At 63.3% G+C, this 57671-nt stretch carries 50 protein-coding genes and 1 tRNA gene (2 of these 51 cut by a window edge); 25 read left to right on the top strand and 26 right to left on the bottom strand.

Features of this window, described 5'->3' with window-relative positions; translation table 11 throughout:
* The 3 genes in view from X728_RS151420 to X728_RS151430 are tightly spaced (at most 11 nt apart) and all read right to left on the bottom strand, a layout consistent with a single transcriptional unit that may run on beyond the window.
* Nucleotides 1-241, bottom strand: partial view of a zinc-binding dehydrogenase gene (locus tag X728_RS151420; protein ID WP_023831759.1) — the 5' portion only. Its footprint begins 809 nt before the window's first position; the window shows 241 of its 1050 coding nt (coding positions 1-241); its start codon is at nucleotides 239-241; its stop codon lies off the left edge, out of view.
* Between the two features lie 11 nt (nucleotides 242-252).
* The gene (locus X728_RS1000000171030; protein WP_196815079.1) at nucleotides 253-537 is read right to left on the bottom strand and encodes a zinc-binding dehydrogenase; all 285 of its coding nucleotides are present in this window, start codon (nucleotides 535-537) and stop codon (nucleotides 253-255) included.
* Nucleotides 458-1696, bottom strand: coding sequence for an acyl-CoA dehydrogenase family protein (locus X728_RS151430; protein WP_023831758.1), 1239 nt, complete (start codon nucleotides 1694-1696; stop codon nucleotides 458-460). Before X728_RS151430 ends, X728_RS1000000171030 begins: the two co-directional genes overlap by 80 nt.
* A 115-nt stretch (nucleotides 1697-1811) precedes the next feature.
* On the opposite strand from X728_RS151430, the gene X728_RS151435 reads away from it, so the two are divergent.
* From X728_RS151435 to X728_RS151445, 3 genes are read left to right on the top strand one after another with little or no spacing between them, the layout of a single operon-like run.
* On the top strand, nucleotides 1812-2627 hold the full coding sequence (locus tag X728_RS151435) for an SDR family oxidoreductase (RefSeq protein WP_023831757.1): 816 nt from the start codon (nucleotides 1812-1814) through the stop codon (nucleotides 2625-2627).
* Nucleotides 2624-3139: a MaoC family dehydratase gene (locus X728_RS151440; protein WP_280791431.1), complete on the top strand. Its 516-nt coding sequence runs from the start codon at nucleotides 2624-2626 to the stop codon at nucleotides 3137-3139. The genes X728_RS151435 and X728_RS151440 overlap by 4 nt, the downstream gene beginning before the upstream one ends.
* Nucleotides 3136-4170, top strand: coding sequence for a phosphotransferase (locus X728_RS151445; RefSeq protein WP_023831756.1), 1035 nt, complete (start codon nucleotides 3136-3138; stop codon nucleotides 4168-4170). The genes X728_RS151440 and X728_RS151445 overlap by 4 nt, the downstream gene beginning before the upstream one ends.
* Before the next feature lie 249 nt (nucleotides 4171-4419).
* Here X728_RS151445 and X728_RS151450 read toward each other — a convergent pair whose 3' ends face one another.
* Nucleotides 4420-5040 carry a hypothetical protein gene (locus tag X728_RS151450; RefSeq protein WP_023671150.1) on the bottom strand — a complete coding sequence of 207 codons (621 nt, stop codon included), beginning with the start codon at nucleotides 5038-5040 and terminating at the stop codon, nucleotides 4420-4422.
* A 328-nt stretch (nucleotides 5041-5368) separates the two neighbouring features.
* On the opposite strand from X728_RS151450, the gene X728_RS151455 reads away from it, so the two are divergent.
* Both X728_RS151455 and X728_RS151460 read left to right on the top strand, forming a co-directional pair.
* Complete coding sequence (locus tag X728_RS151455; RefSeq protein ID WP_023671149.1) at nucleotides 5369-6013, top strand: TetR/AcrR family transcriptional regulator; 645 nt, start codon at nucleotides 5369-5371, stop codon at nucleotides 6011-6013.
* Between the two features lie 186 nt (nucleotides 6014-6199).
* Nucleotides 6200-6433: a DUF680 domain-containing protein gene (locus tag X728_RS151460; RefSeq protein WP_023671148.1), complete on the top strand. Its 234-nt coding sequence runs from the start codon at nucleotides 6200-6202 to the stop codon at nucleotides 6431-6433.
* Between the two features lie 116 nt (nucleotides 6434-6549).
* Here the strand turns inward: X728_RS151460 and X728_RS0135275 are convergent, their stop codons facing one another.
* The 6 genes from X728_RS0135275 to X728_RS151485 are packed head-to-tail and all read right to left on the bottom strand — an operon-like array spanning nucleotide 6550 to nucleotide 12450.
* Complete coding sequence (locus tag X728_RS0135275) at nucleotides 6550-6831, bottom strand: hypothetical protein (RefSeq protein WP_023831755.1); 282 nt, start codon at nucleotides 6829-6831, stop codon at nucleotides 6550-6552.
* Between the two features lie 52 nt (nucleotides 6832-6883).
* A complete protein-coding gene (locus tag X728_RS151465) occupies nucleotides 6884-7468 on the bottom strand; it encodes a sarcosine oxidase subunit gamma (protein ID WP_023817242.1) in 585 nt (194 codons plus the stop codon).
* The gene (locus X728_RS151470; RefSeq protein WP_023831754.1) at nucleotides 7461-10454 is read right to left on the bottom strand and encodes a sarcosine oxidase subunit alpha; all 2994 of its coding nucleotides are present in this window, start codon (nucleotides 10452-10454) and stop codon (nucleotides 7461-7463) included. The genes X728_RS151465 and X728_RS151470 overlap by 8 nt, the downstream gene beginning before the upstream one ends.
* Nucleotides 10451-10762 carry a sarcosine oxidase subunit delta gene (locus X728_RS151475; RefSeq protein ID WP_023831753.1) on the bottom strand — a complete coding sequence of 104 codons (312 nt, stop codon included), beginning with the start codon at nucleotides 10760-10762 and terminating at the stop codon, nucleotides 10451-10453. The genes X728_RS151470 and X728_RS151475 overlap by 4 nt, the downstream gene beginning before the upstream one ends.
* Before the next feature lie 12 nt (nucleotides 10763-10774).
* Nucleotides 10775-11197: a hypothetical protein gene (locus tag X728_RS151480; RefSeq protein ID WP_023831752.1), complete on the bottom strand. Its 423-nt coding sequence runs from the start codon at nucleotides 11195-11197 to the stop codon at nucleotides 10775-10777.
* Nucleotides 11197-12450 carry a sarcosine oxidase subunit beta gene (locus X728_RS151485; protein ID WP_023686460.1) on the bottom strand — a complete coding sequence of 418 codons (1254 nt, stop codon included), beginning with the start codon at nucleotides 12448-12450 and terminating at the stop codon, nucleotides 11197-11199. The genes X728_RS151480 and X728_RS151485 overlap by 1 nt, the downstream gene beginning before the upstream one ends.
* Nucleotides 12451-12651: 201 nt before the next feature.
* On the opposite strand from X728_RS151485, the gene X728_RS151490 reads away from it, so the two are divergent.
* The 8 genes from X728_RS151490 to X728_RS151525 all read left to right on the top strand — a co-directional run bounded on the left by X728_RS151490 (nucleotide 12652) and on the right by X728_RS151525 (nucleotide 18848).
* Nucleotides 12652-13020, top strand: coding sequence for a YrdB family protein (locus X728_RS151490; protein WP_023831751.1), 369 nt, complete (start codon nucleotides 12652-12654; stop codon nucleotides 13018-13020).
* A 133-nt stretch (nucleotides 13021-13153) separates the two neighbouring features.
* Nucleotides 13154-13912: an SDR family oxidoreductase gene (locus X728_RS151495; protein ID WP_023831750.1), complete on the top strand. Its 759-nt coding sequence runs from the start codon at nucleotides 13154-13156 to the stop codon at nucleotides 13910-13912.
* 105 nt (nucleotides 13913-14017) lie between these two features.
* Nucleotides 14018-14404 carry an SET domain-containing protein-lysine N-methyltransferase gene (locus tag X728_RS151500; protein WP_023671139.1) on the top strand — a complete coding sequence of 129 codons (387 nt, stop codon included), beginning with the start codon at nucleotides 14018-14020 and terminating at the stop codon, nucleotides 14402-14404.
* 176 nt (nucleotides 14405-14580) lie between these two features.
* Nucleotides 14581-14859 (top strand): 30S ribosomal protein S21, encoded by a 279-nt coding sequence (rpsU, locus tag X728_RS151505; RefSeq protein WP_023671138.1) that lies wholly within the window; start codon nucleotides 14581-14583, stop codon nucleotides 14857-14859.
* A 203-nt stretch (nucleotides 14860-15062) separates the two neighbouring features.
* Nucleotides 15063-15917 (top strand): tetratricopeptide repeat protein, encoded by an 855-nt coding sequence (locus tag X728_RS151510; RefSeq protein WP_023714058.1) that lies wholly within the window; start codon nucleotides 15063-15065, stop codon nucleotides 15915-15917.
* A gap of 258 nt (nucleotides 15918-16175) precedes the next feature.
* Nucleotides 16176-16649, top strand: coding sequence for a DUF992 domain-containing protein (locus X728_RS151515; protein WP_023671136.1), 474 nt, complete (start codon nucleotides 16176-16178; stop codon nucleotides 16647-16649).
* A gap of 89 nt (nucleotides 16650-16738) precedes the next feature.
* Nucleotides 16739-17218 (top strand): DUF992 domain-containing protein, encoded by a 480-nt coding sequence (locus X728_RS151520; RefSeq protein WP_023671135.1) that lies wholly within the window; start codon nucleotides 16739-16741, stop codon nucleotides 17216-17218.
* Nucleotides 17219-17411: 193 nt separating this feature from the next.
* Nucleotides 17412-18848 carry an MFS transporter gene (locus X728_RS151525; protein WP_023831749.1) on the top strand — a complete coding sequence of 479 codons (1437 nt, stop codon included), beginning with the start codon at nucleotides 17412-17414 and terminating at the stop codon, nucleotides 18846-18848.
* Nucleotides 18849-18968: 120 nt separating this feature from the next.
* On the opposite strand, the gene coaBC is transcribed toward X728_RS151525, so the two are convergent.
* The 3 genes from coaBC to ubiE all read right to left on the bottom strand — a co-directional run bounded on the left by coaBC (nucleotide 18969) and on the right by ubiE (nucleotide 22885).
* A complete protein-coding gene (coaBC, locus tag X728_RS151530) occupies nucleotides 18969-20435 on the bottom strand; it encodes a bifunctional phosphopantothenoylcysteine decarboxylase/phosphopantothenate--cysteine ligase CoaBC (protein WP_023744160.1) in 1467 nt (488 codons plus the stop codon).
* A gap of 67 nt (nucleotides 20436-20502) precedes the next feature.
* A complete protein-coding gene (gene ubiB, locus X728_RS151535) occupies nucleotides 20503-22077 on the bottom strand; it encodes a 2-polyprenylphenol 6-hydroxylase (protein ID WP_023671132.1) in 1575 nt (524 codons plus the stop codon).
* Nucleotides 22078-22108: 31 nt separating this feature from the next.
* Entirely contained in the window at nucleotides 22109-22885 is a 777-nt protein-coding gene (gene ubiE, locus X728_RS151540) for a bifunctional demethylmenaquinone methyltransferase/2-methoxy-6-polyprenyl-1,4-benzoquinol methylase UbiE (protein WP_023747104.1), read from the bottom strand.
* A 134-nt stretch (nucleotides 22886-23019) separates the two neighbouring features.
* Between ubiE and X728_RS151545 the strand changes: the two genes are divergently transcribed.
* The 3 genes from X728_RS151545 to X728_RS151555 all read left to right on the top strand — a co-directional run bounded on the left by X728_RS151545 (nucleotide 23020) and on the right by X728_RS151555 (nucleotide 25477).
* On the top strand, nucleotides 23020-23991 hold the full coding sequence (locus X728_RS151545; RefSeq protein ID WP_023831748.1) for an adenosine deaminase: 972 nt from the start codon (nucleotides 23020-23022) through the stop codon (nucleotides 23989-23991).
* Nucleotides 23992-24154: 163 nt separating this feature from the next.
* Nucleotides 24155-24784, top strand: a complete 630-nt coding sequence (gene upp, locus X728_RS151550; RefSeq protein WP_023671129.1) for a uracil phosphoribosyltransferase — start codon at nucleotides 24155-24157, stop codon at nucleotides 24782-24784.
* 129 nt (nucleotides 24785-24913) lie between these two features.
* Nucleotides 24914-25477, top strand: a complete 564-nt coding sequence (locus tag X728_RS151555) for a TIGR02281 family clan AA aspartic protease (protein ID WP_023695614.1) — start codon at nucleotides 24914-24916, stop codon at nucleotides 25475-25477.
* A gap of 9 nt (nucleotides 25478-25486) precedes the next feature.
* Here the strand turns inward: X728_RS151555 and deoA are convergent, their stop codons facing one another.
* The 6 genes from deoA to X728_RS151585 all read right to left on the bottom strand — a co-directional run bounded on the left by deoA (nucleotide 25487) and on the right by X728_RS151585 (nucleotide 31775).
* Nucleotides 25487-26806 (bottom strand): thymidine phosphorylase, encoded by a 1320-nt coding sequence (gene deoA, locus X728_RS151560; protein WP_023831747.1) that lies wholly within the window; start codon nucleotides 26804-26806, stop codon nucleotides 25487-25489.
* Nucleotides 26806-27621, bottom strand: coding sequence for a purine-nucleoside phosphorylase (locus X728_RS151565; protein WP_023735052.1), 816 nt, complete (start codon nucleotides 27619-27621; stop codon nucleotides 26806-26808). Before X728_RS151565 ends, deoA begins: the two co-directional genes overlap by 1 nt.
* A 12-nt stretch (nucleotides 27622-27633) precedes the next feature.
* On the bottom strand, nucleotides 27634-28026 hold the full coding sequence (cdd, locus tag X728_RS151570; protein ID WP_023683183.1) for a cytidine deaminase: 393 nt from the start codon (nucleotides 28024-28026) through the stop codon (nucleotides 27634-27636).
* Nucleotides 28027-28133: 107 nt separating this feature from the next.
* A complete protein-coding gene (locus X728_RS151575; RefSeq protein ID WP_023683182.1) occupies nucleotides 28134-29105 on the bottom strand; it encodes an ABC transporter permease in 972 nt (323 codons plus the stop codon).
* Between the two features lies 1 nt (nucleotide 29106).
* Nucleotides 29107-30246 carry an ABC transporter permease gene (locus tag X728_RS151580; protein ID WP_023686470.1) on the bottom strand — a complete coding sequence of 380 codons (1140 nt, stop codon included), beginning with the start codon at nucleotides 30244-30246 and terminating at the stop codon, nucleotides 29107-29109.
* Nucleotides 30243-31775: an ABC transporter ATP-binding protein gene (locus X728_RS151585; RefSeq protein ID WP_023755056.1), complete on the bottom strand. Its 1533-nt coding sequence runs from the start codon at nucleotides 31773-31775 to the stop codon at nucleotides 30243-30245. Before X728_RS151585 ends, X728_RS151580 begins: the two co-directional genes overlap by 4 nt.
* Nucleotides 31776-31992: 217 nt before the next feature.
* Between X728_RS151585 and X728_RS151590 the strand changes: the two genes are divergently transcribed.
* Together X728_RS151590 and X728_RS151595 are read left to right on the top strand one after the other, a co-directional pair.
* Nucleotides 31993-32199 (top strand): SlyX family protein, encoded by a 207-nt coding sequence (locus X728_RS151590; RefSeq protein ID WP_196813704.1) that lies wholly within the window; start codon nucleotides 31993-31995, stop codon nucleotides 32197-32199.
* A gap of 13 nt (nucleotides 32200-32212) precedes the next feature.
* Nucleotides 32213-32626: a hypothetical protein gene (locus X728_RS151595; RefSeq protein ID WP_023831746.1), complete on the top strand. Its 414-nt coding sequence runs from the start codon at nucleotides 32213-32215 to the stop codon at nucleotides 32624-32626.
* 398 nt (nucleotides 32627-33024) lie between these two features.
* Here the strand turns inward: X728_RS151595 and X728_RS151600 are convergent, their stop codons facing one another.
* The 3 genes from X728_RS151600 to X728_RS151610 all read right to left on the bottom strand — a co-directional run bounded on the left by X728_RS151600 (nucleotide 33025) and on the right by X728_RS151610 (nucleotide 35451).
* Nucleotides 33025-34014, bottom strand: coding sequence for a BMP family ABC transporter substrate-binding protein (locus X728_RS151600; RefSeq protein ID WP_023683177.1), 990 nt, complete (start codon nucleotides 34012-34014; stop codon nucleotides 33025-33027).
* Nucleotides 34015-34266: 252 nt separating this feature from the next.
* Nucleotides 34267-34590 carry a hypothetical protein gene (locus X728_RS151605; protein ID WP_023691865.1) on the bottom strand — a complete coding sequence of 108 codons (324 nt, stop codon included), beginning with the start codon at nucleotides 34588-34590 and terminating at the stop codon, nucleotides 34267-34269.
* A gap of 105 nt (nucleotides 34591-34695) precedes the next feature.
* Nucleotides 34696-35451, bottom strand: a complete 756-nt coding sequence (locus X728_RS151610; RefSeq protein ID WP_023831745.1) for a hypothetical protein — start codon at nucleotides 35449-35451, stop codon at nucleotides 34696-34698.
* Nucleotides 35452-35812: 361 nt separating this feature from the next.
* Here X728_RS151610 and X728_RS151615 point away from each other — a divergent pair.
* From X728_RS151615 to X728_RS151640, 6 genes are all read left to right on the top strand, one after another.
* Nucleotides 35813-35902 (top strand) — tRNA-Ser (locus tag X728_RS151615).
* A 283-nt stretch (nucleotides 35903-36185) separates the two neighbouring features.
* Nucleotides 36186-37145, top strand: coding sequence for a LysR family transcriptional regulator (locus X728_RS151620; protein WP_023831744.1), 960 nt, complete (start codon nucleotides 36186-36188; stop codon nucleotides 37143-37145).
* Nucleotides 37146-37309: 164 nt separating this feature from the next.
* Entirely contained in the window at nucleotides 37310-38323 is a 1014-nt protein-coding gene (locus X728_RS151625; protein WP_023686475.1) for an amino acid ABC transporter substrate-binding protein, read from the top strand.
* A gap of 170 nt (nucleotides 38324-38493) precedes the next feature.
* Complete coding sequence (locus tag X728_RS151630; protein WP_023831743.1) at nucleotides 38494-39681, top strand: amino acid ABC transporter permease; 1188 nt, start codon at nucleotides 38494-38496, stop codon at nucleotides 39679-39681.
* A 57-nt stretch (nucleotides 39682-39738) separates the two neighbouring features.
* Nucleotides 39739-40824 carry an amino acid ABC transporter permease gene (locus X728_RS151635; RefSeq protein ID WP_245266149.1) on the top strand — a complete coding sequence of 362 codons (1086 nt, stop codon included), beginning with the start codon at nucleotides 39739-39741 and terminating at the stop codon, nucleotides 40822-40824.
* A 49-nt stretch (nucleotides 40825-40873) separates the two neighbouring features.
* Complete coding sequence (locus tag X728_RS151640; protein WP_050589912.1) at nucleotides 40874-42106, top strand: MalY/PatB family protein; 1233 nt, start codon at nucleotides 40874-40876, stop codon at nucleotides 42104-42106.
* 161 nt (nucleotides 42107-42267) lie between these two features.
* Here the strand turns inward: X728_RS151640 and X728_RS1000000170360 are convergent, their stop codons facing one another.
* On the bottom strand, nucleotides 42268-53601 hold the full coding sequence (locus X728_RS1000000170360) for an autotransporter-associated beta strand repeat-containing protein (RefSeq protein WP_023831740.1): 11334 nt from the start codon (nucleotides 53599-53601) through the stop codon (nucleotides 42268-42270).
* Between the two features lie 646 nt (nucleotides 53602-54247).
* The gene (locus tag X728_RS151645; RefSeq protein ID WP_023831739.1) at nucleotides 54248-56041 is read right to left on the bottom strand and encodes a PAS domain S-box protein; all 1794 of its coding nucleotides are present in this window, start codon (nucleotides 56039-56041) and stop codon (nucleotides 54248-54250) included.
* A gap of 155 nt (nucleotides 56042-56196) precedes the next feature.
* On the opposite strand from X728_RS151645, the gene X728_RS151650 reads away from it, so the two are divergent.
* On the top strand, nucleotides 56197-56565 hold the full coding sequence (locus X728_RS151650; RefSeq protein ID WP_023747091.1) for a response regulator: 369 nt from the start codon (nucleotides 56197-56199) through the stop codon (nucleotides 56563-56565).
* Nucleotides 56566-56983: 418 nt separating this feature from the next.
* On the opposite strand, the gene X728_RS1000000171025 is transcribed toward X728_RS151650, so the two are convergent.
* Both X728_RS1000000171025 and X728_RS151655 read right to left on the bottom strand, forming a co-directional pair.
* Nucleotides 56984-57142: a hypothetical protein gene (locus X728_RS1000000171025; RefSeq protein ID WP_023726519.1), complete on the bottom strand. Its 159-nt coding sequence runs from the start codon at nucleotides 57140-57142 to the stop codon at nucleotides 56984-56986.
* Between the two features lie 129 nt (nucleotides 57143-57271).
* A protein-coding gene (locus X728_RS151655; RefSeq protein WP_023831738.1) for an AI-2E family transporter crosses the window boundary here: on the bottom strand, nucleotides 57272-57671 show its 3' end. It continues 1601 nt past the right edge of the window; only the last 400 of its 2001 coding nucleotides appear in the window; its start codon lies beyond the right edge, outside the window; its stop codon occupies nucleotides 57272-57274.

Genomic DNA, 57671 nt, shown 5'->3' with positions numbered 1-57671 from the left:
AGCCGGCCGGCTGGCCCTTGGCGCGCGGCTGACCGTACTGGCCCTTGATGAACATGACGTCGGACGGGTTGATCGAGGCGAGGCTGACCTTGATCAGCACCTGGCTCGGTCCGGGCGTCGGCACGCCAATGCTGCCAACCTTGAGATACGGCTCCATCGCCTCCAGCACGCTGCCGGAGGGCGTCCTGGTGTAGCCGTCGCCGATCAGCAGCAGTGCTCTCATGTCTGAAGGTATCGGCATGGCGGGGCTCCTTAACGTTTGAGGATGAGCTTGCCGGATGCGCCACGGCCAAGCACGCGCGTCAGCACGGCGGCGGCATCGGCCAGCGGATAAGTGCCTTCGATGACCGGCCAAACCTTGCCGGCGAGATGCCAGCCGACCAGTTCCTTCAGATTGTCGGCATGGACGAGCTGGCCGAGCGGCGCGAAATCGCGGGCGATAATGGCCTTCATCCGCTCAGACCTTTTCCTGCGTGTATTTCCTGAGCTCCGTACGCGCCACCTGCCGGCGGTGCACCGCGTCCGGCCCGTCGGCAAGGCGCAGGGTTCGCAAATGCGTCCACGAGCGCGCCAGCGGCGTGTCCTGGCTGATGCCTTGCGCCCCGAACATCTGCACCGCCTCGTCGGTGACCTTGAGCGCGACGCGCGGTGCGATGACCTTGATCTGGCTGATCCAGGGCGCGGCTGCGCGCACATCGCCCTGGTCGATCATCCACGCCGCCTTGAGGCAGAGCAGCCGCGCCATCTCGATCTCCATGCGGCACTCCGCGATGATATCGAAATTGGCGCCGAGCTTGGCCAATGGCTGGCCGAAGGCCTCGCGGCGCACCGAGCGCTGGCACAGCAGCTCCAGCGCCATTTCGGCCTGGCCGATGGCGCGCATGCAATGGTGGATGCGGCCGGGGCCAAGCCGCCCCTGGGCGATCTCGAACCCCCTGCCCTCGCCGAGGATCAGGTTTCCGGCCGGCACCCGCACATTGTCGAAGCGAAGATGCATGTGGCCATGCGGCGCGGCGTCATCGCCATAGACCTGCATCGGCCGCAGCTTGGTCACGCCCTTGGTACCGGACGGCACCAGGATCATCGAATGGCGGCGGTGCTGCGTCTCGGCTTCGCCGGTGCGAACCATGACAATGTAGATGGCGCAGCGCGGGTCCCCGGCCCCCGACGCCCACCATTTCTCGCCGTTGAGTACATAGTCGCCGCCTTGCTTTTCGCAGCGCATGGCGATGTTGGTGGCGTCGGAGGAGGCGACATCCGGCTCCGTCATCAGATAGGCCGAGCGGATTTTCCCCTCGAGCAGCGGCGCCAGCCATGCCTGCTTGTGGTCCTCCGAGCCATAGCGCTCCAGCACCTCCATATTGCCGGTGTCGGGCGCCGAGCAATTGAAGGTCTCCGCGCCGAGATGCGCCTTGCCCATCTCCTCGGCGAGATAGGCATATTCGACGGTTGACAGCCCATAGCCGCGCTCGGAGCCGGTCAGCCAGAAATTCCACAGGCCGCGCTCCTTGGCCGTTTTCTTCAACCCTTCGAGGATCTCGGTCTGCCGCGCGGTGTAGACCCAGCGGTCGCCGCCCTTGCCGACCTCGCTCAAAAACTCATGATCGAGCGGCATGATCTCATCGCGCACCATGGTGGCGACGCGGGCGTGAATCGGCTGCAGCCGCTCGGTCATGCCGAGATTCATGTCGCTCATCGCTCGCTAACCCTTCACGCTGCCCGGACATTTATCCGTGGCAAGGATGACCGTACTTCGGATAGCCTTGTCAACGCGAACTGTTGCCGGGCGGCAAGGAAGAGGCGGAGGAGCGATGAGCTATCTGGAAGAACTGTTCTCAGTCGCCGGCAAGACAGCGCTGTTGACGGGAGCCGCGACCGGCATCGGCCGCATGGTGGCGACCGCTTTGGTCCAAGCCGGCGCTACCGTGATGATCGCCTCGCGCAAGGGCGAGGATTGCATCAAGGTCGCCGCTGAGTTGAACGGGCTCGGCGGCTCCGGCAGTGCCGAAGGTTTCGCCGGTGACGTCTCGAGCGAAGCAGGCATTGCCGCGCTGGTCAGCGAGGTCAAGGCGCGCACCGAGAAGCTGCACATCCTCGTCAACAATGCCGGCATATCCTGGGGCGCCTCGCTGGAGGATTTTCCCTATAGCGGCTGGGCCAAGGTGTTCGCCGTCAACGTCACCGCCGTCTTTCATCTGACGCGCGAATTGCTGCCGCTGCTGGAAGCCGCGGCCAGCGATGCCGATCCGGCTCGCGTCATCAATCTGGGCTCGGTGATGGGCACGCAGCCGCTGGCCGACGACGCCTATTCCTATACCGCGTCCAAGGGCGCCGTTCACCACCTGACGCGCACGCTGGCGATCGAACTCGCGGCGCGGCGCATCACCGTCAACGCCTTCGCGCCCGGTCCCTTCCAGAGCCGGATGACCGCCTTTGCCACGGGCACCGACGAAAAGGCCAGACATGTCGGCAGCCATGTCCCCATCGGCCGTATCGGCGTGGCGGATGACATCGGCGGCGCAACGCTCTATTTGTGCAGCCGTGCCGGTTCCTATGTCACCGGCGCCATCCTGCCGATCGACGGCGGGCAGTCGGTGCAGCATGGGCTGACACTGTTCAAGGAATGAGCCGCGGTCGGCGGCGAGGGGAGGACACCGCAGTGGAACCGATCAGTCTCGATGTGCTTCTGGCCAGCGTCGGCAAGGAAGTCGGCGTCTCGCCATGGCGCGAGGTCACACAGACCATGATCGACCAGTTCGCCGACGCCACCGACGACCACCAGTTCATCCATTGCGACCCCGAGCGGGCCAAAAACGAGACGCCGTTCGGCGGCACCATCGCGCATGGCTTCCTGTCGTTGTCGCTGCTCTCGGCGATGACCTTCGAGACCATGCCGCCGCTGGAAAAGGGCAAGATGGGCGTCAACCACGGTTTCGATTCGCTGCGCTTCCTGGCGCCGGTGAAGACCGGCGCGCGCATCCGCACCCGCTTCGTGCTGGCCGACGTCAAGGTCAGGCCGTCGGGCTGGGTGCAGACGGCGCATGACGTGACCATCGAGATCGAAGGCTCGAAGAAGCCGGCGCTGACGGCGCGCTGGCTGACGCTGACGCTGATCGAGCGTGAGCCGGAGACCGCATGAGCGGCGACGCCAACGCGCTGGACCAGACGGCACTAGCGCCCTATCTCGAGGCGCACATCCCGGGTTTTGCCGGGCTTCATTCCATCGAAAAATTCAAATCCGGCCAGTCGAACCCGACCTATCTGCTGACCGCGGCCAGCGGCCGCTATGTCCTGCGCGCCAAGCCGCCGGGCCAGTTGCTGAAATCGGCGCATCAGGTCGACCGCGAATTCACGGTCATGAAGGCGCTGGCCGGCACCGCCGTGCCGGTGCCGGCGATGCTGCATCTGTCGGCGGAGGCGACGCCGATCGGCCGCATGTTCTACGTCATGGATTTTCTCGACGGCCGCATCTTCTGGGATCCGGCAGTGCCGGAGGCCACTGGCAACGATGAGCGCGCCGCCCTCTACGATGCTATGAACGCCACGCTGGCGGCCCTGCACGATGTCGATGTCGAGGCGGTCGGGCTCGGCGATTTCGGCAAACCCGGCAATTACTTCGAACGCCAGCTGGCACGCTGGACCAGCCAGTACCGCGCCTCGGAGACCGGCACGGTCGCCGACATGGACCTGCTGATCGCGTGGCTGGAGACGCATATGCCGGCCGATGACGGCCGAAAATGTCTCGTACATGGCGACTACCGGCTGGACAACATGATCTTCGCGCACAATGAGCCGAAAGTGCTGGCCGTGCTCGACTGGGAACTGTCGACGCTTGGCCACCCCTTTGCCGACATCGCCTACCAGTGCATGCAATGGCGCTTGCCGCACGCCTCGGGCTTTCGCGGTCTTGGCGGCGTCGACCGCGCCGCCCTCGGCCTTCCCTTGGAGGAAGCCTATGTCGCGGCGTATTGCCGTCGGCGCGGGCTGGCCGGCATCGACAATTGGAGCTTCTTCCTCGCCTTCTCCTTCTTCCGCTTGGCGGCCATCTGTCAGGGCGTCTACAAGCGGGCGCTGGACGGCAACGCCTCCAATCCCGAAAAGGCCAGGACCTATGGCGAAGCGGTGAAGCTGCTGTCGCACCTTGCCGCCAAGCTGATCGACCGAACCTGACTCGACAATGAGATAGTGTGGTCGGCGCGATTTGATGACAGATCGGATCAGTTCCGTTCCCCGACCGAGGAGCAAGCCCATACGGAGGTGGTGGCAACCGGCCTGGAAACAGGACGCAAACCGATCACCGTCGGTAGAAAGAGCATGATGCCGAAAGTGTGAAGCGGTTTTCGGACGACATCATGCTCTATCAATTTGATTAGACCCGGATTCAGATTTCAGCTCAATTCGACCTGAAATCATCCTGCTCTAGCGCGCATCGCTGGAAATGAACTTCATGTGCCGGCTGACTTGCAGGGCGATGTAGACGACCAGCGAGCATCCGATCGGAAACACGATCTCAATGAGGCCGGTGGCGACAGCCTGCGGCAATGCCAGCGCAATGTCCTTGGCTGCGGCGGTCTCGATCGTCAGCGCCGTGATCCCGCCGCCGAACACCGCGCCGGCCAAGGCGCCCGCCAGCATGAAATGCAGCGAGCGAGGTTCTTCCTTGGATGCCAGCGAAGCCAGCATCCAGCCCAGCAAACCATACTCGATCGCCCGCAACATACCGAGCGTGGTGAGCGACAGGATCACGGGCTTTGCCGATACATCAAGCGCGCTCACCATCACCTTTTGCGTACCTTTGGCGATGCCCATGGCCAGCGGCCCCGAGATCATGGCGATCAGGCCGCCAAGCGAGGCTCGCACCTTGGTGATCGCCGTGCCGAGGCTGACGCCGGCGCAGACGAAGAATGACCAGGTCACGCCTTGCGCCAAGTCTATCAGAACCTGGGTTGGCGCCGGGTGCGAACCTGCCGCAAATCCGGCAGTCAAGATAAGCGCTTCCATGGCGAAGCCGATTGCGATCGCCAGCCATGCGACTATCACGACCCGCCTGAGCGCTAGCCTTGCGCCATGAGAAAGTGGATGTGCGCCCGGCAGCCCGGACGAAAGCTCTATCGCAGCCATAGAGGCCCCCAAAACCGAAATTTCTTGCAGAGCCGCCAAATAGGCTTTGTTTGTAACAGTCCGATGTTGCCTGCGTGCGCCCAGGTTACACATGCTGTGACATAGATGCTGGCGAAATGGACCAGAACGGGCACAACTATTCGAGAGAAAGCTTGAGGTCGCTTTTTGATATCCCTGACAGCGCCCTTGCCCGTTTCCGTACAGCGTATATATTTAGTCATGCACAACCAACCAAAGGCACCGGATCTTGCCACTGAGCGTCCAGAAACGCCGCGAGAAACAAAAGGCCGAACTGCGTTCCGAACTGCTCGACGCAGCCCACAAGCTCGTCAAGGAAGAGGGCTATGAAGGCCTGACCATCCGCAAGTTGGCCAAGCGGGTCGGCTATGCTCCGATGTCGGTCTATTCCTACTTCGCCGACAAGCAAGACATCCTGTTTGCGCTGGCCGAGGATGCCTTCGAAACACTTGCCCGCCGCATCGAGGAGCACCCTTCCGACGATCCGATCGAGGCCTTGCGTGCGGTGATGACCGAATATGCTGCCTTCGGGCTCGGCAATCCCAACGAATACCGCACCGTGTTCATGACCGAAAAGACCAAGCTGCCGGAAGGCAGAAGCTATGAGGACATGGAAGAGGCCAACCCGGCGATGAAAGCGCTGATATCCAGGGTCGAGGCCTGCGTTGCCGCAGGCAAGCTGCAGGGCGATCCGCGCGCCATCGCCACCATGCTTTGGGCAGTCGGCCACGGCACCATCTCGCTTTTGATCACGTTCCCGTTCTACCCCTTCGGGGATCCGCAGGCTTTCGTGACGCGGATGTGCGATTTCACACTCGCCACGCTCAGCACTCAGAATGTGCCGCCGCTGACCGAGACCCCGGTCGACTGCTGAGCATCCCCGCCCCTCCAATTCAACGTCCGGCCTGACAGCTTCGGCTGTGTCAGTGCGCCGCAATTTTCGGCGTTCAAAAAGATTTTTCGTACGCGTACGTTTTCCGACTTGAAAACCCATCTCGGTGGACGTATGTGTACGTTGTATCGTACATGTACGAAAAAAATTTAACCGATGGAGACAGACATGAACAAGACCCTTCTCGCTCTCGCCACCGTGCTGGCTCTCTCCGGCTCGGCTTTCGCCGCCAACAACACACACTCGACCAAGCAGGCCCCCGCCGCCACCTGCGTCGACACCACGACCAATGCCAAGCTCGATTGCGCCGTGACCGGCTCGGTCGAAAAGTCCGACGTCAAGGCCAAGAGCCCGCGTCTCGGCATCGAGATCAACCCATGGATCGTGCCGAGCACGTTCTAAGTTGATCGGGCTCGACCACAGCACAACGACTAATTTAAGGGCGGCAGGATAATCCCGGCCGCCCGTTTTTTCCTCAGCGCCCCCATTTTCTCAGCGCAAGCTGGGCTTCTCCGAGTTCAAACCTGGCGTAGCCGAACGGTTATTTCTTGCGCGGTTTGCGACCCGGCGCCGTCTTGGCCCTGCCGGGTCTTGCCGGCGCGCCTGGGATGCCTGCCGGGTCTTGCCGGCGCGCCTGGGATGGCGGTCGAGGTGATCGACACCGGATCGCTGGCCGGAAACGTGTCCTCGAGGCCTTCCTCGAGTTCCTCTTCGGCAGTCACCTCGTGATGCTGCTCATGTTCGAGTGAGCGCACGGCGGACGTCTTGCCAGCTGACTTCGGCGGCGCTTTCGACGGCATCGTATGTTCTCCCTGATGAGGGAAGCAGAACGGCTTGACCCGTCAAACGTTCCTACGCCGCCGCGTCGCTGGCTGCTTCCGACAGGAAAGTAAAGACATAGTCCGAGAAGGAACGCCAGCACTCGACCCGGAAAGTGTCGGCTGCCGTGCGCAGCAGCAGGATTTCGCACTTGCCGAGAATGGTGCGCGACGCCGCGCGCACCGGAAAAGCCTCGAGCGACAAATCCTGCGGGCAGCCTGCATTGATCGCGGCAGCCGCCGCTGGGCCGGTGACGGCGAAGGCGACGTTGCGGTGCGAGATGCCGACCGCCGAATGCAATGCGGCAACCCCAGCACAATCGGCCAGCGGATCCTTGCCGGCCTCGTCGATGACCAGCCACTCGTCAGGGCCGAGCCACAGCGCCGTGCGGCCAGCCTTGGCCGCCGAAGTTTTCGGCTGCTTCGGCAAGGTCAGGCCGAGCGCCTTCGACAGCGCCGCGACGGAAGCCTCCGGCGCGCGCAGCGACATGCGCTCCGCCGGCGGCAGCACCTCGACCTTGACATCCGTTGCGGAAACGACGCGTCCAGCCAGGGCCGGGCGGCGCTCGACCGACGCCGCTGCAGCTGGGGCCGTCTTCTTTGCAGCAGCCTTAGCCATTGAGGCGCCCTCCCGTCTCGTCGAAGAACACCATGCCGGTAACCTCCACTTCGATCACCCCGTTCGGCATCGGCACATAGAGCGTGTCGCCCATCCGGTCGCGGCCGCCGGCAACCAGCGCCAGCGCGATCGAGCGACCGCAATTTTCCGACCAGTAGCTGGATGTGACGTGACCGATCATCTTCATCGGGATCGCCTGCTTCGGGTCGGCGACGATCTGCGCGCCTTCCTCAAGCACCACTTTCGGGTCCTTGGTCTTCAAGCCGACCAGCTGCTTGCGGCCCTTGGCGACCAGATCGGGCCGCGTCAGGCCGCGGATGCCGACGAAGTCGGTCTTCTTCTTGCCGACCGCCCAGTCGAGCCCGGCATCGTTCGGCGTCACCGTGCCGTCCGTGTCCTGGCCGACGATGATGTAGCCCTTTTCGGCGCGCAGCACGTGCATCGCCTCGGTGCCGTAAGCGGCGGCGCCATGCTTTTGGCCTTCGGCCCACAGCGCTTCCCAGACGGCCTGGCCGTGATCGGCCGGCACGTTGACTTCAAAACCGCGCTCGCCGGTGAACGACATGCGAAACAGCCTGGTCGGCACGCCGCAGATCTTGCCTTCGCGCACCGACATATGCGGCAGCGTCTCGTCGGACATGTCGATGCCTTCGACCAAAGGCGCGATGATATCGCGAGATTTCGGCCCTTGCACGGCGATGACCGCCCACTGTTCGGTGATCGAGGTCAGCCAGACGTTCAGATGCGGGAACTCGGTCTGGAGATAATCCTCCATATGGTTCATGACGCGCGGCGCGCCACCCGTCGTCGTCGTCACATGAAAACGGTCCGGCGCCAGCCTGCCGACGACGCCGTCATCATAGATGAAACCATCCTCGCGCAGCATGATGCCATAGCGGCAGCGGCCGGGTTCCAGCTTCTCCCACGGATTGGTGTAGAGCAGTTCCATGAACCTGGCCGCATCCGGTCCTACCACTTCGATCTTGCCCAGCGTCGAGGCGTCGAACAGACCGGCATTGCTGCGCACCGCGACGCATTCGCGGTCGACCGCCTTGTGCATGTCCTCGCCGGGTTTGGGGAAATACCAGGCGCGCTTCCACTGGCCGACATCCTCGAACACGGCGCCTTGCGCTTCGGCCCAGGGATGCATCGCGGTCTTCCGTGTCGGGTCGAACAGCGGACCGCGCGAATGGCTGACGATCGCGCCGAAAGTGACAGGCGTATAGGGCGCGCGGAACGTGGTCAGCCCGACCTCGGGGATCGGCTTGCCAAGCGTCTCGGCGGCAATCGCCAGGCCGTGCATGTTGGACGTCTTGCCCTGGTCGGTCGCCATGCCGTTGGTGGTGAAGCGCTTGACGTGCTCGATCGAGCGCATGCCTTCATGCACCGCCTGGCGGATGTCCTTGGCGGTGACGTCGTTCTGGAAATCGACGAAGGCCTTGACCGTCTTGTCCGGCCCGGCGCCGGGCGCCGCGCCCAGCATGCCGCGCGACCAGCTTTCCGACGCGTCGACCTTCGGCTTAACGCCCTTGGCCACTTTGCCGCCCGCATCCTTCGCCGCCTTGGCGCCGGCCGCATAGGCCTCATCGATCGACGCCGAGAGCCCATCCGTGCCGTTGCAGGCGCCGACCGAAACGCAGTCCTGCGCATAGATGCCCGGCACGAAGCGCTTGGTCTCGTCATTGAAGGCGACCTTGCCGCGCGACTGCGAGAACAGATGCACCGACGGCGTCCAGCCGGCCGACATCAGGATGGCGTCGACCGGAATGGTGCGCTCGCCGCCGCCATTTTTCGGCTGCACCGTCATCGAGGTCACGCGCAACTTGCCGCCGGCGCGGATCACCGCGCGGCCGAAATTGACCTCGATCCCGAGCGCCCTCGCCTCGTCGATCACAGGTCCGGTCGGATGGTCGCGCAGGTCGATGATCGCCGCCACGTTGACGCCGGCCTTCTTCAGGTCGATCGCGGCGGAGTACGCCGAGTCATTGGCGGTGTAGAGGCCGACATTTTTGCCGACCGCGACACCGTACTGGTTGAGATAGATGCGCGCCGCCGAGGCCAGCATGATGCCGGGCCGGTCATTGTCGGCAAACACCATGTGGCGTTCGATGGCGCCGGTCGCCAGCACCACGCGCTTGGCGCGTACCTGCCACAGCCTTTCGCGCGGCAGATCGCGGCCGGGGTTCTGCAGATGGTCGCTGACGCGCTCGACCAGGCCGACGAAATTCTGCGCGTAGTAGCCGAACGCCGTCGTGCGCGACAAAACGCGGACATTGTCCATGGCGGTGAGCTTGGCCACCGCGCCTTGCGCCCAGGCATAACCGTCCTGGCCGTCGATCTTCGCCCCGCTCTCGAAGCGCAGGCTGCCGCCGAAGCTGGCCTGTTCATCGGCGAGGATGACACGCGCGCCGGTTTCGGCAGCGGCGAGCGCTGCCGCAATGCCGGCCGCACCGCCGCCCAGCACCAGTACGTCGCAATGCGCATAGCGCGACGAATAATGGTCGGGATCTGGCTTGTCAGGCGAAAGGCCGAGGCCGGCCGCGGCGCGGATCTTCGGCTCGTAGAGGCTCTTCCAGGCTGCCTTCGGCCACATGAAGGTCTTGTAGTAGAAGCCGGCCGAAAATAGCGGCGATGCAATGTCGTTGACCGCGCCGACGTCAAAGGCGAGCGACGGCCAGCGGTTTTGCGAGTTGGCGACGAGCCCGTCATAGAGCTCCTGCACCGTGGCGCGGATGTTGGGCGCCTTGCGTGCCGCGTCGCGCTTGACCTCGACTAGCGCGTTGGGCTCTTCCGCTCCGGCCGACAGGAAGCCGCGCGGACGGTGATACTTGAACGAACGTCCCACCAGATGCACGCCATTGGCAAGCAGCGCCGAGGCCAGCGTGTCGCCTTCGATGCCGGTGTAAGACTGGCCGTCGAAAGAGAACCGCGCGGTCTTGGCCTGGCTGAGACGGCCGGCGCTTTGAATGCGGAACGCGCCGCTCATTTGGATGCCACTTCGTTGGAGTTTTTGGGCAGCTTGGACGGCTTCGGCTCGCCGGCTTTGTAAGTCATGACGAACTTGTCGGTGATGGTGTCGCGCACCGCATTGAAGAAGCGTGCGCAGCCATGGATGTGGCGCCAGCGCTCATAGATGATGCCCTTGGGGTTCGAGCGGATGAAGAAGAACTTTTCAAAATCGTCGTCGCTCTCGCCCGCCATGTTGGCCGAGCGCGCAATATGCGCCTCGCCGGCGTTACGGAACTCGAGCTCCGGGCGCTCTTCCTCGCAATAGGGGCAGCGGATGAGAAGCATTATCGTTCGTTCCTACAATTCGCCGTGGCCGACATGCGCGCCGGCCGGTTGGTTGCAAAGCCTCTGGCCCATCGCCGCAAAAGGCGCGACGAGCCGAATGCGCTCCTCTACACTTGCGGCGGGGCGAAACAGCTCGCGATACGCCATGTTGCCGATCGTGAGCTGAAACGGATCGGTCGTCACGATGACGCTACGTGGCTCGAATGTGTCGTCCTCGCCCAGATCGAAGGGCCTGTTCTCCATGAAGATGACCACCTTCTGGCCACCACTCCACACGCATGCCAGAATGCCGGCGTCGATCGAAAACGGCCAATTGGCTTCGTTGCCGGCGCGGCTGATCGGCTGCGTCCGCACCTCGTCCGGTGACGGAAGATGGAACAGGTCCTGCTCCCCCGCCAGCACCAGCGGCACCGCTACAGCCAGTTCCACCATCATCAGTGCGCCACCGCCGCCGCTGCTGCCTCGTCGATGAGGCGCCCGGTGCGGAAGCGCTCGATGGTGAAGGGCGCGTTGATCGGATGCGGATCGTCCTTGGCAATCGTGTGGGCAAAGACATGGCCTGAGCCGGGCGTTGCCTTGAAGCCGCCCGTGCCCCAGCCGCAATTGACATAGAGGCCTGATACCGGCGTCTTGGCCAGGATCGGCGAACGGTCGGGCGTCACGTCGACGATGCCGCCCCACGAGCGCAGCATCTTCATGCGGGTGAAGATCGGGAACATCTCGCAGATGGCGTCCAGCGTATGCTGCAAAATGTGCAGGCCGCCGGTCTGCGAATAGGAGACATACTGGTCGGTACCGGCGCCGATCACCAGTTCGCCCTTGTCGGACTGCGAGATGTAGGCGTGCACCGTGTTCGACATCACCACGCAAGGCACCACCGGCTTGACCGGCTCCGACACCAGCGCCTGCAGCGGATAGCTTTCCAGCGGCATGCGCACGCCGGCCATGTTCATGATCACCGAGGAATGGCCTGCAGCCACCACACCGACCTTCTTGGCGCCGATGAAGCCGCGCGTCGTGTCGACGCCCATGACCGCGCCATTGGCCGCCCGCTTGACGCCGGTGACCTCGCAATTCTGGATGATGTGGACGCCGCGCGCCGAAGCGCCGCGCGCATAGCCCCAGGCCACCGCATCGTGGCGCGCCGTGCCGCCTCGCCGCTGCAAGGCGGCGCCGACGACGGGATAGCGCGCCTGCCTGGAAATGTTGAGCGGCGGGCAGAATTCCTTCGCCTGCTCAGGCGTCAGCCATTCATTGTCGATGCCGTTGAGGCGATTGGCGTGTACATGGCGCTTCAGCACCTGGATGTCGTGCACATTGTGCGCCAGCATCATGACGCCGCGCGCCGAATACATGACGTTGTAGTTGAGCTCCTGGGAGAGCCCATCCCACAGCTTCAGCGCGTGGTCGTAAATGCCGGCGCTCTCGTCATAGAGATAGTTGGAGCGGATGATGGTGGTGTTGCGCCCGGTGTTGCCGCCGCCGAGCCAGCCCTTTTCCAGCACCGCGACATTGGTGATGCCGTGAACGGTGGCGAGATAGTAGGCGGTGGCCAGGCCATGACCGCCGGCGCCGACGATGATGACGTCATATTCCTTCTTCGGTTCCGGCGAGGACCATTGTTCCTCCCAGCCCTTGTGGCCGCGCATGGCCTCGCGGGCGATGGCGAATACCGAATATTTTTTCAACGTTCCAGCCTCGCAAATGGCGGTGGGGTATTTACGCAGCCCCGGCGCGCGAGGTGTATCACTAGCGAAACGGCGCTTCCACCCTTGCGCTGTTTGCGACGGCGCTTGCCGTTTTGCGCCGCGGTGGAAAAGACCTGCCCGGGCTGGCAGGCATGGCTGCGTTCGGACACACTGGCGATCGCGAGACTCTGGAGGACGAATATGGGCAACGCCTGGTGGAATCTGACCTTGCGTTTCCTGCTGGAACTTGCCGCCTTGCTTGGCCTCGGCTTTGCCGGCTGGAGCCTCTCCGGCGGATGGTGGCGCTGGCTCTTCGCCTTGGCCTTGCCGTTCATTGCAGCTGCGCTGTGGGGAACCTTCGCGGTGCGCGGCGATCCGAGCCGGTCCGGACGCGCGCCGGTTCCTGTACCAGGCGCAGTCAGGCTGGTGCTTGAACTGGCCATCCTGTTTGGCGGTGCAGCCGGATTCTATGCCGCCGGTCACACGACTACGGGCCTTGTCATCACGCTGCTCATCGCCATCAGCTACGCATTTTCGCTCGATCGCCTCGGCTGGCTGCTGAAGCAATAGTCCGGCGCGCGGCGCTTGTGCCGCTGCGAAGCCATTCAGCAAGTCGAGCACGTATCGGGTGGCTAGCACCGTCCCGAACTGCGATCAACATCCCGGTTGCCGGCACAGCCGGCGCGATGAAAGGATGTAAAAAATGTTCGTACTCACCAATAAAATAGCGATCGTCACCGGCGCCAGTTCCGGCATCGGCCGCGCCACCGCAAAACTCTTCGCCGAAGAAGGTGCCAGGGTCGTCATCGCCGCCCGCCGCCAGGCCGAACTCGATGCGCTGGTCGTCGAAATCGAGAATGCCGACGGCACGGCAGTCGCGCTTGCCGGCGATGTCCGCGACGAAGTCTATGCAAAAGCCCTCGTCGATCTCGCCGTCGAAAAATTCGGCGGGCTCGATATCGCCTTCAACAATGTCGGCTCCGTCGGAACGATGGGTCCGATTTCGGAACTGTCGCTGGACGGATGGCGCGAGACGCTCGACGCCAATCTGACCAGCGCCTTTCTCGGCGCGAAATACCAGGTGCCGGCGATGGTCGAACGTGGCGGCGGATCGCTGATCTTCACCTCGACCTTCGTCGGTCACACAGTCGGCATGCCGGGCATGACCAGCTATGCCGCGAGCAAGGCCGGACTGATCGGCCTGACGCAGGTGCTGGCCGCCGAATACGGCCCCAGGGGCGTGCGGGTCAACGCGCTGATGCCGGGTGGCACCGACACGCCGTCGGCAACATTCAAGACGCCGGAATCACGCGCTTTCGTGGAAAACCTGCATGCCTTGAAACGTGTCGCTGTGCCTGAAGAGATCGCCCGCGCTGCGCTCTTCCTGGCATCGGATGCGTCGAGCTTCACCACAGGATCGGCGCTGTTTGCCGATGGCGGCGTCTCGATCACCCGGACGTGAAGCATTTCGCGGGTCATCGCCCGCGCCGATCAGCCATAGAACCCGAAACCGGACTTGCTTTTTCCACGCGATTTGGCGATTCGGTTTCGGGTGAGGAGGACGGACATGCTGCTGATCAGGACCTATGTCGCCCAGAGCGCAATCGAAGGCGTCGGCGTGTTCGCCGCCGAGCCGATCAGGAAGGGCGCCTCGATATGGCGGCTCGATCCGGATTTCGACCGGCTGATCCCGATGGACAAATACGAGGCGGCGCCGCCGCACCTCAAGGAATTGCTCGACCGCTATGCCTATCCGAGCCCCGACCGTCCCGGCTTCATGGTCTATGAAGTCGATAATGGCCGCTTCATGAACCACGCCGAGCGGCCGAACACGGATTTTTCGCAATATGGCGGCGCCACCGCCACTCGAGATATATCAGCCGGCGAGGAAATTACCTGCGATTACGGCGAATTCTTCGAGGATTTCGCACGGCTCCATCTGGCCAGCGCCTAGTTGGCGCCCTATCTCGGGGCTGCCGTGGCAAATTGGCGGTTGTCCTTCATTTCCAGTGTGGACAGCGCGGCCTGATTCTGCTATCAGCCGCCACAATTCGTGGTGTAAAGCGCCGCGGAGGCATGTGGCTATGGTCACTTGCCTGTTGATATCAAACCCGAAAGACAGGATTGCCCGTGCAGGTACTCGTCCGCGACAATAACGTTGATCAGGCGCTTCGCGCTCTCAAGAAGAAGATGCAGCGCGAAGGCATTTTCCGCGAAATGAAGATGCGCGGCCATTACGAGAAGCCTTCCGAGAAGCGCGCCCGTGAAAAGGCCGAAGCCGTTCGCCGCGCCCGCAAGCTGGCGCGCAAGCGCGCCCAGCGCGAAGGCCTGCTGCCGATGACGCCGCGCCCGGTTGCTGCCGGCGCCGCCGGTGGTCCTGGTGGTGCTCCGCGTCCGCCGCGGTTCTGACGCCAATTTTTCGTCCTTTTCGAAGGATACTCTGAGGTGGCGCGATGCGGAATCGCCGCCACCTTTTTGTTTGGAGCGCCGCCATTCTGTTGGAGGCCGTTCCCTTGAACGCGCAAACGGCGTTCTAGATTTTGTTACGACAATCTGTGACCCGGCCCGGAGGGGGACCTGGACGGCGAGGCTGAAGTGAGGACAGGGCTGACATGAACGCAATCGGCGTAGAGCGCAGAACCACAATGCGCGGTTTGGCCCTGGCGGCAGCCCTGATGTCCGGCCTGGTGCTGGCCGGTTGCCAGAGCGTTCCGACCGGCGAATTCAACAACATCGACAAGGCGCAAGGCTCGAGCGAGAACATCTCCTCGCTGTCGGCGGTGATCCAGCGCAATCCGCAGGATCCGGAAGGCTACAATGTGCGCGGCTCGGCCTATGGCCGTGGCGGCCAGTATCAGGCGGCGCTGAAAGATTTCGACACCGCCATCCAGCTCAACCCGAATTTCTACCAAGCCTATTCGAACCGGGCGCTGATCCAGCGCTTCCTCGGCAACCAGGCGGCCGCCCTTGCCGACTACAACCGCTCGATCCAGATCAATGCAAATTATGACGCCGCCTATATCGGCCGCGGCAACCTTTATCGCAAGGCAGGCCAGACCCAGCAGGCCTTCAACGATTTCCAGAAGGCGATCCAGCTCGATACCACGGATGCCCGCGCCTACCACAATCGCGGCCTGATCTATCAAAGCCAGGGCCAGCACAAGTTTGCCATCGAGGATTTCTCGACCGCCATCTCGCTGGCGCCGGACGCCGCCGAACCCTACAACGGCCGCGGCCTCTCCTATCTCGCCATGAATGACGAGGACAACGCCTTCTCCGACTTCAACATGGCCATCAAGCTCGACGGCAAGAACGCCGAAGCCTGGTCCAACCAGGCGCTGATCTACGAGCGCCGCGGCGACAAGGTCAAGGCCTCGAAGGCCTACCGCGAAGCCGTCCATCTCGACCCGACCTACCAGCCGGCCAAGGACGGCCTGTCGCGCACATCGGGCGCCACCGCCGGCTGAGATGCAGCCGGCGCGCCGCCATCCGCGGCCTTTTATAACAACGTTCCATTCCTGATGCAGTGCCCCGCGTGAGCGGTTTCTCCCCGGGAAAGCGCAGAGCGCTTCCGCTAGGGATGCGTATCCAGAAAACCCCACTATCACCCAATCTTAACCACCGGGGGCAAAGCGTTAACCCCTGCCTTGATCGCGCCAAGTTTTCAGCGGAACGCTCCGGGCCATTCAACCGTTGTTGAAGGCATTTTTCGAAAGGACTGACCCATGATCAAGAAAATCATCTGTGCCGCGGCACTTGCCACGACGCTGCTTGCCGTTCCCGCCAGCGCCGGCAAGCTTCAGCTCGGCACGCTCGATTGCACCATCGACGGCGGCGTCGGTTACGTCATCACGTCGAACAAGGGCGTCGACTGCACGTTCCGTCCTTATCACCATGGGCCGTCCGAGAAATACACGGGGATGATCTCCAAGCTCGGCGTCGATCTCGGCCAGACGCATCAGGGCCAGCTGGTGTGGGCGGTTCTGGCCGCCACCCGCGGCCATGACGAGGGCGACCTTGCCGGCCATTATTACGGCGTCAACGCCGAGGCGAGCGTGGTGACCGGCGGCGGCGCCAATCTGCTGGTCGGCGGGCTGGACGGCGCCTTTGTGCTGGAGCCGCTCAGCGTCCAGGCGCAGACCGGCGTCAATGTAGCGGTCGCCGTGACCTCCCTGGAGCTGATCCACTCGTTCAAATAAGCATCGGCAAATAAGGATCGACTGATCCCTCTACGCGCGGCGCGGAACAGGTTACTGTTTCGCGCCGCATGCTTTTTGGGGGATCCGCCGTGCTGAAACCAGCCATCGCCGCCGCTATCACCATCATCTGTACCGCCCAGGCCCAAGCGCAAGGCCAGGGTATCGAACTCGGTGTGCTCGATTGCGCCATCGGCGGCGGCACCGGCTTCATCTTCGGCTCCAGCAAGGATCTGAGCTGCACCTTCACGCCGGCCGACAAGAGCTTTTCGCCGGAAGCCTATTTCGGCGCCGTCAACAAATACGGGCTCGACATCGGCACCACCAAGCAGACCGTCATGCAATGGCTGGTGCTGACGCCGCTGAGGAACATCTATGCGCCCGGCGCGTTGGCCGGCGACTATATCGGCGCCAGCGCCGAAGTGACCGCGGCGGTCGGCGCCGGCGCCAATCTCCTGGTCGGCGGCTCCTCGCAGGCCTTCACTCTGCAGCCGCTCAGCCTGCAGACGCAGACCGGTATCAACATTGCCATCGGCGTCAGCCAGTTTCAGCTGCGCAGCATTGAGAACTGACCAGCGCATCAAGCGGAGAGGCTTCCGGCCAATCTCGCCCGTCTGCACTTCGACAAAAAGCCACTTGAGCTCAACTGCGCTTGAGGTTTTACAACTCGCCTGACTGAAACAGCGCGCATGGCCCCGCTGGTAAGCCCGACTGGCTTCTGGCGCCATGCGCCGGCATCGAGATATGCAAAGGCAGGGTAAAAGAATGACTGAAATCACCAGCAACAAGGTCGACTGGCAGGCATTGTGGGCAAGCGGCGACCTCGCGCGCTTCTGCTTCATCAGCCTCGGCATCCTGCTGCACGCCACCAACGAGACGATGGTGGCGACGGTCATGCCGGCCATGGTCGGGGACCTCGCCGGTGTGCAGTTCGTCGGCTGGTCGCTGGCCGTCTACGAGCTCGGCGCCATTGTCGCCGGCGCAGCGGCCGGGCGGCTGGTCAGCTATGTCGCTCTACGCTCCAACGTCACGGTCGCCGCCCTGCTCTATGCCGTGGGCGCACTGATCTGCGCCACCGCGCCGTCCATGCCGGTGTTTCTTGGCGGCCGTCTGGTCGAGGGTCTCGGCGGCGGTGCGCTGGTGTCGCTGGCCTTCGTCTCGGTCGAGCGGCTGTTTAACCGCAGCATCTGGCCACAGCTGTTCGGCATCATGTCGGCGATCTGGGGCGTCGCCGCCTTCAGCGGCCCGATGCTCGGCGCGATCATGGTCGAACTCCTGTCCTGGCGCTGGGCCTTCGGCGTCTTCGTGCTGGGTGGCATCGCCATGGCATCGGCAAGCTTCATCGTCCTGAACACGCCGGAAGCGACGAAGCCGCAAGCCGCCGCCGGCACCTCGCCGCCCTTCCCCTTTGCAGCACTTGGCTGCCTCGCCATCGCCGTCGTGCTGATCGCCACCGCAGGCGTCGACGTCGCCTTGCTTCGATCGTCGCTGCTGCTGGTCCTCGGCCTCGCCGGCCTGGCGCTGTTCGTTTTCGTCGACGCCATGAAGCCGCAATCGCGACTGTTCCCGTCGGGCCTGTTCTCATGGCGCTCGCCGGTCGGCAGCGGCATGAGCATGGTTGCCGCCTTCTCGGTGGCGACAGTCTCTTTTTCCATCTACGGGCCGCTTCTGCTTACCACGCTGCACGGCATCCAGATCCTGACCACAGGCTACATCATCGCCGCCGAATCGATCGCCTGGTCAATCCTGTCGATCGCCGTCGCCAATGCGCCGCTGCAGCGCGAACGGCAGATCCTCGTCATCGGCGCGCTGATGATTGCAGCCGGCCTCGCCGGTTTCGCCTATGCCATCCCCGCCGGCTCGATCCCGGTGATCCTGCTCTGCGCTTTGTTGCAAGGCGGTGGCTTCGGCGTGTCATGGCCCTTCCTGACCCGCATCATCGTTGCCTCGGCCCGCGACGGCGAGCAGACGATCGCCTCGGCCGCCGTGCCGACCATGCAGCGCATCGGCTACGCCGTGGGCGCCGCCATGGCCGGCATCATCGCCAATGCCAGCGGCTTTTCGGACGGGCTGAACCGCGAGGCAGCAGCGCACGTCGCCGGCTGGCTGTACCTGGCCTTCGTGCCACTTGGCATTGTCGGTTGCCTGGCGGCGTTGAAGATGGCTTTGGCGGCACGCCGGCCGCAATTGGCGACAGGCTGAGGGCACGGCGGATCGAGAATTTGGCGACAGCATTCCGCCGGCGCTGTCGGCGTCAAATGCCCTCGGCCACAAGGCTGCCTGCAAGACCATGGCCTGCCCGATTGCGGAACCGGCGGCCGCTCAGGCTTGCAAACGCTCGGCGATGAGCGCGGCGAGCCGCGCCGCCACCTCGTCCTTGCCCATCTCAGGCCATTCCTCGACGCCGTCCTTCGAGACGATGCGCACCTTGTTGCGGTCGCCGCCCATGACGCCGGTGGGGCCGACGCCGCTTTCATGCGAGACATCGTTGGCGACAATGAAATCGGCGCCCTTCTTCTTCAGCTTGGCCTCGGCATTGGCAATCAGGTCCTGCGTCTCGGCGGCGAAGCCGACAACCAGCCCCGGGCGTTGCCCGTGATGACCGACGCTGGCGAGAATGTCGGGGTTTTCGACCATTTGCAGCGCCGGTGGGCCTTGGCCCGCCACCTTCTTGATCTTCTCGCCGGCCGTGCCAGCGGTGCGCCAGTCGGCGACGGCAGCTACGAAGACCGCGGCGTCCGCCGGCAACAACTGTTCGACGGCCGCTTTCATCTCGGCCGCGGTCTCCACATGCGTCGTCACAACGCCGGCCGGATCGGCAATGCCAACCGGACCGGAGACCAGGCGTACATCCGCGCCCAGTCTTGCCAGCGCTGCCGCAATCGCATGGCCCTGCTTGCCCGAAGAGCGGTTGGCGATGTAGCGCACCGGGTCGATCGGCTCATGCGTCGGCCCCGAGGTGACGATGATCCTGCGGCCGGCCAGCGGCTTCGGCCTGCTGTCGAGCAGTGCCTCGATCACTGCCACGATCTCCAGCGGCTCGGCCATGCGGCCCTCGCCCGCCTCGTTGCTTTCCGCCATCTCGCCCTTGGCCGGGCCGACGAAGGCGATGCCATCCTTGGCGAGCGTCGCCCGGTTGCGGCTCGTCGCGGCATGCGACCACATTTTCGGGTTCATCGCCGGCGCCATCAGCACCTTCTTGTCGGTGGCGAGCAGCACCGTCGAGGCCAGATCGTTGGCATGGCCGTTGGCGAGCTTGGCCATCAGATCGGCAGTGGCCGGCGCCACTACCAGAAGGTCGGCCTCGCGCGACAGGCGGATATGGCCGACATCGTGCTCGTCATTGCGGTCGAACAATTCGCTGAAGACATGGTCGGCCGAAAGCGCGCCGACCGAAAGCGTGGTGACGAACTCCTGCGCCGCCGATGTCATCACGACGCGCACCGCCGCACCGCGCTCGCGCAGCCGGCGGATCAGGTCCAGCGCCTTGTAGGCGGCGATGCCGCCGCCGATGATCAGCAGGATGCGCTTGCCGTCGAGGGTTTTGTGCGTTTTTGTGGATTGACCTCGCTCGGGCAGATCGATGTCAAAACCTCCATGAGGCTCAACCAAGCGGCGGATTGTTGCATAGAGGGTTTCGCTCTCGGGCATGCCGGCTTCCGCCGACAGCACGCTTTTGGCAAGCGCATCACGCGCCTCTTCCTCCATCGACACCCCGCGCGCCGCAGCGCGCTCACGCAATTTCTGCTTCACGTCGTCAGCTAGATTGCGGACAGTAATGGTGCCCATGACTTGCTCCGCGACATCAATGGCGCGACTGCAACGCTAGCACCACCGTTGCTAGCGTTGCAAGCGATCAGAGCAGCTTCCACGCGATGTAAACCAGCGTCAGCGCGATCACCCACAGCGCCAGCCGGCCCGAGCGGGTGTAACGGGCTTCGGCCTTGCCGATGGCGCGCGATGTCGCCTCGTCGAAGCGCAGGCCGTGCTCCGCCATAAAATCGATCTCGCGTGACAGCCGCTCGGTGCGAGCGGCAAGATCGGGCGCCTGGCGGGCCAGCGCCAGCAGCGCCTTGGCGCCGTCGCGCGCGTCCATCAGCAGGCCGCTCGGCCCGAGATTGCCGGCGATCCACTGGCCGACCACCGGCTCGGCCGTCTTCCACATGTTGAAGGCCGGGTCGAGCGTGCGCGCGACGCCTTCGACCACCACCATGGTCTTCTGCAACAGGATCAGTTCCGACCGCGTGGCCATATCGAACAGTTCGGTGACCTCGAAGAGCAGCGTCAGAAGCTTCGCCATCGAGATGGTTTCAGCCGGCTGGCCATGGATCGGCTCGCCGATCGCGCGAATGGCCTGCGCGAAAGCCGCGACATTGTGCTGACGCGGCACGTAGCCGGCCTCGAAATGCACCTCGGCGACGCGCAGATAGTCGCGCGTGATGAAGCCGTAGAGGATTTCGGCGAGGAACCGGCGCTCCTTCTTGCCGAGCCGTCCGGCAATGCCGAGATCGACGGCGACGATATTGCCATTGGCCTCGACGAACAGATTGCCTGGATGCATGTCGGCATGGAAGAAGCCGTCGCGGAGCGTGTGACGCAGGAACGACTGGATCAGGTTGGTGGCGATCGCCTTCAGATCGTGCCCCGCCGCCGCGAGGCCGGCGATGTCGTTCATCTTGACGCCGTCGACCCATTCCATGGTCAGCACATCGCGCCCGGTGCGCTCCCAGTCGACCGACGGCACGCGGAAGCCCGGATCGTCCTTGGTGTTTTCGCCCAGTTCCGAAAGTGCGGCCGCCTCGAGGCGAAGATCCATCTCGATCTTGGTGGTCTGCGCCAGCGTCTCGGTCACCTCGACCGGCCGCAGCCGGCGCGACGACGGGATGTATTTCTCCTGCAGCCGAGCGGCGAGGAAATAGCTTTCGAGATCCTGGAAGAAGCGGCGGCGCACGCCAGGCCGGATCACCTTCACCGCCACCTTGGTATCGACACCGTCATGCATGGCTTGCGCGGGATGAACCTGGGCGATGGAGGCCGCCGCGACCGGCCCGCCGAACTGCGTATAGAGTTCGCCGATCTTGCGCCCGAGCGAGCCCTCGATCGCCGCCACCGCTTCCGCCTGCGAAAAAGTGTGCATCTTGTCCTGCAGCATGGCGAGGTCGAGCGCCATGTCGTTGCCGACGACATCAGGCCGCGTCGCCAGGAACTGGCCGAGCTTGACGTAGGAGGGTCCGAGCCGGACCACCGCCTTGGCCAGCCGGTCGCTGCGCTCATAAGCGAGCGCGCGGCGGCGGGTGAAGAGCCGGGCCATGCGCCAGCCGAATTTCGGCAGGCCGCCGAGTTCGTCGCCAGGCAATGCTGCGATCACGCCTTCGCGAACCAGCACCCAGCCGGCCCGTGCGAGCCGAAAGGCGGCGCCGACGCTGCTCATCGCCTACCCTGCTGCTGCAAACTGTGGTGCCTCAAAGCTTCCAGCCCGAATGCAGGGCGGCAATGCCGCCGGAATAGTTGCGGAACGACACGCGCTCGAAGCCCGCGCGGGTGATCATGGCAGCAAAGTTCTGCTGATTGGGAAATTTGCGGATCGATTCGACCAGGTAGGAATAGGGTTCGCCCTCGCCCGTCACCATCTTGCCGATCTGCGGAATGGCGTTGAACGACCAGGCTTCGTAGACCTTGTCCAGCAGCGGCATCTCGACCTCGGAAAACTCCAGGCACAGGAACCGTCCGCCGGGCTTCAGCACGCGAAAGGCTTCCGTCAGCGCGACATCGATGCGCGGCACGTTGCGGATGCCGAATGCGATGGTGTAGGCGTCAAAGGTGCTATCGGTGAAAGGCAGTTCCTCGGCATTGGCCTCGACGAAATCGGTGTTGCCGGACAGGCGCTTTTTCTCCGCGCGGTCACGGCCGACGCTGAGCATCGAGCCGTTGATGTCGAGCACCGTGGCATGCGTGTTGCCATGGCTGGCGTCTACAATGCGGAAGGCGATGTCGCCGGTGCCGCCCGCCACGTCAAGCACTTTCCAGCCCGGACGTTTCGGCGGATTGAGCCATGTCACCATGGCATCCTTCCACAGCCGGTGCAGCCCGGCCGACATCAGGTCGTTCATCAGGTCGTAGCGGTTCGCCACCTTGTGGAAAACATCGTTGACCAGAGGCTGCTTGTCGCCTGGCCCTACCTTCTTGAAACCATAGGAGGTTTCCATGCCGCCCGCGGCCGTGGTTCTCTCAACTGACATTATTTTGATCCGTCATAAAACCGGCGGGACCATAGCCGATCGATGGTGCGGGCGCTATTGTTTAAGGCGCGGTGTTCGGCCGCGCTTCCAGGTGGTGGGCTTTACGGCCTGGACTGATGAGACGGGATAACTGCATGCCTTTGAAAGCAGAACTGCACTGCCACATCGAGGGGGCAGCGGCGCCCGAACTCGTCATCCGTCAGGCGCAGAAATTCGGCAAGGACACCTCGCTTTATATCCAGAACGGCTCCTTCGTCTGGCATGATTTCACCTCGTTCCTGGCGGCTTATGATTTTTCCGCCGACCTGTTCCGCACCGAGGAGGATTATGCCCGCCTCGCCGACCATTATCTGACCAGCCTTGCCCGCGACGGCGCCATCTATTCCGAGGTCTTCACCTCGCCCGACCATGCCGTCAGGGCCGGCCTGTCGCCCAAGGCCTATACCGATGCGCTCGGCGAAGGCATGCTGCGCGCCAAAGCCAAGACCGGCATCGAGGGCCGCATGATCGTCACCGGCGTACGCCATGTCGGCGTCGAGTCGATCGAGCAGGCGGCGCGCTTTGCGGCGCGCTGCGGAAATCCGCTGGTCACCGGCTTCGGCGTCGCCGGCGACGAGCGCATGGGCGAGATGGAGGATTATGTCAGGGCCTTCGAGATCGCCCGCGAAGCCGGCCTCGGCATCACCATCCATGCCGGCGAGCTGACCGGATGGGAGACGGTGCAGGCCGCACTCGACCATATCCGCCCGTCGCGCATCGGCCATGGCGTGCGCGCCATCGAAAACCCCGATCTGGTGCGGCGCATCGCCGATGAGGGCATCGTGCTGGAATGCTGCCCCGGCTCCAACATCGCGCTCAAGGTCTACGACAGTTTCGCCGATCACCCTTTCCCTGCGCTGCAGGCAGCCGGCTGCAAGGTGACGCTGAATTCTGACGACCCGCCCTATTTCTGGACTTCGCTGAAGCGCGAATACGACATCGCCGCCGAGCATTTCGCCATGAACGAAAAGGCGCTGGCCGCCATCACCCGAACCGCGATCGAGGCGGCTTTCGTCGACAGGAAGACGAAAAGCGCGCTGCTTGCCCGGCTCGATGCGAAGAGGTGAATGGTGAATGGTGAATGGTGAATGGTGAATGGTGAATGGTGAATGGTGAATGGTGAATGGTTTGCCGGCTCTTCGGCCTGTCAACCGCAATGATCGATCCATCGGGACTCGCAAACCTGCTCACTATTCACTATTCACTATTCACCATTCACTGGAGCAACCCATGCAGGGCGTCACCGTCGTCGACCACCCGCTTGTCCAGCACAAGCTCACCATCATGCGCAAGAAGGAGACGTCGACCGCCGGTTTCCGGCGGCTGCTGCGCGAGATCTCGCTCCTGCTCGGCTACGAGGTCACCCGCAACCTCGAACTGACGACGACGACCATCGAAACGCCGATGGAAACCATGGAAGCGCCGACGCTGGAGGGCAAGAAGCTGGTCTTCGCCTCGGTGCTGCGCGCCGGCAATGGCCTGCTCGAAGGCCTGCTCGACCTGGTCCCGGCGGCCCGCGTCGCGCATGTCGGCCTCTACCGCGATCACGAAACGCTGGAGGCGGTGGAATATTTCTTCAAGGCGCCGAGCGATCTCGCCGACCGGCTGGTGATCGTCGTCGATCCGATGCTGGCGACCGCGAACTCGGCCATCGCGGCCATCGACAAGCTGAAGGAGCGCGGCGCCACCAACATCCGTTTCCTTTGCCTGCTGGCGGCGCCAGAAGGCATCGAGCGCTTCACCAAGGCGCATCCGGATGTTCCCGTGTTCACCGCTTCCATCGACCGCCAGCTCAACGAGAAGGGCTACATCATGCCCGGCCTCGGCGATGCCGGCGACCGCATGTACGGAACCAAATGACGGCGGCTGGCAAGGCCAGCTGACATCCAGTCGTTTACCGCCCGTTTACGCAAAGCCGCGGTTTCGGGTTGGCGTTAAAGCGGCACACACCATACGTGGGCAAGAATGGGCCTTCACGAAGGTCCATTCATGCTGCGCAAGCTTGTCATTCTGGGCGTGTTCGCCGGAACGTCGGCATCGATCCCGATCGTCTATCAGTCGAATCCGCAGATTCTCGACAACCTGTTGAAGTCGACCGTCGCCGGCAAGCCGTCCGCGCAGCCTCAGCCCGAACTGAACATGGCCTCGGTTCCCGGCAAGCCGGCCGCACCGCTGCCCACTGGGCGCAAAGTATTGGTGGCGGCTGACGAGCGCGGCCATTTCACCTCCGCCTTCAAGCTCAACGGCCGCCAGGTCGACGGCATGATCGACACCGGCGCCACTTTGGTCGCCATCAACACCTCGACGGCGCGCCGCATCGGCATCTCGCTCAACCCGTCGGACTTCAACCAGCAGGTCAACACCGCCAATGGCGCGATCAGGGCCGCCGTGGTCAACATCGATCGCCTGCAGATCGGCAAGATCAGCGTCGACAACGTCCAGGCGGTAGTGCTCGACGACAAGGCTCTGCGCACCAACCTCATTGGCATGAGCTTTTTGCAGCGGCTGGCAAAATACCAGGTCGAAAACGGCACACTGTTGCTGGTGCAGTAGCGCGTTCCGCTACCCGCGCGGCAGCACGCGCCGGATGACAGTCTTGTCGGCGGCTGGTTTCGACGCCCCGATCGTATAGGCCGAAAGCACGGCGGCTGCGGCCGCTTCGGCCTCCACTTGCGTGCGGGCGTGGACCAGCGCCAGCGGCTCGCCGGCCCGCACCTCGGCGCCGAGCGGCAGCAGCCTGGTGATGCCGACCGCATGGTCGATCCTGTCGTCCGGCCGCGTGCGCCCGCCACCGAGCCCGACCACGGCAAGGCCGATATCGCGGGTGGCAATAGCGGTGGCAAAACCGTTGCCTGTCGCCTTGACCGCAAACTCCACCGCCGCTTTCGGCAGGTATTTTTCCGGCTTCTCGACGAAATCGGCGGGACCGCCAAGGGCTGCGACCATACGCGCGAAGGCGGCTGCCGCGCGGCCGCCGGCCAGCGTCTCGGCCGCGCGCCTGAGACCGTCCTGATTGGACGACGCCAGCCCTGCCGATTGCAGCATCTCGGCGGCCAGCGCCAGCGTCACATCCTCCAGTCGCTTGTCGCGGAACCTTCCGGTGAGGAAATCGACGGCGTTGCGCACCTCGACCGCGTTGCCGGCCGCCGACGCCAGCGGCTCGTTCATACCGGTGACCAGCGCCGAGGCCTCCAGGCCGGCGCCGTTGGCGATCTCGACCAGGCTGTTGGCCAGTGCTGTCGCGTCGCGCGACTTCTCCATGAAGGCGCCATTGCCGACCTTGACGTCGAGCACCAGCGACCGCAGGCCGGCCGCGAGTTTCTTCGACAGGATAGAGGCAGTGATCAGCGGCACCGATTCCACCGTTCCGGTCACATCGCGGATCGCATAGAGGCGACGGTCGGCGGGCGCGAGATCGGCGGTCTGTCCGATGATGGCACAGCCGGTCTCGAGCACCGTCTTGCGGAAGCGCGCGATATCCGGCTGGCTGATATAGCCCGGGATGGCGTCCATCTTGTCCAGCGTGCCGCCGGTATGCCCAAGGCCCCTGCCGGAGATCATCGGCACATAGGCGCCGCAAGCGGCGACGATCGGCGCCAGCATCAGCGAGACATTGTCGCCGACGCCGCCGGTCGAATGTTTGTCGGTGACCGGACCCGGCAGGTCCGACCAGTCGAGCACATCGCCGGAATCGCGCATGGCGAGCGTCAGCGCCACCGCCTCGTCGCGGTTCATGCCGTTGAAGAACACCGCCATGGCAAAGGCGCCGACCTGGCCGTCCGAGACGCTGCCCGAAGTGACGCCGGCGACAAAGGCCGAAATCTCCTGCGCGGACAGTTTCTGGCCGTCGCGCTTGCGGCGGATGATTTCCTGCGGAAGCATCAGGTGCCCTTTGGCTCCGGCAACCCATCCTGGAACACATGCGCAAGGATCGTCGCCAGCCGTGCGCCGCCGATCGGCGCCATGTCCTTGGTCTCCTGGTGCGACAGTTCCGCCCCGGTCATCCCGGCGGCGAGATTGGTGATCACCGAACAGGCGGCTACGCGAAGCCCAAAGAAGCGGGCGAGAATGACCTCCGGTACGGTCGACATCCCTACCGCTTTGGCGCCCATGACGCGGGCCATGCGGATTTCAGCAGGGGTTTCGAAACACGGACCGGAAAACCACATATAGACGCCCTTGTGCAGCGCCGTCCCTGTCGCCTTCGCCGCCCGTTCGATCGCCGCGCGCAGGCCGGCATCATAGGCTTCGGTCAGGCCGACGAAGCGGCGGTCGCTAGGCTCGCCGATCAGCGGGTTGGAGCCGGAGAAATTGATGTGGTCGGTGATCAGCATCACCGATCCAGGCAGCATGTCGGGATCGACCGAGCCGGCGGCATTGGTAAGGATCAGCTTGGTGATGCCGATGCCGGCAAGCACCTCCAGCGCCGGCCGCATCGCCGCAGCAACGCCGTGCTCGTAATAATGGGCGCGGCCGGACAGCATCAGCACCGGCGTGCCGGCGAAAAGCCCCGCGACCACCTCGCCGGCATGGCCAGTCACCCCGCTGCGGGGGAAACCCGGCAGGTCGGCATAAGAGATGCGCACGGCATTTTCGACCTGGTCGACAAGCCCGCCAAGGCCCGACCCCAGCACCATCGCCGTTGTCGGCGCCAACCCGTCCAGCCTTTCAACGAGGTGGTCCAGAGCTTCCTTCATATCAGCCAACTCTCACTTCAAAATGTCGCCACGAAACCCGTAGGGCAGCATGTCGCCCATGGTCACGGTCTCGACCACGCCGGTGTTGTCGCAAAGATAGAGCTTTGTGTCCGGCCGGCAGAATTCCGCCAGCCTTTGCCGGCAGCCGCCACAGGGCGAGCATTTGGCCATGCGCGAGGCAATGACGGCGATTTCCACAATCTTGCCGCCGCCGCCCATGATGTAATGGCCGAGCGCCGTGGTCTCGGCGCACCAGCCTTCCGGATAGGACGCGACCTCGATGTTGGCGCCGGTGAAGACACGGCCGTCTTCGGTGCGCAACGCCGCACCCACCGGAAACTTCGAATAGGGCGCGTAGGCCTTGGCCATGGCCTCCTGCGCGGCTTCGAACAGATCATGCGACATCTAGACGTTCTCTCCGACGATCGTGGTCAAAACCCGGCCATTTGCGTTTTCCTGGCGCCTTTCGAGCACCAGCCGCATGTTCGACACAGTGCTCCTGGGCGCCCGGATCAACGTTCCTTGACATAAGGCACGCCGCCGGCGCGCGGCGGGATCGCCTTGCCGATGAAGCCGGCAAGCAGGATCACGGTCAGCACATAGGGCAGCGCCTGCATGAACTGCACCGGCACCTTGCCGATCAACGGCAGCGGCGAACCCTGTAGGCGGATCGCCGCCGCGTCGAGGAAGCCGAACAGAAGACAGGCGAACATGGCGTTCACCGGTCGCCATTTGGCAAAGATCAGCGCCGCCAGTGCGATGTAGCCCTTGCCCGCGGTCATGTCCTTCACGAAGCCGCCATTCTGCACCATCGAGAGGTAGGCGCCGGCAATGCCGGTCAGCACACCGGTGCAGATCAGCGCCCGGTAGCGCAGCCAGGCGACCGAGATGCCGGCGGTGTCGACGGCGGCCGGGTTCTCGCCGACGGCGCGCAGGCGCAGGCCGAAGCGGGTGCGAAACAACACCCACCAGGTGAACGGCACCATAGCGAAAGCGAGATACACCAGAATCGAATGGCCCGAGAGCAGCTCGGAATAGATCGGCCCGATGATGGGCACATCATGGATCGCGGCAGCACCTGGCAGAGTGATGGCCTCGAAACGCTCGCCCGGCTGCAGCGCCGGCGTGCGCCCGCCCTGCTGGAACCAGGCCTGGCCCAGAATGATGGTCGAGCCGGCGGCGACGAAGTTGATGGCCACACCGGAGACGATCTGGTTGCCGCGATGGGTGATCGAGGCGAAGCCGTGCACCAGGGCAAAGGCGACCGACATCACGATCGCCATGCCGAGACCGAGGAAGGCCGAATGGAAGACCGAAGCGGCGGCCGCACCTGCAAAGGCGCCGACCAGCATCTTGCCTTCCAGCCCGATGTCGAAAACGCCTGCGCGTTCCGAATAGAGGCCGGCGAGGCAAGCGAGCAGCAGCGGCACCGACAGGCGTATGGTCGAGTCCAGGATCTGCACGATGGCGATGAAGACGTCCATCTCAGGCGCCCTTCCCTTTGACCGCTTCGATGCCGACCGACCTTGGACTGAACGAGGCGAACAGCGCCTGGACGTAGGGCCGGAACATGTGCTCCAGCGCACCGGCAAACAGGATGACCAGGCCTTGGATGATGACGATCATGTCGCGGGAAATCGCCGGCATTTCGAAGGCAAGTTCGGCGCCGCCCTGGTAGAGCATGCCAAACAGGATCGCCGCCAGCACGATGCCGACCGGATGCAGACGGCCCATCAGCGCCACGGCAATGCCGACGAAGCCGGCGCCGGAGACGAAATCGATCGCCACATTGTGCTGGTCGCCCATCACCGGGTTCAGCGTCATCATGCCGGCCAGCGCGCCCGAAATCATCATCGCGATAATGATGATGCGGGTCTCCGAAATGCCGGCATAGCGCGCCGCTTTCGGGCTGTGGCCATAGGTGCGCATCTCGTAGCCGAGCTTGGTGCGCCAGATCAGCAGCCAGACCAGGAATGCCATGAGCAGCGCCAGCAGGAAGCAGATGTTGAACGGCGCCGAGCGGATCTTGGCGCCGAACAGTTCGATGATCCAGTTGAGTTTGGGCAGTTCGGCGCCGGCGAGGAAGTTGCGCGTCTGCGGCGCCTGCGACGCCGCCGGCTTCAACGGCCCAACCAGGAGGTAGACCATGATCGAGGCCGCGATGAAGTTGAACATGATGGTGGTGATGACGATGTGCGACCCGCGCTTGGCCTGCAGATAGGCCGGGATCAGCGCCCACAGCGCACCGACGGCGGCTCCGGCGACGATCGCCAGGGGAAAGGTCAGCCACCACGGCAGCACAGTGTCGAAGGCGAGGCAGACCACGCCCACGCCAAGGCCGGCAATATAGGCCTGGCCCTCGGTCCCGATGTTGAACAGGCCGCAATGCGCGGCCACCGCCACAGACAGGCCGGTGAAGATGAAGGTGGTGGCATAGAACAGCGTGAAGGCAATGCCGGTTCCCTTGCCGAAAGCGCCCTCGACCAGGATGACGGCGGCACGAAACGGGTTTTCGCCGACCAGCATGACGACGAAACCGGCAACGATGAAGGCCACTGACAGATTGATCAGCGGGATCAGCCCATAATCGGCCCAGGCCGGCAGCTTGGCGTAAGGCGTGCTCACTCTGCCGCCTCCTGGCGATCGACGCCTGCCATCAGCAGACCAAGCTCGCCTTCGGTCGCCTCCGGGCCGCGTTCGCCGACGATGCGCCCGGCAAACATCACCAGGATGCGGTCGGACAGCGAACGGATCTCGTCGAGCTCGACCGACACCACCAGCACCGCCTTGCCCTGGTCGCGCATGGCAATCAGCCGCTTGTGGATGAATTCTATGGCGCCGACATCGACGCCGCGTGTCGGCTGGCCGACGATCAGAACACCGGGGTCCTGCTCCATTTCTCGCGCCAGCACGATCTTCTGCTGGTTGCCGCCGGAGAAATTCGCCGTTTTCAGACGCGGATTGCCGGGCCGGATGTCATATTTCTCGATCTTGTCCTTGGCATCAGCCATGATGGCGTCGATGTTGAGGAACGGCCCTTTCAGGTAGCGCGGGTCGTCATGGTAGCCGAGGATCGAATTCTCGTTCTCCTCGAAGGCCAGCACCAGGCCGACATGATGGCGGTCCTCCGGCACATGGGCGAGCCCACGGTCGCGCAACTCGCCGGGATCGGCGGCCCCGGTCAGGTCGATCGGCTTGCCATCGAGCATCACCGAGCCGGAAACCGCGCGCCTGATGCCGGAAATCGCCTCGAGCAGTTCGGACTGGCCGTTGCCGGCGACACCGGCAATGCCGACGATCTCGCCGGCGTGGATATCGAAGGAGATGTCGTCGACCATGGTGACGCCGCGCTGGTCTTTCACCGTCAGGTTCTTGACGGCCAGCTTGACCGCGCCGGCCTCCGTCTCGCCCTTTTCGACCCGCAGCAGCACGCGCCGCCCAACCATCAGTTCGGCCAGTTCGCCGACTGTCGTCTTGCTGGTCTCGCGCGTCGCCACCATCGTGCCCTGGCGCATGACCGAGACATTGTCGGTGATGGCCATGATCTCGCGCAGCTTGTGGGTGATCAGCACCACCGTTTTCCCCTGGTCTTTCAATTGCCTGAGGATGCGAAACAGATGGTCGGCCTCGGCCGGCGTCAACACGCCCGTCGGCTCGTCGAGAATCAGGATCTCGGCGCCGCGATAAAGCGCCTTCAGGATTTCGACACGCTGCTGCAGGCCGACCGGCAATTCCTCGATGATGGCGTCGGGATCGACTTCCAGCCCGTATTCGCGCTCGAGCCGCTCCAGTTCGGAGCGCGCCTTGGCGATGCTCTTTTTCAACAGCGCATCGCTTTCGGCGCCGAGGATGATGTTTTCCAGCACGGTGAAATTGTCGACCAGCATGAAGTGCTGGTGCACCATGCCGATGCCGAGCGCGATGGCGTCGTTGGAGGTCTTGATCGACGCCGCCTTGCCGCCGACACGGATCTCGCCGCTGTCGGCCTGGTAGAAGCCGTAGAGGATCGACATCAGCGTCGACTTGCCGGCGCCGTTCTCGCCGACGATGCCGTGGATGGTGCCGCGTGCGATCTCCAGATTGATGTCGCGATTGGCGCGAACGGCGCCAAAACTCTTGTTGATGCCGATCAGTTCGATTGCGGCTTGCGCCATGCAGCCTGTCCCACTCTTATTTTTTTATCGCTTGGTCAAAACGCCTAGCATGATGCCCCACCCGTGCCAATTGGCGGCGCAGTGGCCACTCTCGACAAATCCCGGTGCGCTTGTCAATTTCGAACGTGGCCGCAGACCTTCACATTCACTAATATGCAAGGCTCGACAGTCGCATCATGCTGCACTGCGTGCACCAGGACCTGGGGAGTTTCGAATGATCATGCCTGTCGACCGGCTGACGACGCTGGAAATCCGCGCCGCCGAGCAGGAAAAGACGATCGAGGAACTGTCGGGCCAGATCGCCGAACAGTGGACGGTCATCGAGCGCATGCAGCGCAAGCTGGATGCGCTGACCGGGCGCTTCATGGCGCTGGAGGAACAATCGGCACCCGACGTGCCGATAACCAAACCGCCGCACTGGTAGCAAGGAGAAGCCGATGGCCGGTGAAAGCGATCGCGTTACGCGGGCGGGCGACTATGTGCTTGGCCTGATGAACGATCGCGACCGCGAGCGTGCCGAGCGAGACCTGGCGATCGATCCCGCCTTCCGCGACACGGTGATGCGGCTGGCCGAGCGCATGCATGTCTTCGACGGCACGGGGCGGCCCTCGGGCGACGACGATCGCTGGCGGCTGATCTCGCAACGCATCGCCGAACTGCCGCAGATGCGTGTGGTCGGCCAGGACGAAGCGACGCCGGCGCTCGGCAGACTGGAGCGGAAGCCCTATGGCGTCGGCGTGCATTCGCTCGGTGCCCGACGCGGCGCCGTCATCGCCATCGCGCTGATCGTGGTGTTTGCGCTGGGTTATCTCGTCGGTCTGTTGTCGACAGGAAGTGCGCTTCTGCCCTGACCTACGGCCAACCGCATACGGCGCTCCCCTCTCCGTCTCAGCTTCGCCGAGCCCGCAACGCCGGAACTGCCGATCTCCCCCCTTGCGGGGGAGATGGCCGGCAGGCCAGAGGGGGGTGTGAAGGATCGCCAACCTTAATGGCTTCCGTTGGGAATGAACGGTGAATTGGCTGTTAGGCCGAGGGACAGCACCCCCCTCTGCCTTGCCAGGCATCTCCCCCGCAAGGGGGGAGATCGGACGTCGCCGAGATCTTCGCCAATCTTCAACGTCCTTCCAACCCTCCAAAAACAAAACCGCCGGGCTTTCACCCGGCGGTTCGAAACCTAAAGCAATTTCAGGAAAAGTGTGAAGCGGTTTTCCGTCCGGAATTGCGTCAAAACAAAGAAATAACTTGCCGATCAATACGGGCAGGCGTTGTCGGCGGTATAGTCGTGCACCTGGATCGTGCCGGCGATGATGTCGGCCTTGGCCTTTTCGACGGCAGCCTTCATCTCGTCGGTGACCAGCGCCTTGTTGTTGTCGTCCATGGCGTAGTCGACGCCGCCTTCCTTGAGGCCGAGATTTTGCAGGCCGCCCTTGAAGGTGCCGTTCTTGCCGTCCATGAAGGCGGTGTAGACCGCAACGTCGACGCGCTTCAGCATCGAGGTCAGCACCTTGCCGGGCTGCAGGCCGTTCTGGTTGGAATCGACGCCGATGCCGAGCTTGCCGGCATCCGCCGCCGCCTGCAGCACGCCGACGCCGGTGCCACCGGCCGCGGCATAGACGACGTCGGAGCCCTGGTCGATCTGCGTCTTGGCGATCTCGCCGCCCTTGGCCGGATCGTTCCACGCCGCGGGCGTGTCACCGGTCATGTTCTGGATGACATCGGTCGCACCGGCCGCCTTGGCGCCGCCGACATAGCCGCATTCGAACTTGCGGATCAGCGGAATGTCCATGCCGCCGATGAAGGACACCTTCTTGGACTTCGAGGCCATCGCCGCCAGGATGCCGACGAGATAGGAGCCTTCGTTTTCCTTGAAGACCAGCGAGCGGACATTGGGCATATCGACGGCATCGTCGATGATGGCGAAGTTGAGATCGGGATATTCCTTCGCGACCACCTTCAGCGCATCCTCCCAGGCAAAGCCGGCCATGACGATCGGGTTGCGGCCGTCCTCGGCGAAGCGGCGCAGCGCCTGCTCGCGTTGCGAGGCGTTCGACACTTCGAACTCGACATAGGCGGTGCCCGTCTCGGTCTTGAACTTTTCGGCGCCGTGATAGGCAGCCTCGTTGAAGGATTTGTCGAACTTGCCGCCGAGATCGTAGAGGATGGCCGGCTGGACATCCGCGGCGAAAGCCGGAAGAACCATTGCGGTTGCGGCCAGGAGGCCGAGAACGATACGTTTCATGTGATCCACACCCTGTCGGTTATTTTTTTCCGTTACGCGCCGTCCGCCTGCCCGGTTCTCCGGCAGGCATGCGGCATCAGCCAGGAGTGTACTCCCCTCCCGCTCAAGGCAATCTGGCACGGCCCGAAACAAAATTCACGCGGAATTTTGACCTTTTGGAAAAGCATGCCCCCCGTTGGAAAAACATGCCCAAGACGGTGACAGCTGTGGGCGATTGCCACATTGTCGTCTCAAGTCCGCTGGGACAACCCATCAGCCCGGCGCGAATTCTCCGCCGCGCCGCCGGCGCCGGTAGCCGATCGCATAGAGGATGAATGCAAGCACCGCGAACACGGCAAACCCGGGCTGGGCAAGCACCCAGGCGATGCCGCCATCCCATATCATCGGATTGACCTTGGCGCGCACGAAGGTCTCGAAGGCCGCGCGGGTGTCGGGCGAAACCGCCAGCCAGCTCGAATTCAGCGGCGTCATGACCAATGCGGAAGCCGCCACCGAGCGCGTCGCGTCGAGCACGGCCATGATGACGGCGACCGAGAGTGCGACCATGGCCGCGAGGCGAAACAAAAAACGCAGCATCGAAATCTTCCCCGGTCCTCAAGTTCCTCCCGAGGACCTTCCGGTCAAAGGCGAGGAATAGAATGCGCACGCCCGGCGTGCAATCGCCATACGCGAATTTGAAGCCTATCGCCCGCCTATGGCCACTTTTCGGCTCCGCCGATGGACGAGCCAGACGCCGAGGACGCCGCCGCCAATGGCCCCGACCACCAGCCCGGCAAGGCCGATGAACACCGCGAAGTAGCCGCAGCCGCCTTCGAAACAGCTGATGTCGGTGGCTTCGGCGATCCCCGCGCCGAGCGCGAAGCCGGCGACAGTGCCGACGACGGCGCCGAGGATGATGCCGGCCAGGGCGGCGACGATCGAACTAAAGGCTGACGGTGCCTGCGCTTCCGGCCTTGCATAAAAGGCCTTGGCCTCGTCGCGGCGGCGCAGCAAGTAAATGCAAAAAAGGCCGATGACGATTTCGGTGGCGGCGATCGCAAGCTCCCTGGCGGAGACGGTGAAATCGGGCACGGTCAGCGCATAGACCTGCTCGGCCAGCCGCCAGGCGATGGTGGTGATCTGCCAGATGGTGAAATGACGCGGAAAGCGCGCGGAACGGCTTAAGGCGAGGCCGAGCAGATAAAGCCCCCACACGATGGTGACGATGTCGAAGGCCAGTCCGCCAAGCACGAAATAGAAGACCCTGTCCGGCAGGCCGGAACTCTCGAACAGCCACCGCGCCGAGACCAGCCAGTAGACCGACCATGCCATGACGAAGAGGAGCCAGACCACGGGCACGAAGGACAGCCCGCTGTCCGGACGCCCTGCGGGCGTCAGCCCGCCTGGCATGCCTCCGGCCGGCGTTCCGCTGGCCGGCTGTTCATTGCTCGATGTCATGTCTGGACGTTGCCCCTGCAAAGCCTCCGCCGCACTCGACAGGTGGCGAGGGGCGAAGTCAAGCACGGCCGGCCCTGCCGCCTTGCCCGTGCACACCATTCAGAACCGAAGCGCCTTAGAAGCGGAGGCGTTCAACGCCCCGTGAAACGATGCGTGGACGGCAAAGCGAATAGACTGCCGTTATGGCTTGGCATTCGGCGCCGGATCGACTAGATGAGCCCCGCGCCTGTTTGATTGACGGGCGCCGGGAAGGGCATCCGCTGGTTGGCGGTGTCCATCAAGCGGGTCTTCCCGCAAATCCCAAAGGGATGCATCTCCCCAACCCGCGTGGCAAAACCGGCCGGCGCGCAATGCACAAGACGGAGAGGTGGCCGAGTGGTTGAAGGCGCACGCCTGGAAAGTGTGTTTACGGGAGACCGTAACGCGGGTTCGAATCCCGCTCTCTCCGCCACTATCAAACCATTGAAACCGCTGCGATTTCCCATCCCAGCGGGTGCGGCTGACTTTACTTCACATGCTCGCCCTAGGTTCATGGCGGATTGCCGGCTTGCTCGCCAAGCCAGGCGCAGAAATGCCGCGGAGCGATCCGGCGGTCGCCGTCACCTGTTCAACCGCCAGAGTTTCAAAGGCGTAGCCGGACCTCTGTCTTCACTCTTCGTGCCCCATCTGTCACCGTCGCAACCAACGCGTTAGTGCCGCCTGGTGCGGTCTCAGGTCGCAGATGAGGTAATTCCATGAATTATAACGATATCGACCTCAATCTATTGCGGGTCTTTGACGTGATGATGCGGGAAAGGAGCGTGACGCGGGCGGCTACCGAATTGGGCAGAACACAATCAGCTGTAAGCCACTCCCTGTCGAAGCTTCGGTATCTATTGCGGGATGAATTGTTCACCAGAGATGGCGGCGAGATGCGGCCGACTCCCCGGGCAGTTGAGCTGCTGTCGAATATTTCCGCCGCACTCGCAACGATCCGCGCATCGATCGACCGGCATCAGATCTTCAATCCAGCAACGACGCGGCGCAACTTTCGCGTTGGACTTACAGATTATCATGCCATGGTTTTCATCCCGGGCCTCATTCGAGAATTTTCCAGGCAAGCTCCTGGCGCGACGCTGAACGTCATTCCCGCAAACGGACCCGAAATCGGTTCATCGGTCTATCTGAGACAAGTTGACTGCGCGCTGACGGGAGCAGCGATACGCGACGACCCAGGTCTCTTGAAGGTGGAGCTTGGCCAAGACCGATTGTTTTGCGCAGTGTGGAGCGGAAGCAAGATCGCCAGAAGCGCAATGACGCTGGAAACCTATCTGGCCAGTTCCCATCTCCAGATTTCCGCAGATGGCCTGGCGGAAGGCCTCGCGGATGCCGCCCTCAAACAGATGGGTCTTCGCCGCAATGTCGTTGCGACCATCTCGAACTATCCGGTGCTGCCCTGGGCGCTTCGCGGCACTGAACTGATTACCCATTGCGGTGATGCCATCCTGCAAATGCTGGATGAGAGGAGTGAGGTGACGTTGGTCCCGCCACCCCTTCCGATAGCGAATGTGAATGCCTGGCTTATTGTTCACCGCCAGATGGCGAATGACCCGGGAACCAGGTGGCTCCGGGAAATCATCGTGGGAATCTACAACGAATCGCGGACCAAGAGACACCAAGGCACGGTCGGAACACCGGGATCCGCCGTAAAATAGATCGCGCGCGCTATCGTCTGTTTCACCACTCGAACGCCTTTGTACCTGCGAGCGGGTGCCGCGCAATTATGAAGGGCGCTCATTTTGACCATGAGAACAATCGATTTGACGAATAGTTCACCTGGAGAGCACATTCCCTTCAACAATAACAGGGGAATGCCGAAATGAGATCAACGTTCAAGGGCCTACTTGCCCTCGCCATCGCGTGCACCGCCTCCTCGGCGTGGTCCGCAACCCTCGATAATGTCAAGAAAAATGGCGTGCTGACCTGTGGCACGAATTCGGCCACGGCTGGCTTCAGCCTTCCCGACAATGAAGGCAAATGGACCGGATTTGTCGTCGATTATTGTCGCGCCGTGGCCGCTGCCGTGCTCGGGGACGCGCAAAAGGTCAAGTTCATCCCATTGACGCCAAAGGATCGCTTCACCGCCTTGCAGTCGGGAGAGATCGACATTCTCGCCCACAACGCAACCTGGACATCGTCCCGCGATACGTCGCTAGGCATACTGTTTGCCGGCACGTATTTCTATGACGGCCAGGGGTTCATGGTGCGCAAGGCGGACAATATCACGTCAGCCAAGGGACTTGACGGCGCATCGATATGCGTCACCCAGGGCACCACGACCGAGTTGAACCTTGCCGACTATTTTCGCTCGCAGTCGATCAAGTACACGACGGTTGGTTTCGCGGACGAGGAAGCTGTAGTGAAGGCTTATGAGGAGGGACGTTGCGACGTCTTGTCCGCAGACACCTCCACCTTGAACGCGTCGCGGCTTCGCATGGCCAAGCCGGACGACAGCATTGTTCTTCCCGAGCTGATCTCCAAGGAGCCGCTTGGCCCGGCCGTGCGGCAGGGTGACGACCAGTGGCTCAATGTGGCGAAGTGGACGCTCTACGTCATGGTGGCCGCGGAGGAATACGGGGTCACCTCCAAGAACGTCGATGCCATGAAATCGTCGGACAACCCCAGCATCCGCCGCTTGCTAGGCGTGGACGGCAGCATAGGCAAGGACATCGGGCTCGGCGATAACTGGCCGGTCGAGGTGATCAAGCAGGTCGGCAATTACGGCGAAGTGTTCGATCGCAATGTCGGCAAGGATTCGCCGCTGAAAATGGAGCGCGGCATGAACGCGCTCTGGAACCAAGGCGGCGTTCAATACGCTCCGCCGATCCGCTAACGCATGTCGCTCAAAAATGGCCCCGGTTTTGAGACACGACATGCATAACGAAGACCCTAAAGCGCGTCGCCTGAGTCCGTTCAATGGCGACGCGCTTTAGGCAAAGGCATGGTTGCAAGGCGCTGGCGTGTTACCGTCAGCGCCTTGCACGGACCCGATAGGAACAGCCCATGTCCCATTTGTCGCTTCCCGCGCCGTCGCGCAGGAGGTTGTCGCTGCACGATACGAAGGTGCGGGGCATCTTCTACCAGCTCTTGCTCGCCGGCTGCCTGCTGGCCTTGGCGCTGGGCATCGGCATGCAGACTGCATCGAATATGCGGGTCCGGGGGATTCCGCTCTCATTCGACTTTTGGAATGAGTCTGCCGGCTTCGACATCAATCAAACCCTGATACCGTACGATGCATTGTCCAGCTACGGTCAGGCGTTCTGGGTGGGAGTGGTCAACACCCTCTACGTCAGTGTCCTCGCAACCCTGTTTGCGACCTTGCTTGGCTTCGTCATCGGCGTTGCCCGCCTGTCGCCGAACTGGATCGTTTCGAAGGTGGCGACCGCCTATGTCGAGCTTGTGCGCAATGTTCCGTTATTGCTGCAGCTGCTGTTCTGGTACAACGCCGTCCTCAAGCCGTTGCCCTCGCCGAAGGCGTCCATCGCCATGCCCGGCGGCATCTACCTCAACAATCGCGGCCTCATCGTTCCGGAGATTCATTTGCATCCGGGAGCGGGTCTGGTGGGCCTGGCATTCGTTGCGGCCATTTCCTGCTGCGTTGCATTCTGGTTTCGCGCCAGGAGCGTCCAGAGACGGACGGGCAGGCAGCTGCCGGTGCTTCTGGTCAGTCTGGCGACCTTGATAGGATTTCCGCTGGTCGTATTCCTGGCGGCTGGCGAGCCGGTCTCGTTCGTCGCCCCGCAGCTACGGGGTTTCAATTTTCAAGGCGGGCATCAGCTCTATCCGGAGTTTGCCGCTCTCCTGATCGGTCTGTCGGTCTACACCGGTTCATACATCGCCGAGATCGTGCGAGGTGGAATCCAGGCAGTGCCAAAGGGCCAGACCGAGGCTGCGCATGCGCTGGGGCTGGCGCCGGGCAAGACGCTTCGTCTGGTCGTCGTTCCCCAGGCGCTGCGCATCATCATTCCCCCTTTGACAAGCCAGTATCTCAATCTCATCAAGAACTCGTCGCTTGCCGTGTTCATCGGCTATCCCGACCTCGTTCAGATCTTTGCCGGCACGGTGCTCAATCAGACCGGAGCCGCCGTCCAGGTCATGGCGATTACCCTGTCGGTCTATCTCGTCATCTCCCTTGCCACGTCGTTGGCCATGAACGCGTGCAACCGACATTTTGCAATCGTTGAAAGGTGACGGATGAGCGATCAGTCCATGCGTTCGCCAGTTGACATCAGCGCGCTCATACCAGCCATGGCGCCTCCCGCGGACGTTCGACCGGGTCCAGTGAGCTGGATGAAAAGGAACCTGTTTTCGACGCCGTCTTCAGGCGCGCTGACAATATGCTTTGTCCTCCTCGCCACGTGGCCGCTGCATCACTTCCTGAGCTTTGCGATCTTCAACGCGGTCTGGAGCGGCGGCCACGAAGCTTGCCGTGCGAACAGCCAGGGGGCTTGCTGGCCTTTCATCGCCGAGAAGTTCGACTACCTGCGATACGGCGCGTATCCGGTTTCCGAGCGGTGGCGGGTGGACCTTGCGCAGGCGATCGGCGCCATCCTCATCGTTTGGCTCCTGTGGACGAAGGCTCCGCGGCGCAAAGTGGCGGCGTTGCTGTTCTTCCTCGTCTACCCCGTGGCCGCGTTCGTTCTCGTGCGCGGCGTTGCCTGGCTTCATTTGCCTGTCATCGATACGACGCTCTGGGGCGGTCTCTTGATCACGTTGCTGATGTCGATCGTGGGTATCGTCTTCTCGCTTCCGATCGGGGTTATCCTGGCGCTTGGACGCAGGTCGGAACTCCCTTTCGTCAAGACGGTTTGCGTCACGTTCATCGAAGTCGTCCGCGGCGTGCCGTTTATCACAGTGTTGTTCATGGCGAACTTCATGATGCCGCTCTTCGTCCCGGATTATCTGACGCCTGATCGTCTGTTGCGCCCGCTCATCGCGATATCGTTGTTCTCGTCCGCCTATATGGCCGAGGTCGTGAGAGCCGGCCTTCAGGCGATCCCGAAGGGCCAATACGAAGCGGCCAAGGCGCTCGGGATCGGCTACTTCGACATGATGCGCCTGATCGTCCTCCCTCAGGCGTTGACGATCGTCATACCGAGCATCGTCTCGACCTTCATCGGTCTGTTCAAAGACACGACTCTGGTCGCCATCGTCGGCATCGCGGATTTCCTGAAGGCCGTCGAAACGGCGCGCGTCGATCCGAACTGGGCAGGCCCGACGATCTCATCAACCGGCTACCTCTTTGCGGGGCTGGTCTACTGGAGCTTTTGCTTCGGCATGTCGCGTTACTCGCAATCTGTGGAGCGCCAATTGGCGCGTGGCCACAAATCCTAGGAGGCGCTGATGATGCCACAAGCAATGCCCGCGGCAAGGTGACTATCAAATGGCTTGTGCAGACACGCCCGCATCGGCGCTTGGGCAACGACATATCGCGGGAATAGATTTCGACCAGATCCACGACCGTCAGCAGTTCGGATCCGTCAAATGGGCCAACCAGTGGGACGAGTTCTCTCCCCAGGTCGAGGGCCAGGACCTGCTGTCGCTGTGGACGGCGGATATGGACTTCCGCGCTCCGGAAACCGTCATCGCGCGACTGCGCGAGGCTGCGGAGCATGGCATTTACGGCTACACACGCCGCGATCCGCGCCACTATGAGATCGTGCAATCGTGGTTCGCGCACCGGCACAACTGGTCGCCGAAACTGGAGACCTTGCTTCCCGCGCCGGCGATCATGCCGTCGGTGGATGCGATACTGCGAACCTTCACCAAGCCCGGTGACGGCGTCATTGTGCAGTCGCCCGTGTACTCGCCCTATTTCGAAGTGGTTCAGGGAAACGGCCGCGTTCTGCTTACGAACCGGCTGAGGCTGCAGAACAACAGATATGAGCTCGATCTCGAGGATTTCGAGAAACTGGCGGCCGGCGGCGCCAAGGCATTCCTGCTGTGCAATCCTCACAACCCTGCCGGAATGGCCTGGACACGCGAAGAATTGGCGGCGCTCAACGACATCTGCGAGCGTCATGGGATCCTGGTGATATCCGACGACATTCACTGCGACATAAGGTTGTCGGATCGCCCCCACATCGTCTTCTCCTCCATCTCGGAAGATGCTGCCGAGAAATCGTTCATCTGCACCGCTCCAACGAAGACTTTCAATCTTGCCGGGGTTCCTTCGGCAACCATTTCGGTAGCCAGCAAAAAGCGCCGCGAGGCGCTTCTTGCCGCAATGCAGGCGTCATTCATGGTGAATGCGAACTTTTTCGGCCGCCTGGCTTTGGAGGTTGCTTACAGCAGCGGCGCGCCGTGGCTCGACCAACTCACGCACTACATCGCCGGCAACATCGATCTGGTTTGCGAGTTCGCCGGTGAACACCTTCCAGGCATCACGCCCACGCGGCCCGACGCATCGTTTCTGGTGTGGTTGGATGCGTGCGCGCTCGATCGCCGAGTGGGTGGAATTCAGAAATTCTTTGTCGATCGGGCCGGGGTTAATCTCTATGACGGCCGCGTCTATGGGCCTGGCGGCGAAGGCTTCATTCGCCTGAATGTCGGCTGCCCGCGTCCTCTGTTGCGCCAAGGACTGGAGCGCATGTCCAGCGCGCTGGCATCCCTGTGATCGACCGCCAGGGTGCTTCGGATGCGAGCCTGGCACTTGATGCCGGCAGCCGGTAAGGAAACGTCCGAGGGCGACGAGTCGGGTGGCCCGCAAGTCCGGATTCCATAGCCGTGCCGGACACGACCCTCAAGCCAAAGTCGACATGTCCAGCTTGATCGCCGCTACCATTTCACAGCGAACCCGAGCTTGGCGCCCAGGGCGTGGCTATCGCCAAAATCCTTGAGGCTTGTCCGCGCTGTCCCTTCTCCGAAGACGGCGTAGCGACCGTCCGCCCAGCTCAGCGAGCCACCAAGGCCGACACCGCCCCACAGCGCCTGATTTTCGCTGACCAGTTTCGTGCCAGACACATCGACATCATTTCCGTCGAGGAAGTCGTAGTAAAGGTTGCCGAGCCCGTAGATGTGCGTGCGGCTGACTTGCCCCGCATCGTCCACCCACTGGTCTTCATAGTCCGCGGAGAGGCCGAGGCGGCCGACGAGACTGTTGCTGCTGCCGGGCGACACGACGGCGCCAAACGGGTCGGTGAACGCGTCGAAGTCGACCGAGGAATAGGCAAGCTGGGCTTGGGGCGTCAGCGACCAGTTGCCGTTGAGGGCGATCTTCTGTCCGGTCTCGATGCTCAGCCCGTAGCCGAAACCGTTGTTGCCGTCCGCAAGCGTGGTGCCCAGCGTGGCCGACCGGATGTCACTGTCATACCATGTCGCCTCAGCCTGCGCGTCGACGTAGAAGCCACCGCTGCCGAACCAGGTGAGCGTGCTGCCGACGCCGTAGCCGGTGGCAGCGATCGACCCTGCCCCGAAGATCGAGGAGACGTCCGACGACGCGGTTCCGTAGTGGGCCGTAATCCCTCCGATCAGGGTACCGGCGTCGCTTTCGTGCAGCAGGCCATCGACGCCGGCCTGCAGCTTCCAGGTGGTCACGTCATAGATCGTGCCGGAGGTCGACGTCTCAGGCTTGATCTCGGCATGGGCAGCTTCGATGCGCGCCCATATCGCCTTGCCGTCGACCGAGCCCTGGCCTGGCAGGTCCGCACCTTGCGGCGTAGCACCCTCGCCCCACGACCGATTGCCAATGCGTTGCTGCATGGTGCCCAGTTCATTGAAGGCCTGCAGCACCCCTTCATAGGCCTCGTACAGAGGCACGCCGGGCGAATAGAGCGGCTGCGGATCGGGATCGCCGTTGACCAGGGCCGAGCGCAGATACCAATCGCCATCGGCCGGTGTGCTGACGCCGTTCTTGTAGAGCCTGTATGCATAGGCCCCACCGACCACGGCCTGGTCGCCCTGGAAGACATAGTCGCCAACCAGGCTGAACGTGCCGTTGGAGGCCCCGCCGATGTCGACCACCTTGATGCCTTCGACAGTCTGCGCCCCGCCGCCGCCCAGGTTGACGACCTTCAGATCGGTGGCGCCCGACGTATTGCCGGTGACCACGAGCTTGTCGGTGGGTGAAGCATCACCGCCGAGCACAGTCTCGATCTCCAGCACGCCGCCATTGCCGACATAGTTGCCGGCTACCGTCAGCGTGCCAGGCACGCCGGGATTGCCGGCCGCGATAACGCCGCCGGCGAAGTTGTTGGTGTCACAGACAGTGCCGGTGCCCTGGAGACGGCCGCCCGCGTTCACATTGACGATGCCGCACAGGCTGCCCGAGACGGCGAGCGTACCAGCATCGATTGACGTCGTGCCGGCAAAGCCCGAGCTGTCCGAGGCGATGGCTATCGTCCCCGTGCCGCTTTTGGTCAGGGTGCCGGCGCCGGCCAGGGCCCCGTCCCAGGTCAGCGTCGTGCCGGCGTCGGTGAGCACCGTGCCTTGGCCGAGAAGGTTCATCGCGCGGCCGCTGTTGAAGCTCGCCGTCGTGTGCAGCGTGCCGCCGTTGAAAGCGAGAGCGCCGGCCGCATCGCCGAGATTGCCGTCGGCGGAGACCTGCAGCGTGCCGCCATTGATCGCGGTGCCGCCGGTGTAGCTGTTGGTGCCGGTCAGCACCAGCGTCCCGAGATCGGTCTTGACCAGCTGGGTGTTGCCGGTCAGTTGCGCGGCGATGGTGGCCGTGATGCCGGCTCCGGCCGCGGTGCCGTCGCCGACACGGATGGTCGATGTCGGTCCGCCGGCCAACGCGACGGGACCGCCCTGGATGACATAGCCGTCGGTCAGGAACTGCATGCCGGAAGCCGCGACCTGGCCGAGGCCGTTGTCCACCGTTACCGTGCCTGCCGCGCCCGCGAAGATCGCGAACGCGCTGTCCGTGAAGGGGGCATTGACCGCGCCTGTGCTGTCTGCCCAATTGTCGTTGCCGGTCGAATTCTGCCACACACCGTCGCCGCCATCGATGACGCCGTTGAACTTCGGACCAGCAGCCCCGTCCCAGTAATTCAGTGTCAGCCCTTCAGTGTTGACGAGGTTCACCTGGTTGGCGATTGCCGTCTGCACGAAATAGTCCGTCGACGGGATCGTCCCGACCGACAGCCCGTTATTGGTCAGGGTACCGTTGTAGTTGAACACCCGGTAGACGCCGGGGCCGAACGTGCCACCTGGCGAAACCGAGACGTTGAGCGTGCCGTCAAGCACCAGATTGCCGCCGATCGTGGTCAGGTCGTTGAGCGCGCCGCCTGCGACATTCGCCTGGCCGAAGCTGTAGTTCAGGATCGAGCCGCCGGAGAGCGACAGATTGCCGGCTATGGCGAGCGTGCCTGGAGTGCCGTCGGCCGCACCGGGAGACAGCGTGGCGCCGTCGGCGATTGTAACGTCGCCGCCGAGCGTGCCGGTGCCACCGAGCGTGGCGCCGCTCTGGACCGAGGTGAGCCCGGTTGCCCCGCTTTGGTTGCCATTGACGAACAGGCTGCCGGCCGAGACCGTGGTCGGGCCGGTGTAGCTGTTGGCGCCGGTGAGGGTAAGCGCGCCGCTGCTGGTCTTGGTGAACCCGCCCGCGCCGCCGATCAGGCCCGACAGTGTCAGACCGGCATTGGTCTCGAAGGTGCCGCCGCCGGCATTGAGCGTCACGTCGCGGGCGGAACTGAAGGCCGCGGTGTTGCGCAGCGTGCCGCCATCGAAGCTGAGCGCTCCGGCCGCGGCACCCAGGTTACCGTCGTCCGATACCTGCAGCGTACCGCCGTTGATGGCGGTGCCGCCGGTGTAGCTGTTGGTCCCGGCCAGAAGCAACGTGCCGAGATCGGTCTTCACCAGTTGGGTGTTGCCGGTCAGGTTCGAACTGATCGTCGCGCTGTAGGCCGCGCTGGCGGCCGTGCCGTCGCCGACGCGGATGATCGACTGCGGGCCGACCAGCGCGACATCCTGCCCTTGGATCACATAGCCCCCCGTGGCGAACTGCATTCCGGAAGCGCTGACGCCGCCCAGGCTGTTGTCCACTGATACGGTTCCAGCCGCGCCGGCAAAGATGGCAAACGCGCTGTCGGTGAAGGGAGCGTTGACGATACCGGCGCTGTCGGTCCAGTTGTCGTTGCCGGCCGAAGCTTGCCAGAGCCCGTCCCCGCCATTGACGAAACCGTCGTTCTTCGGTCCGGCCGCGCCGTCCCAGTAGTTCAACGTAAGTCCGGCCGTGTTGACCAGATTGACCTGATGATCGATTGATGTCTGCACAAAGAAGTCAGGCGAAGGGATGGTGCCGATATTCAGGCCATGGTCGAACAGGGCGCCGTCATAGCTGATCACCCGATAGATGCCGGGGCCAAAGGTTCCCCCGGGAGAAACGGCGACATTGAGCGTGCCGTCGAGGATGAGATCGCCGCCGACTTCAGTCAGGTCGTTGAAGGCGCCGCCGGGTACGTTCGCCTGGCCGAAATTGTAGTTGAGGGTCGAGCCGTTAAGCAAACTCAGACCGCCGTTGATGGTGAGCGTTCCTGGTGTGGCCCCGACATCACCTGGGTTCAATGCGCCGTCATTGAAGACAAAGACATTACTGCCGATGATGCCCGTACCGCCCAGCGTACCACCTGCATTGACGGCTGTCAGGCCTGTGGCCGCCGACTGGTCGCCATCGACCAAAAGCGTGCCGCCATCGACAACCGTATTGCCCGTATACGTGTTGTTTGCGGTCAGGATGGTCGTGCCGCTGCCGAACTGCCTCAAGCCGCCTGCGCCGCTGATCGTGCCGCCGAAGGTGAAGTTATCCGAGCGGTTGAACGCCAGCGTGCCGTTGTCCGTCACGTCGCCGGTGAACGAGCCCGCAGAGCCGCCATTGCCGAGCTGCAGCGTGCCAGCCGAGATCGTCGTGCCGCCGCTGTAGCTGCTGTTGGCCGTCAGCACCGTGGTGCCGGTTCCGATCTGCCGTACGGCGCCCGTGCCGGTGATCGCGCCACCAAAGGTCAGGCTGTCCGAACGATTGAAGGCCAGGACGGCGTTGTTGGTCACGTTGCCGGCCAGCGTGCCGGCCGTCGCCCCGTTGCCGACCTGCAGGATGCCCGCCGTGACGGTCGTGCCGCCCGAATGCGTGGCGTCGCTGGCAACCACGAGCGTGCCGGCGCCGTCCTTGGTCAGCCCGCCTGCCCCGGTGATGCCTCCGGTCAATGTGGTCGTCGTGCCGCCATTGGTCAGGAATGTGCCGGCGCCGGCCAGCGCTACAGCGCGCCCGGTCGCAATGTCTGCAATCGTGTTCAGCGTGCCGCCGCTGAACGACAGGCCGCCCGCTGCGTTGCCGAGATTGGCGTCCTGCGAGATCCGGACTGTTCCGCCATTGATGCTCGTGCCGCCGGTATAGCTGTTGGTCCCCGAGAGAACCAGCGTGCCGAGATCGGTCTTCACCAGCTGGCTGTTGCCGGTCAGGCTCGAATTGATCGTCGCGACGTAGGCTGCACCGGCGCCCGTGCCGTCGCCGACGCGGATGATGCTCGCGCCGCCGACCAGCTCGATCGGGCCGCCCTGGACCAGATAGCCATTGGTGGCAAACTGCATCCCCGCGGCCTGTACCTGGCCGTTGGCGTTGTCGACGGTCACCGTGCCCGCGGCGCCCTGGAAAATAGCGAAGCTGGCATTGGCGAAGGGAGCGGCGAAAAGGCCGGTGGAGTCGGTCCAGTTCTGGTCGCCGGCGGCGCGCCATGTGCCATTGCCGCCATTGACGATGCTGTTGGAGTGCGGACCGGCATCGCCGTCCCAGTAGCTGAGTTGCAGCCCCGCCGAATTGACCAAATTGACCTGGTTGGCGACCGAGGTCTGCACGACATAATTTGGGTCGGTGACGTTGAGGCCATTGTTCGTCAACGTGCCGCCATAGTTGATGACACGGTAGACGCCAGGGCCGAACGTGCCACCGGGGCTCTGTGTCACGTTCAGCGTCCCGTCCAGCGTCAGATTGCCGCCGACATTGACCAGGTCGTTGAAGGCGCCGCCGGCCACATTCGCCTGGCCGAAATTGTAGTTGAGAGCCGCGCTGCTGGTGAGGCCCAGACTGCCGTTGATCGTCAGGGTTCCGGCGGCGTTGCCGGGAGCACCTGGGGCAAGCGCGCCGGAGACGTTCGCGCTGCCGCCTATCGTTCCCTTGCCGCCCAAGGTAGCACTTGGACCAACGGTGGTGGTTCCGGTCGCGCCCGACTGGTTGCCGTCGACGATGAGTGTTCCGCCAAGGACAGTTGTCGTACCAGCGTAACTATTATCCGCGGTGAGCGTGGTCGTGCCGAGATTGTTCTTCGACACTCTTCCCGAGCCGGTGATCGTCCCGCCGAAGGTATAGTCGTTGTTCAGGGCGAAATTTAGAGCGCCATTGTTGACGACAGTTGGCGTGTTCAGCGTGGCGGCTATTGGGCCATTGCCGACCTGCAGCACCCCGCCGCTGATCGTCGTCCCGCCGCTATAGCTGTGATCTCCGAAAAGCGTAAGCGTTCCGATGCCCTGCTTGTCCAGGCTCTCGAAGCCGCTGACGCTGGCGCCCTGCAGCGTGCGATTTATCGCGGTGACCACCCGAAGCGTGTCGCCTGCACCGCTCTCGCCGCCAGTGCCGGCGTTGACGCCAACACCGCTGATCGCGGCGGCATCGTTGAGAACCAGCGTGTCGTTTCCGGCGCCAAGGTTCAGCGCGGCGGCGCCCGTATTGAGCGTGCCGCTGACACTCACCGTGTCGTTGCCGCCGCCGAGGTCGCCATTGGCCAGCAACGTGCCGCCCAAATTGACGTTGATCGTGCTCGCCCCGGCATCGCCGGTCACCGTCGACGACGTGGCGCCGGGACCCTGCACGGTGCCGTTCACGGTCAGCGTGCCGGCGCCGTTCATGGCGATCGTCGCCGTGGTCAGGGCGCCGTTCACCTGCAGCGTGCCCGCGTTGACGCTGGTGGTGCCGCCGATGGTGTTGCCCGCCGAGGTGAGCACTGTGGTGCCGGTGCCGATCTGCGCGATGTTGCCCGCGCCGCTCAGCGTTCCCGTGAAACCAAAAGTGTCGCTGCGGTTGAAGGAGAGCGTGGACGTTGCATTGGCGACGATCACGTTGCCGGCGCCTGCATTGCCTGACGTGCCGCCATTGCCGATCATCAGATTGCCGTTATTGACGACTGTGTTGCCGGTGAATGTGTTGTTGCCCGTCAGCACCCAGGTGCCGCTGTCATTCTTGGCCAGCGTGGTTGGACCGCCGGGACCATCGACGATGGTGCCGCCCATAGTGTTGAGGCCGGTATTGGTGCCCCCAAGCGCCAGTGTGCGATTGCCAGAGCCGGTATAGGCGGCCGATCCAGTATTGCTGAAGACGATCGCGCCCGTGCCGGACGATTCGATGAAGCTCGTTCCGGTCGAGAGCGTGAACAGGCGGTCGGTGGTGTCGCCGGCGCCGGTGTAGCGCAGCGTCGAGCCGCTGCCGATGACAAGATTTGAAGCGAGCGAGGAAGACGCGCCGACAGAACTCGCCTGTCCACCATTGGCCAGCTTGTCGACGGCAAGCACACCGCCGCTGATGGTGGTAACGCCGGTATAGGTGCTGCCGGCGTTGGTCACAACCCAGGTACCGGTACCGGTTTTGGTAAGCGCCGTCTTTCCCGAGCCGTTGTCCGTGATTTGCGCGGCAAGGCTGTTGTTGCCGGTATTGCTGCCGCTAAGCGTCAGCGTGCGGGCGGTATTGGTGCCAGCAAGCGCGACCGGAGCGGCGCTGGTGAAACTGATCGGGCCGCTGCCAGAGGCGTCGAGCGTGCCGCCGGCTGCGCCAAGCGTGAACTGACGGTTCGTGCTGCCGCCGAGCCCGGTGTAGGTGAGCGTACCGCCATTGAGCACCAGATTGCTGGCTGCCGCGCTCGATGCGCCGATCGAACTGTTGGCGCCGCCGTCGGCCAGGCAGGTCACGTAAAGGAAGCCCGAATCGATCACGGTGGAGCCAGTGTAGCTACTCCCGCAACCCGTCAGGACCTGGGCGGCCCCTGGGCCCCCGCTCTTGCGCAGCCCGCCCGTGCCACTGATGGCACCCGCGTAGGAGGCGTTGCTGCCGTTGGTGATTGTCAGCGTACCTGATCCCAGCGTCACGTTGCCCCCGAGAGGTCCGCCGTTCTGAAGGTTAAGCACTGAGACATTGTAGCCGGCCAGGTCCAAGGTTGCGCCGGCGACGTTCTGCATGAACATGCCGCCTGTGCCGAAAGCACTGGTGGAGCCCGCCCGCAAGATGCCAGCGTCGACGACCGTGTCTCCAGAGTAGTTGTTGGCGCCGGACAAGAGCAGGACGCCGGCGCCCCCCTTTCGCAGCCTGCCAGCCCCAGTGACCTGTCCGCTGAATCCTAGCGTCGTCGTGCCTGTTGCGACGACCACGTTGCCGTCACCGGATTGCAGGGTGAAGCCGCGATTGATGCTGACGGAGCCGCCGGTGTAGTTGAGAATGCCGCCAGCGGTGAGGACAAGATTGCCGGACGCGGCAGAGGAGGCGCCGATTCCGCTGGCCTGCAAGCCGTCGGCAAGGCAGTCGGTGCTGATGGTGCTGCCATTGATTGTGGTTGCGCCGGAATAGGTGTTGCCGCAGCCCGACATGGTCTGGACGCCAGCGCCGCTACGCGTCACGCCGCCCGTGCCGCTGATCACACCGGCGTAGGTGCCGGTGCCGCCGCTCAGCGTCAGCGTGGCCGTGCCGAGGACGACATTGCCGCCACTGGGGCCGCCGCCCTGTAATGCGCTCACGCTTGCGTTGAAGCCGTTGAGGTCCAGCGTCGCGCCGGCCGTGTTGGCCAGCGTCATCAGGCCCGTCCCGAACGCCTGGGTAGACCCGGCGCGCAGCGTGCCGGCACTGATGGTGGTACCTCCGCTGTAGGTGTTGGTGCCGGACAGCACCAGCGTGCCTACCCCGGCCTTGGTAAGGGATCCCGTGCCGATCGCCGTACCGCCCAGCGTCAGTGTCGACGCGGCGTTGCTCACGCCAACAACGCCACCACCAGTACCCACCGTGAAGCCGCGGTCGCTGGTGACGTTTGCACCGGTGTATTGAAGCGTGCCGCCATTCTGCAGAACCAGATTGGTGGAGGCGCTGCTGGAAGCACCGATGCCGCTGGCAACGCCGCCATTGGCCAGCGTGCCGACCGACAGCGTGCCTGCGCTGACAGTGGTCACCCCCGAATAATTGCTGGTTGCGTTCGAAAGCGTCAGCGTACCGGCGCCGGTCTTGGTGAGACCGGCACTGTCAGGACTGGTGACCTGACCGGAAAACGTCAGATTGGTTCCAGCAGAGCTGACATCGATGGTGCCGGCGGTCACGGCACCGCTTGTGGCCAACGTGAAACCGCGGTCGCTCGTTGCAGTCGTGCCCGTATATTGCAGCGTCCCGCCCTCGATGGCGAGGTTGGAGGAGGCGCTGTTAGATGCGCCTATCGCGCTCGCCTGACCGCCATTGGCAACCGTGTTGACCGACAGCGTGCCGCCGCTGATCGTGGTTGGGCCGGTATAGGTATTGAGGGCGGAGAGCGCGACTCTGCCGGCTCCTGCCTTGGCAAAGCCGGTCCCCCCGCCATTGTCGACGATGGTCGAGGCAATGGTGAAGGTGCCTGTACCCGTACTGTTCTGGATAACGCCCAGCGTACCACCGCCCGCTCCACCGGTGATCGACCCCCCCTGTATAGTCTGGCTGGCATTACCCACCGAAGCAGCGACGATGATGGCTCCGTCAACGCTCAGCGTGTTGCCGGCACCGACCGTCACAGTCGAATTGTTTGCGGCCGTATATTTGAGACCACCCAACGCTACGCTGCCAGTCACTGTGCCGGTGTATGGGGAATTGGCCACACCACCTTGGTCGGAAACGATGTCGCCGTTTACCCAGGTGGCGGCATTGTCCTTGTTCACATAGGCCGTGAAGGCGGTGATGTTGCCGCCGACCACCTGCGCGTAATCAGCCCCGTTGACCGTGGCCCACCCACCCAGCGCGCCGTCGGCATTGGTGGTGGTGAAGGCGCCGGTGCTCGGCAGGCCGAAATCGATAAGACCGCCGGTGCGGTTGATGGCGCCGAAATTGACGGTTGTGCTGCCGCCGGCGCCAGAGGTCGCATTGATCTTGTTGTTGCCGGAAGTGACGTTCAAACCGTTGAAGGTCTGGACGTCGGCTTCACCGGCAGCGCCGGTGATGGCGAGAGTGCCGCCACCCATGTTGAGCGCCGACGAAGCGGCTATGAGGTTGCTCGTCGGTCCACCGGCGGTCGCGGCAAAATTCAGCGCCAGCGTGCCCCCATTGATCGTCGTGCCGCCGGTGTAAGTGCTTTGTCCCGTCAGCGTCAGCGTGCTCGTGCCGCGCTTGACCAGGCCGCCGGTGCCGGTGATGCTGCCGGCATAGCTCGTGCTGGCCCCGCCGTTGACTGTCAGATCGGCGCCGGTCAGCGCTACGGCGCCCCCAGTGCCAGCGAGCGAGGCGACCTCGATCGCGCGGGTATTCAGGTCCAGCGCGCCGCCGTTGACAACCATCGCATTCGACGTGCCGAAGGCCTGGCTGCTGCCCGCCTGCAGGGTTCCGCTGGTGACGGTGGTCACGCCGGTGAAGCTGTTGGCTCCGCTGAGCAGCCATGCATTGCCTGCGCCGCCGTTCATGACGAGGTTGCCGGCGCCTGAGATCACGCCCGACAAGGTGTTACTACCCGCGAAGCTACCGCCGAGAGTGAAAGTGTCCGCCGGAGCGGCGGCATTGAACGCAACCGCTCCGCTAAGAGCAAGCGCGCCCGTACCGTCGTTGAGGACGCTGCTGCCGCCATTGATTGACAGCCCGCGATTGGTGCTGCTTCCGGTACCGATATAGGACAGCACGCCGTTGCTGAGCGAGATCGTCCCTACGCCGGCACCCGTCCCCAGCGAACTGGTGGCGCCCTGGTCGGCCAGTACGTTTGCCCTTACGGTGACGGCCTGGATCGTGACGGCACCGCCGAAGGTGTTGGCGCCATTCAACGTAATGCTGCGGTTTGTCCCGCCGCCGGTGAATACAAACGGCCGAGTTGCAAGATTGCTGCTGATGACGCCCAGCAGTGCCAGATCCGCGGTCTGCGCACCCAAAATGACAGACGCTGAATACCCGCCCCCCGCGACTATGTCTCCGGTCACCGTCAGCGTGCCGGTCCCCTGATTGTACAGAGCGGAGGAGCCGGTGAAGGGCGCCATGTTCCAGCTGCGGTTTGAGGTGTCGCCGCTACCGATATAAACGGCGGAGGCATTGCGGACGAAGACTGCGCCGTTGGCCGCCGTGGTCGCCGCCCCCAGGGCGCTCGCCTCGCCCAGATTGCGAATCGATGTGAAGGACAGGTTGGCGCTATCGATACCTACCCCACCGGTGAAATCATTGGTGTCGTCACTCAGCGTCGTCGCTGCGGCTAGGGTAAAGCCGCCGGCTCCGGTGATGTGGGCCGAGCCGACGCCTCCACCAATTGCGGAAGAGCCGGAGAGCAAAGTCACGACGCGGCCAGCGGCCAGCGCGCCGGTGCTTCGCAGGGTGGTGCCTGCCGCCAAGGCAATGCCATTGCTCGCGGCGCCAAGCGAAGAATCGCCGCTCACGTTCAGCGTGCCCGCAGTGACGTTCAAGCCGCCGCTGAAGGTGTTGGCGCCGGTGAGGGTCAGGACGCCGGCGCCCGCCTTTGTCAGTCCGGCGTTGCCGGCAAGAATCGAATTGACCGTGGCGGTACCGTTGATGGTGATCGTCGGTATCGCGCCGGCAAGCGTCAGCGTGCTGCCGGTCAGAGTATAGGTGGTGCTGACGTCGAAGGTGAGATTATGCGCGGTGATCGGCGCGTTCAACGTCACCGTTGCGGTGATGCCGTTGGGACCGCCGAAAATGGCATCATCGAGCGCGGCGTTATTCCAGACGGTATATGGGCCGCTGACGCCATCGCCATTGGGGCTCCAGAAAGACGAGCTTGTGTCCCATACGCCCGTACCACCCCGGTTAGGTGCCGTGCCGTTGGCATCCCAGTATCTGTCGGCGCCACTGGCCGAACCCGCGCCAAGCCCCATCAGCAGCGCGGCCGGCAGAAGCCGGGTGCCCCAACTGCGTGCGACATTCGAGACGAGATGCGCCACATTTGGCGCATAGCTCGCCGCCTCGCCCTTCCACTTGGTCATGCGGCCGCCACGCAGGGTGCGCCAATCGAAGTTTGCGCTTCCAAGATTTCCAGGTACGTCAAAGCCGGATGGACCAGCGCCTTCGCCGAGTCGCGAAAGCCGACGTGCCACCTCGCGATCGAGCAATCCTAGCATGCCGCCTCCCCTAAGTATTATGGAAGGCTAATATGCCCGTCCATTCCGGCTCGACTCAATCCTATACTGGGGAATATCTCAGAGTTGAGCGTTACCGTTCAATATTGTTGAGAGCACCTTAATTTCTGCCGCAGTGTCGCATTCATGCCACGTTTTCGCCACTTGTCGAAGACTGCCTCGCGACCTGCTTACTTCCCGCAGATCTTTCCTCCCGAACCGCGCTGAGTTCACTGTCTCAGACCGTCGTCAGGACCCGGTTAGCGACGTCAAGCAGGGGTATACCCCTGAAATGCGAGCTGCGAGGCCGGTGGCGTACGCTGCCTGATCTGCCGTGGCGCAGCGGCCGCTTCCGGTTCTGGAGCGAAGTGGGGAGAAAGACGCCGTTTCACTGCCTGTGGCCGAATCCCCCGCAACACGGGCGATCCTCAGCGGAAACGGGGTTTTTGCTCGGCAAAGGCCGCATCAAGGGCTTCCAATTGACGAATGCTCGTTGCAGGGCTGCTTCCTGCTTCTAAGCTTCATGGACGGCAGAAGCTGCCACGGAAGCCAAAGGCGCTTCCAGGCTCCATGTTATGCCATGCGGACCGTGTTCGAGAATTCCCTGCCCACTGACCGCTGCGGGCGCAACCCGCTTCAGCACAACGGTTCCAAAGCCACCTTGTCCGACAGTCTGAACCTGCGGACCATCGGTTTCGGCCCAGGTGAGGTGAAAGAGCCTCGAAGCACCGGAACCGGTGATGCCCCATGTGACCGAGATCCGGCCCTTGTCCCCTGAGAGAACCCCGTATTTGGCCGAGTTGGTCGCCAGTTCGTGGAAGGCAATCCCGAGATACTGAACTGCGTTGGGACTGAGCACCAATGATGGGCCCGACATTTCGATCACATCCCCCCGCGGGAAAGGCTCGACCTGGGCCGCCAAAAGGTCGCTGATCGTGGCACCCTTCCAATCCGCCGATACAAGCAGGTCGTGAGATCGTGACAACGCCATGATGCGCTCGCGCACCTGGGTTTCAAATTGTTTTGGCGTCTCCGATCGCTTGTTGGTCTCCCGGATCATCGACAGGATGACCGAATACTGGTTTTTCACCCGGTGGTTGACCTCGCGCATCAGCATGCGGATGCGATATTCATTCTCCTTCGTCGACGTGATGTCTCGCGCTATCTTCGATGCGCCGGTGATCTGCCCGGTTGCGTTACGCACGGGCGATATCGTCAGTGAAACCGGAACCAGGCTGCCATCCTTGCGCTGGCGGGTCGTTTCGAATGGTTCGACGCGCTCGCCGCGGCGAATGCGTTGGAGAATGCGGGGTTCCTCGTCCTGATGGTCTTCGGGGATCAGCATGGTCACCGACCGGCCAATCGCTTCCTCGGCGGTATAGCCGAAAAGCCGTTCGGCGCCCTGGTTCCAGCTTTTTATGATGGTGTTGAGATCCTTGCTGACGATCGCGTCAAATGAGGATTCCACGATCGCTGAGAGGTGCTGCCTGGTTTCTTCGGCACGTTGGCGGTCCGTCAGGTCCAGCAGCATGTTGACGGCGCCGATCAGAGCGCCGTGCTCGTCCCGCAGCGGTGTCGGGTAGGGCAGGAACGGAAAAAACGATCCGTCGGGACGTTGCGCAACAGCTTGCTGATTGCGGACCGGCCTGTTCTCCTTGAGCGCAATGGCCATCGGGCATTCATCGTGCGGCAATTCCTTGCCGTCGGCAGTGAACAGCTTGAACGTCACGCACCATTTATCCTTGCCGATTTCAGGCTCCCTGCCTGCCAGATCGGCCGCGGCGCGGTTGTAGTAGGTGATCGTCCCATCCTGATCGGTCGTGTAGATGGCGACGGGTAGGCCGTCGAGTATCTGGTGATAGGTACTGTCATGCTGCCTGAGCTCCGAGCGGGTGTGCACCAAGTCGGTTACATCGACCGTGAAGCACCGGGTGTTGATCAGCTTGCCGTCCCGGAAATGTCCGCTTGAGGTGACTTCGACGTGCTTGATCGATCCATCGCTGGCCCTCAATCGCGCCGGATATCTTACGATCTTCTCGCCATTGGCAAGGCGACCCAAAATGTCCTCTATGACGTCCCGGTCGGGATAGAACTCGGCGATGTGGCAACCGAGGTAGTCCTCTGCGGGATAGCCGAGAAGGTCGAGCTCAGCCTGGTTGGCATGCACGATTACGCCGTCTGCGTTCACCAGATGGAGGGCAACGGCGCCGTTTTCGAAGAAATCCTTGTAATCGAAATCCAGACCGTCATTGCTGGACACCCCCGGGTTTTCGAAGGCGACAACATTCGCCTGTGTTGCTTCATGCATCCCAAACACCTTGTCCAGTCCAACCAAATATAATGCGGCTTGGATCAGTTGGTTCCCATTGCTCGCGGTCTCGACCCGCTGCGCACGGGAACCGGACCCTAAAAGGGTCGTAGCCTCGACTCGTCTTCCATCTACAAACGTGCGATCATCCGCGCATGGGCAAACCCTTGGTCCTTGTCGTCGACGACGAAGCCTTGATAGCACTGGATATGGAGTCCACTCTTTCGGAGGCGGGCTTTGCCGTGGCATTGGCGGCGACATGTTCCCAGGCGAAACGTTTTCTTGCGGACCATACCCCCGCCGCAGCGATCCTGGACGTCAGGCTGTCGGACGGCGAGGCTGTTGACGCGGCAAAAACCTTGGCAGGGCGGGCGGTTCCTTTCATCGTCTATTCCGGCCTGGGGCTCGAGGAAACCCCCGAAGCGTTCTCGTCTGGCGTAAGAGTGATGAAACCCGCCGGACCTGCAGAGGTGGTCCGGGCTCTCAAAGCGATGACCGCCGGGCAGCATAAGGCGACGGGATAGCCGTGCACTGAGCACCTTTGGTCTAAATTAGCCAGGCGCTGCCGGAGCAGCTGCCGCGCCTCACGGAGCAGCGAATTGCGGCCGGTGCCGATCAGGCGAACAAGGTCGCGCCCGTGATCCTCGGTGATGCCGGTCTCCCTGGCAATTGACAGCACCAGTGCTTCTTCCCTTCCACTTTCTTAGGGTCGTGCCTTGCCCGTGCTGATCATGCCTTCTCCATCGGCTCAACGCCAAGATCTGAGAGAGACTCATTCCTCGACGCACGGTCAACCTCGCTGTGCCGCGTTTGAACGGCAGAGATAGCGGCTTATTGCGTTGCGAGGATCGATCCTGGCACAGCCAAGTGGCCGGTCCGTTCGCACGATAATGCGCCCCGCGCGCCAGCATGGGCCAGATCGACCGGACAGATTGAGCGGTCCTATGTCTCTCCGAACTCGGTTTCGTTTCTTGACGTCGGGTGCCGCTCGTAGTCAACGGGCGGCGGCAGGAGCACGACTTCGGTCTCCTTGCGGCCGAACTCCCGGCCGATCTGGAACGCCGCATAGATCGCGCCGAGGCGGATAAGGAATCTAAGCATGGGGGGTCTCCTTCGACGTTAGGAACCGCAAGGCCGCGAGATTGTTCCATGGTTTGCGAGTGGGGACGATCTTGCCGTCGCACCAGGCATTCCAGCGCCGGCGCGGCAATCTGAAACATGGCGTCGCGGCTAGGCTGTTGCGGCCGTTGCCTGGGCCGCGACCCGTTTTCGAGGGGCCGGACGGCGTCGATCGCGGCGTTTCGAAACGACTTTGAGGGGAACGGCCGGCGCTGGAGAAAGTGCGCCAAGCACAGCGTTGACCATGCCGTGGGCTACGAAATCGGCGCTGATGTCGGCGGCCAAAGCTTGCCTTTCTTGCCCGACATCGCCCTGCTCCGCGTCTGACCAGAACACAATCCCAATTCTCAAACCTGCCTTGGCGCGCTTCAGTCTCCGGACCAGAAAGCGGGCATGCTTGAGCGAATCCCGGTTCAGGAAACCGACCACGACGGTGTCGATCGCCTCTAGTTCGAGACGACGAATACCTGCCGGCTCCATATCGGCAAAACTGGCCTTCGCCACCGTAGCA

This window comes from Mesorhizobium sp. L103C119B0 (genome assembly GCF_000502235.1).
In the GTDB taxonomy this organism is placed as follows: domain Bacteria; phylum Pseudomonadota; class Alphaproteobacteria; order Rhizobiales; family Rhizobiaceae; genus Mesorhizobium.
The sequence above is the reverse complement of the archived record's forward strand: the minus strand, read 5'-3'. Positions and strand labels throughout refer to the sequence as shown.

Coding starts and splice junctions, on each gene's coding strand:
- X728_RS151480 (WP_023831752.1), bottom strand. CDS start 11,197: ATGATGGTGGAACTGGCTGTAGCGGTGCCGCTGGTGCTGGCGGGGGAG.
- X728_RS151610 (WP_023831745.1), bottom strand. CDS start 35,451: ATGACATCGAGCAATGAACAGCCGGCCAGCGGAACGCCGGCCGGAGGC.
- X728_RS151515 (WP_023671136.1), top strand. CDS start 16,176: ATGATCAAGAAAATCATCTGTGCCGCGGCACTTGCCACGACGCTGCTT.
- X728_RS1000000170360 (WP_023831740.1), bottom strand. CDS start 53,601: ATGACCAAGTGGAAGGGCGAGGCGGCGAGCTATGCGCCAAATGTGGCG.
- X728_RS1000000171025 (WP_023726519.1), bottom strand. CDS start 57,142: ATGCTTAGATTCCTTATCCGCCTCGGCGCGATCTATGCGGCGTTCCAG.
- X728_RS151470 (WP_023831754.1), bottom strand. CDS start 10,454: ATGAGCGGCGCGTTCCGCATTCAAAGCGCCGGCCGTCTCAGCCAGGCC.
- X728_RS151650 (WP_023747091.1), top strand. CDS start 56,197: ATGGGCAAACCCTTGGTCCTTGTCGTCGACGACGAAGCCTTGATAGCA.
- X728_RS151630 (WP_023831743.1), top strand. CDS start 38,494: ATGTCCCATTTGTCGCTTCCCGCGCCGTCGCGCAGGAGGTTGTCGCTG.
- X728_RS151595 (WP_023831746.1), top strand. CDS start 32,213: ATGGCCGGTGAAAGCGATCGCGTTACGCGGGCGGGCGACTATGTGCTT.
- X728_RS151600 (WP_023683177.1), bottom strand. CDS start 34,014: ATGAAACGTATCGTTCTCGGCCTCCTGGCCGCAACCGCAATGGTTCTT.
- ubiE (WP_023747104.1), bottom strand. CDS start 22,885: ATGTCAGTTGAGAGAACCACGGCCGCGGGCGGCATGGAAACCTCCTAT.
- X728_RS151645 (WP_023831739.1), bottom strand. CDS start 56,041: ATGCATGAAGCAACACAGGCGAATGTTGTCGCCTTCGAAAACCCGGGG.
- X728_RS151525 (WP_023831749.1), top strand. CDS start 17,412: ATGACTGAAATCACCAGCAACAAGGTCGACTGGCAGGCATTGTGGGCA.
- X728_RS151490 (WP_023831751.1), top strand. CDS start 12,652: ATGGGCAACGCCTGGTGGAATCTGACCTTGCGTTTCCTGCTGGAACTT.
- cdd (WP_023683183.1), bottom strand. CDS start 28,026: ATGTCGCATGATCTGTTCGAAGCCGCGCAGGAGGCCATGGCCAAGGCC.
- X728_RS151500 (WP_023671139.1), top strand. CDS start 14,018: ATGCTGCTGATCAGGACCTATGTCGCCCAGAGCGCAATCGAAGGCGTC.
- X728_RS151585 (WP_023755056.1), bottom strand. CDS start 31,775: ATGGCGCAAGCCGCAATCGAACTGATCGGCATCAACAAGAGTTTTGGC.
- X728_RS151510 (WP_023714058.1), top strand. CDS start 15,063: ATGAACGCAATCGGCGTAGAGCGCAGAACCACAATGCGCGGTTTGGCC.
- ubiB (WP_023671132.1), bottom strand. CDS start 22,077: ATGAGCAGCGTCGGCGCCGCCTTTCGGCTCGCACGGGCCGGCTGGGTG.
- X728_RS151440 (WP_280791431.1), top strand. CDS start 2,624: ATGAGCCGCGGTCGGCGGCGAGGGGAGGACACCGCAGTGGAACCGATC.
- X728_RS151575 (WP_023683182.1), bottom strand. CDS start 29,105: ATGGACGTCTTCATCGCCATCGTGCAGATCCTGGACTCGACCATACGC.
- X728_RS151625 (WP_023686475.1), top strand. CDS start 37,310: ATGAGATCAACGTTCAAGGGCCTACTTGCCCTCGCCATCGCGTGCACC.
- X728_RS151445 (WP_023831756.1), top strand. CDS start 3,136: ATGAGCGGCGACGCCAACGCGCTGGACCAGACGGCACTAGCGCCCTAT.
- X728_RS0135275 (WP_023831755.1), bottom strand. CDS start 6,831: ATGCCGTCGAAAGCGCCGCCGAAGTCAGCTGGCAAGACGTCCGCCGTG.
- X728_RS151635 (WP_245266149.1), top strand. CDS start 39,739: ATGGCGCCTCCCGCGGACGTTCGACCGGGTCCAGTGAGCTGGATGAAA.
- X728_RS151430 (WP_023831758.1), bottom strand. CDS start 1,696: ATGAGCGACATGAATCTCGGCATGACCGAGCGGCTGCAGCCGATTCAC.
- X728_RS151555 (WP_023695614.1), top strand. CDS start 24,914: ATGCTGCGCAAGCTTGTCATTCTGGGCGTGTTCGCCGGAACGTCGGCA.
- X728_RS151475 (WP_023831753.1), bottom strand. CDS start 10,762: ATGCTTCTCATCCGCTGCCCCTATTGCGAGGAAGAGCGCCCGGAGCTC.
- X728_RS151495 (WP_023831750.1), top strand. CDS start 13,154: ATGTTCGTACTCACCAATAAAATAGCGATCGTCACCGGCGCCAGTTCC.
- X728_RS151620 (WP_023831744.1), top strand. CDS start 36,186: ATGAATTATAACGATATCGACCTCAATCTATTGCGGGTCTTTGACGTG.
- X728_RS151640 (WP_050589912.1), top strand. CDS start 40,874: ATGGCTTGTGCAGACACGCCCGCATCGGCGCTTGGGCAACGACATATC.
- deoA (WP_023831747.1), bottom strand. CDS start 26,806: ATGCTTCCGCAGGAAATCATCCGCCGCAAGCGCGACGGCCAGAAACTG.
- X728_RS151545 (WP_023831748.1), top strand. CDS start 23,020: ATGCCTTTGAAAGCAGAACTGCACTGCCACATCGAGGGGGCAGCGGCG.
- X728_RS151460 (WP_023671148.1), top strand. CDS start 6,200: ATGAACAAGACCCTTCTCGCTCTCGCCACCGTGCTGGCTCTCTCCGGC.
- X728_RS151435 (WP_023831757.1), top strand. CDS start 1,812: ATGAGCTATCTGGAAGAACTGTTCTCAGTCGCCGGCAAGACAGCGCTG.
- X728_RS151565 (WP_023735052.1), bottom strand. CDS start 27,621: ATGAAGGAAGCTCTGGACCACCTCGTTGAAAGGCTGGACGGGTTGGCG.
- coaBC (WP_023744160.1), bottom strand. CDS start 20,435: ATGGGCACCATTACTGTCCGCAATCTAGCTGACGACGTGAAGCAGAAA.
- X728_RS151605 (WP_023691865.1), bottom strand. CDS start 34,590: ATGCTGCGTTTTTTGTTTCGCCTCGCGGCCATGGTCGCACTCTCGGTC.
- X728_RS151465 (WP_023817242.1), bottom strand. CDS start 7,468: ATGGCTAAGGCTGCTGCAAAGAAGACGGCCCCAGCTGCAGCGGCGTCG.
- upp (WP_023671129.1), top strand. CDS start 24,155: ATGCAGGGCGTCACCGTCGTCGACCACCCGCTTGTCCAGCACAAGCTC.